This window comes from Paenibacillus plantarum, from assembly GCF_013141695.1.
Lineage (GTDB): Bacteria > Bacillota > Bacilli > Paenibacillales > NBRC-103111 > Paenibacillus_E > Paenibacillus_E plantarum.
In genome coordinates, this window is record NZ_WHNY01000067.1 from 576,715 (window position 1) to 634,385 (window position 57,671).

Sequence of the window (57,671 nt, forward strand, 5' to 3'; positions counted from 1 at the left end):
GCCAGGGTAACCATGTCCCCCATCAGGTCTCGGCGCTTCGGTTTGCAACCAGTATAAAAGGGATAAGCTAAGCTGCTTGGCATCTTCCAAATGCTCCATTCGCTCTTTATCACTAACATCGATCACGGATCCAAGCCAATAATCGTTCTGCGGCCAATTCACAAGGGTGACATTGCTGTCGAATGTACCTGGCAGAAAATTGTTCTTATCGACAATTTGTCTGTAATGGAATAACGAAAATCGCCCGTTCCCAGGAAATAACTCATATTGTACCGTTTTTAACGTTGGTGGATGAACACCACTCCAGCTAAGCAGTTTGTCCGGCCAGAAGCTAGCCTTATAAGCCTGCCAAAAAGAATAGTTGGCTGGTCGTTCAATAGTGTGATCTTCGCCTTCTTTATAATCCATGGCAAAGCAATAGGTGAAGCCTTGCATATCCATTGGGTCTGCTTCACCTTCAAGTGCATGGGGCTCACCTGTCTGAGCTTTAGATTCCGCCCCTGTAACATATTCCACACCTGCAAGCGGCAGGACATCCCCGCAGTCAGTAGCGTCTATAAAGTAAGGTGCAGAGAGCTCAATAAGTTCATTAGATCTTAGGTTGCGAACTATAGCTGCAACAACGTCATCTCCGTCCGTATGTACATGTTCAACGCGATGGTTAGCAAGAACGAGCAATCTGCCACTATGAATGAAAGGTGCAAGCATCTGCTGAATTACCGCAAGAGCTGCGCGGGGTTCATGACATAATTGACTTACACCACCGTTTCCGGGGTTTAACTTCAGATCTTCTCTTGCTTCTGGAGTTAGTGGGAGATGATTGCGATAATAATCGCGCACACCCTCTCGAAACTGCCTGTAACTACGAGTAGAACCGAATTGTTCGATCCAAGGATGCTCATCAGGAGGGACTGCTTGACTAGTTAACTGACCTCCGATCCAATCCGTTTCTTCTGTCATGATGACGGATTGACCACATTTGGCGGAAGCGAGCGCTGCTGCACAACCGCCGGTTCCGCCTCCGATGATGATTACATCAGCCTGCATAATGTTATTCATTAAAATATCCTCTACCTTTCAGATTCCGATTACACCGTTTTACTGTTTACGCTGATTAACCACGTATAGAGAAGGGGGATAGCCCATTATGCGTGAGAACGCTTTGCTAAACGATTGGATAGTTTCATAACCAAGTTTTTCGGATACTTGTTTAATGGTAAAATTACCGTATTTTAATAATTCTAGTGCCTTCTCTATCTTCTTGTGATTAATGTAACGTTGTAGGGTCATGCCTGTTCTGCGTTTGAACACATGGGACAAATAGGTAGGGTTATAGTTTAATTGGATTGAAAGAAACTTAATACTTTCAAGCTCAAATATATTATTCTCAATATAACGGATAACAGTATATACGGTCTGACCAACTGAGCGAGGAGATCTCTCCGGCGTATATTGAAATACTTTGTCAGCCTTTTGAGTAAAGGAACGATAGGCAGAAACGATGATTTCCTCGATGTAGTTTCGTATCATAGAATGGGAGTAGGGCTTCTGGGAATAGAATTCATCGATGTTGCGCATGAAAGGAATTAGCAGATTATGCATATCTTTGGAGAAATAATAAGGAGCCGACTGGAGAAATGCCTGTATCTCGGCAAACTCTTTGCTGACTTGTTCATTAAATTTAAATCCCATGTATACAAAGCGAAGCATGTTAGTTTGGTCGGTTTTAATGGAATGGCTATGTCCGACTGAATTGAACAGGATATCTCCTGCCTCCACTTGGATACAGCTATCGTTAATATAGAAATATCCGCTGCCCGAAACAATGCAGCTTAACTCCAAACAATATTGATAATGCACTGGAATTTCATAGCCGCATTCGCAACAGATCTCCCCAATCTGGAACAGATCGATTCCCCCGAATACAGCTTCTCCATTTCCAAAGATGTTATCGAAATGAAACAGACATCCACCATGCTTCGTTTCTTCCATATCCATAGATACTCTATTCCTCTATTCGGTTAAATTACCTGGTAACTCGATCCACTGATAAGGTGTTTGCATAGCCTTACGACCATATTCGATCAAAGTAATGACTGAAATAGTCTCCTCTGGTGTAACCGTGGATATACCAGTATGGAAAAATTGTACCAGATTATCGATGAATTGAGCAAAGAAATCCGCTTTCGCTTCAAGTCTCGCAGAATGACTATTCTCAAATTGTAAAGTAAGAAGAAATGGACTTTCCTGTACAAGGTGCATTGTAGCTTGTCGTTCGTTTGGGTAACTAATTAATAAGGCAGGTGCCAATTTCGTTCCAATGGACATAATTCGCTCAGCTTGGACACCCATCAGAGATACGATTGGTTCCATCTGATGGACGGCGTAGTTGGCATATTTACCTGAACCATAACTATATATTGTATTTATTTCTGTGCCGCGGAATTTCGCATATTCAGGAGCGAATCGCAATGCAGAGGAAGAATAGAGCGGCGTGCCGTGTTTCGCTGCCAATTCGTAAAGAGTGATAGCTGTCTGACGATCGGGGGCAAAGGTTTTATCTACGAATGTTGGTTTGCCAGACTTTAAGGGGATAAACGCCAATTCTTCATGGAAATCTGGATGATCAGGCGCCAGTACGACTAGATAATCGCTGTTGGCGACAACCGCTTCAATTGTGAGCATCTGTTCAATACCCATGTCGTGGCACCAGGAAAAATTGTCCTTTCCAAAGGGTGCATCCGTTTTGCCATATGCGCAAGTTACTTTCATGGTTCCACCTGATGACTCTTCGATCCATCCAGGGTAATTGTTCGCATGCCATTCATCGAGATAATAGTCGATAAAACCAATTCTTTTCATTTTCATCCTCCTCTGTTGAGCTACAATGCAATCTCTCTTTCTAATTCGGATGAATCGTAAATGCCTTGGATGATACGGGAAGAAAGGATCACTGTATCAATATGGGAAGGCAACTTCTCGCCGGTACGTATACAGTCGAGGAACGAGTCGATCTCGTTTTGGAACATATCTACGGACTTAAAGGAAGGTGATGTTTCCAGCAATATGCCATCTTTTGCCCCATAAACTTTAAAATCATTACCATATTGCAATCGAATTCCGGCTTTATCCCCTAGAAAGTCGATGTACATCTCATCTACACCGATATTTTGCGCCCAAGCACCGTTTAACGTAATCGTCGGACCCTTAGTTCTAATCATTGCTGTAACGAAGTCATCCACATCATAGGTACCGGAATAATTCGGGGGACCAGCCCACATATTCAGATATGAATAATTTGGTATGTCTAAGCCCAATTTGCTGTAAGTTTGACCGGAAACTGTTTTAGGAATCGGATCACCAGAGCAGTACATGACGATATCGAGGAAATGGACACCCCAATCGATTAAAGCGCCGCCCCCTGCAATAGCTTTGGTGGTGAATGCGCCACCTAGTCCCGGAATTGAACGCTGGGAGCGAAAACTGACATATACATGATATAATTCGCCAAGCTCGCCGTTCGCGATCATTTTCTTGATCAAATTAACTCCTGTATTGAAACGATTCACAACACCGATGTTTAATACAAGTCCTGTCTCATGCTGGACCTTCTGCATCTCTAGTGCTTCGGCATAAGTACGTGCAGCTGGCTTCTCGCAAAGCACATGCTTACCTGCGCGCAAGCACTCGATGGAGATAGCCGCATGAACATGATTCGGTGTACAGATAGATACTGCTTCAATCTCTGGATCATTCAGCGCGATATGGTAATCAGTAATTGCTTTTCCACAGCCGCTGTTTATCACAGCTTGATCAGCACGTTCCTGAATGAGATCGCAGAAATACATAATCTCGGCGTTTGGATTGGCCAGATATGATTTGATATGTGCAGCATTAGCAATCGAACCGCATCCAATGATGGCAACCTTGATTTTGGACAATATGAGTGCCTCCTAAATTTGATTTTGTTAAATTAATTGTAGCATTTCGATAATATTATGGAAGGTGATAATTTGTTTATATGCTTATCTCAATTTGTCTTTTGAAATAAAATTTGAGCATCAATTTAAGCAATATGATAATTCCACAAAGCTTAATAATTGTAAAATGTTGTTATAATTTTAAAAGTTACCCAATCTAGTTCAGGAAGAATAACTGACGCCAAGCCTGGTAGCGTTCTTGTTCATTGTCAGATGCAGTCACGATGCATTGTGGAGTCAAGATGCATTGACTTCTTCCTTTTGTCTAATTCTCCAAGGGACAAAGAATCGTTATCTTGGACAAGATATCTTTCAATACGAAACCAGCGAACAAGCCCAACGAAGATGGAGGGGCAACTACGGCTGATTAACTGTAGGCTACGAAAGTCCGTCAGAATGCAATCGGGAATACCGAATGCTGTTTGGTCAACCACCATTGCAGGATATTAAAGCAATGCTAAAAATCGATTCGGTAAATGAAGCATCGTACCAGAACGTTTGATATAGGTCTTGTTTTTTTTTATTTGTGGATGACAAAAAGCCCTTAAGCCCTGGAGGCAGAAGGGTGTCTTTTGGAATAGGGAATGAGAGCAAGCAGTGATAGCCGGCAACAGGTGATAATAACAGCCCATAGTATAGCTTGTCCATTGGTAAAATATACAGTTAAGACAGGTCCATCAATGCGAATAGAAGACCTTCTTTTTCGATGACATCAAAGGGTTGAAGCCTTGCATTAGGAACATTGTGGCAACGGCCTGTGTGCGCTTCAAAAGTCCAGCCATGCAGCGGACATTCCAATTCGCCATTCTCAAGTTCGACTGCATAACCGGCGTGTGGGCATCGACTGGAGAGCAACGTATAGGCACCATCAGTTTCTGTTAGAAAGAATCGCTTGCCATTCACTTTCACTTCGGACGGGTATGCAGTAAACTGATCCTTAGAACCAATCAGGATTTCATTCATGGGGATGCTCCTTTTCACAAGGGGATTTCTTCATTAATTTCATTATAATCCAAACGACATCAAAGATCTCTAAGCAGATGGCAAAAACAAAGGAGCACGATCCACATGAGTAGTACATTATCTCCACTAGCAGCAGCCTTTCGCCAAACCTCGTATCCCCTAGGTGGGCACGGCCGCAGAAATATTCAAATTTTAAAAGAGGCCTTAGATGGACTGGACGGCAAGCTTGAGAGTGATATTTATGGAACTGGCGAAAGTATAGAGAGCTTTCAGGCGGAGATGGCCGCTTATCTTGGTAAAGAGAAGGCTGTGTTCTTCCCTAGCGGGACGATGGCGCAGCAGATTGCCCTACGAATTTGGTGTGATGAGAAGGGAATCCGCAAGGTTGCGTATCATCCGTTAAGTCATTTGGAAATCCATGAAGAGGATGGCTTGAAGGAGCTGCACCAGATTGAATCGATTTTGCTCGGCGAGAAGGATCGTTTAATTCAACTGGATGAGATTCTTGAGCTCAAAGAAGAAATCGCATGTCTCTTGATTGAGCTACCTCAGCGTGAAATTGGTGGTGATCTGCCGCCTTTCGAGGAGCTCGTTGCGATTTCGGCATATTGTCGTGCTCATGGAATCAAACTTCATCTGGATGGTGCGAGATTGTACGAAGTACTGCCTTTTTATCAGAAGTCTGCGGTAGAGCTGTGTGCGCTTTTCGATAGTGTGTACATCTCCTTCTACAAAGGGATTGGCGGTATTGCAGGTGCGATTCTGGCTGGGGATGAGGCGTTTACGGCGAAATCGAAGGTGTGGAAAAGGCGGCATGGCGGCGATTTGATCAGCCTGTATCCGTATTACCTTAGCGCGAGCTACTATTTCAAGCAACGTGAGCCGAAGATGGGTCAATACTATGAAGAAGCGGTGGCGCTTGCGGCGCTGTTTAATAGCTGTCCGCTCGTGACTACCTTGCCGCGAGTACCCGTTACGAATATGTTTCACGTTCATCTAGCGATGCCCAAAGAGAAGCTCGAGCCGATCCTAGTTGGGTTGTATGCGGAAACGGATGTAGGGCTGATCCATTATCTACGTGAGTCCGGTGAGGGGATCTGTTCATTCGAGATAAGTATTGGCGATGCTTTCGCGCAAATTCCGAAGGATAAGCTGAAGCTGGCCTTTGAGCGGTTGGACGCAGGATTGCGGGAGGGATAGTGACCCGATTTACCTATAAAGTGTAACTTATAGCGCACTGTTGTTCTGCTTGGTTTGACGAAGCGGAACAACAGTGCGCTATTTGCTGCTATGGAACGCTAATTTGAAGCCATCGTAACTTTGTACTCCACGTGGGTAGATCGGTGTCACTGAATAGGAATAAAATCGTAACATTTGTCACCTTAGTCCGTCAGATTGTAGGTGTTGATGCTCGTGAAGAATCGGTATACTTCAAAAGGTAAGCCCTTACATTTCGTTGTGGATCTCATGGTCAGGGGGAGGGACACCTTGCAAAGACCGCCAGATAATCAAATGGTCGTAATTACTTACACTATTGGAGGGAAATGATATGTTCAAAAAGAGCTTAGCTTTGATACTCAGTCTGGCCTGTATTATGATGATATTCGGCGTACTTCCAGCGTTTGCTGCGAATGGGCCGATCACTTGGGGGGCTTCCGTCACGATCACGAATATCAATACGTTTACAGATGCCGGAACGGACGTACGTGGGATTAGTCCAGGTACTTTCGGTTCGGAATACCCGCGTATGATCAAGCTTGCCAATGGGAACTGGTTAGCAGTTGCAGCCATATATGATAATAACGGTTATACCAAAGTATCCTGGGGGGTACGCGATTACAGGTATTCCTCAGCACAGATAATTGTCGTACGTGGTCTTTAGCGGCAACGCTATGGGAAGATGGACGTGATCTGGATAACGGTCAATTCGCGCAGTTGGCGAATGGTGATATTTTGTTGGCGATGAGATCGGTGCGTTGGCAGGAATCTTATCAGTTAAAAGTGTACAAAAGTACGAACGGTGGCACAAATTGGAGCTATCTAAGTACCATCGATGAGAAAACGGGTGCTCCTGGTACACTGGGCAATCCAGATAAAGGCGTGTACGAGCCGCATATGCAAATTTTGAGCGACGGCACGCTGGCTGTGATGTATGCGAACGAAAAGCATGTGACGGAGAGTCCATCGTATAGTCAAATTATTTCGGAGAAGCTTTCTACGAACGGCGGCGCTAGTTGGGGAAGTGAGATTTATGTTGCTTGGGATCCAAGCAATGCAGCAGCACGGCCTGGTATGCCGGTATGGCAAAAAATGAACAATGGCCAGTATATCGTGACCTTTGAGGTTTGTGGTACGCAAAGCTGTAATGTGTTCACGAAGAAAAGCAGTGATGGCAAAACGTGGGCAAGCGGTATCGGCACGCAAGTACCAAGTCAACAAGGTGGTCCTTATCTGCTTTCACTGACGGATGGCAGAGTTCTACTCACGTCGAACGCCAATGTGCTTTCCATCTCCAATGATTACGGCAATTCCTGGTATACCAATGATACGACAGCTTTTGGCAACTCGTTCTGGTCCGCTATGTATCAAACAGCTTCAAACGAAATTGCATTCATTGATTCGGTTAACCGAACTGGCGGTGGTCATAATGTGCAGGTGAAGTTTGGCACGTTGTTGGGTACGTATTCGAATGATTTTGCATCCAATGATACGGGGTGGGTTCGTTATGGAGGAACTTGGACAATTAGTGGGGGAACCTACAATGTAACTTCTGCGAGCGGAGATAAATCGATACTTACCCCTTATCCATCCAAACGCAATTATACCCTTGAAGGTGATATTAAGCTTAACAACACGGGACAGGGCAGTCTTATTTTTAATGTGACGAATCCAACGACGGGGACGGATAGTTTGAAAGGGTATGCAGCGGGGATTGATTCGGCGGGGCAAGTGTGGTTAGGTCGTTTTAACAATAACTGGAAGCAACTGGGGCTTGTCAGTACAACGATCAGCACGAACACCTGGTATCACATGAAGATCGTAGTCAATGAAGGGAATATGAAGGTGTACGTAGGCGATATGGCCACGCCAAAAATTAACTTTACCGATACAACATTTGTAAGTGGGACGATCGGGGTACGTGGTGGCTTCGGGAATAGTGTGAGTTTCGACAATATATCGATGAACTAACTTGCTTGTTCCTGAGTGCAGGGGATAGTGGGGATACGGAGAATGAACGGCGTATAGGAAGTCAGGCGGAGTTGTGGAATCTGCTTAATGGACAGGAGAGCTCTTATTTGATGAAAAAAGCAGGAATTCCAAATGTAACGGCCACCATGACTGCTATTCAGTCTCTTGTCACACATGTTGGCACGAAAATAAGTCAATAACGCCTCTGGTGTCCGTTAAAAATCAAAAACGCCTCATTTTCAGATAATAGAGGCTGTCACGTCCGTTAGAAAATCAACTAATCTCTTTTCGCGATACTCTCTTGTTTTGGGAATATGCTCGCCTGATTACCTAGCAACATTAAGTTAATACCAAGGACCTGAGGCAGAGCCTCAGGTCCTACTTAACTATATGTTAATTCGGAACCAAATCCTTTAGTTCCTGCACAACGTAGGCCCGACCACCGTTCAGAGCTTCCACAAGATTCTTGGCTGCAAGTTCAGCCATGTCATTACGAGTTCTTGCCGTCGCCGAGCCGATATGAGGTAAAGTGACCACATTCGGCATATGCAACAACGGATTATCCACAGGAGTTGGCTCGATATCGAAAACATCCAGACCGGCTCCTCGAATTTTTCCTTGCTGAAGCGCCTTAATCAGCGCTTGTTCGTCTACGGTTGCTCCTCGAGATGCATTAATGAAGATGGCTGATGACTTCATTAGATTAAACTGCTCCTCGCCAATCAGATGTTTCGTCTCTGGAGTTAAAGGCGTCATCACAACGATGTAGTCGGACTCACGTAGTAACTCATCCAGCTCGCAGAAGCGGGCATTGAAGCGCTCGTCTATTTCTTTTTTTGGACTGCGACTGTGATACAGCAGGTTCATATCGAAGCCAAACACAGCCCGCTGGGCAATCGCTTCGCCAATCCGTCCCATGCCAATAATACCGAGCGTCGAATGATGAACATCCACACCGAATAATTCGGTACCGCTCGTACCCTTTTGCCATTTCCCCTGTTTCACATAAGCGTCCAGTTCTGCAATTCTTCGTCCTGCACTTAGCATCAACGCAAGAACGAGATCGGCTACGGTGCTGTCCAGCACATACGGTGTATGCGTACCAATTACACCGTGGGCTCTCATTGCATCTAGATCAAAATGATTGTACCCAACTGAAGAGGTACTCGCTACACGAAGTCGTGGTGCGAAGCTTAACAGTTCCTCGTCAATTGTTCCTCCAAGAATTCCCTCCGCATCCGAGACTTTTTCTAAGATGACACTCCGAGGCATACTGCCTTCCTCATTCCAGAACGTACAATCAGCATGGAGGTTTAAATAATCCTGAACGGTTTCCGGTAATTTGTGGGTAACGAGTATTTTGGGCTTGGTCGACATGAGTATTCCTCCTTGAGTTTCACATTTGAATATTCTTTGCATGCGATTATTAAAGTGCCGAGATAACGCGTTTATTCGAATAGCGGGTTACAGTCCCGACTAGGCACTTTTTCTTCTTTATTGACCATAAGATGATCTGACTAGCCAAAGTAGTCTTTATATAGTCTGTTCTATTATATAACTAAACTTATTGGAACAATATATTTAAATCTACCAGACCACTAGAGATGCAGCACACTAACATTTGGAATAGAGTTCTTCATAAATTGACATTGCTGTTGAGTAGATCTAGTTAGTTCAAGTTAAGGTTAGGGAAGAGATGAGTTGAGTTGATGGGGAGTATGGAGAAGGTGAATGAGATGGAGGAGTAGACAGTTGTAGTAGTAGATAAAAGTAGTATAAGGGTGGTGAAGGGTAGTGAAAATAGTAAAAGTAGACGTAGTTAGAGTTAGTTGCAGCAGCCATCCGACGAAATAACTGGATTTTCTGTATCTAAATTTGCCCGATTTGGGCTCATTTACGGAATAACTGGATTTCCTCCAGCTAATTTCTTCGAATTTCGATAATTGGAGTCATTCCGAGAAAATTACCTGTATGTTTTCCATTTATTATCAAATATTCGTCCTTTTCACTCGAATTAGCTGTATGTTTTCCAGTTAAACGTCGCTCGCTAGGCGGCAACCCAACCCAACCCAACCCAACCCCCTCCCGCATCATGCCACACATCCGCATCCAACGTACGATTCACCCCTCCAATCGTAATATCGTCACCTTGTTACCAAAATGCAGTCTGCGGAGTTCTTACGTTTGTTCCCTAAAGTTGACGGTTTTATCGGTTTAGACGCGGAGCGATTCCTTGTAAAGTTAGAACCAAGGAAAGCCCTTACATCTGAGTGAAAGGGCTTTCGCTTCTAACATAAACCGAATGAGAGAGGGTTGTTCATCACAATGAAAAAGAAATTAACAAGTTTACTTACCGCAAGTATTGCGCTTGCTATGGTAGCGACAGGCTGCTCGAGCACAAAAGAAAGCGATACCAAAACCACAACGACGGCAGCTGCGGAGACAACGAAAGCCGTAGAGACAACCAAAGCAGCGAATCCAGTGGAGATTACTTTTTGGAATATGTTTGGCGGTGGCGAAGGAGATTTCGTAGATCAAATTGTTAAAGGCTATAACGATTCCCAAAAGGAAGTCATCGTGAAACAGCTGCGCCTAGAATCGAATGAGTACTATGCGAAACTAAGCACAGCGCTTTCTTCTTCGAAGGGGCCAGATGTAGCTGTAGCTCACGTGGATCGGATATCTCCCTTCGTCAAAGCCAAGCAAATTCTACCGCTTGATGGGCTGGCCAGCAAGGTTGGTTTTGATCTGAAACAAGTGTCAGATTCCAATATCAAAAGCGTTTCCTATGACGGAAAGCCTTACGCCGTACCGTTAGATACACATTTCCATATGTTCTATTACAACAAGGATTTGCTTAAGAAAGCTGAGCTGCTGAACGACGATGGCACGCCGAAGCTTGGAGATTTGACGCCAGATGGCTTTAAGAAAACATTAGCGCAAATTCAAGCGAAAGTACCTGGTGTGCAGGCGTTAGCCGTGAATACACCATATTTCCAAGAGCCATTCCTGAATTTGTACTATGAAGCAGGCGGCGATATCTTGAATGGGGATATGACGAAATCCGCGATTAACAATGAGAAAGCATTGAATGTCCTTAAGTTCTATATGGATTTGTACAAAAACAAATACAGCGATCTCAATGATAAAACGCCTTGGGATTCCTTCCACAGCGGGAAAGCAGCCCTATGGTTCGGAGGCGTGTGGGAAGCGGGACTATTACTAAACGATAAAGCTTTGAATATTGGTGCGCTGCCGCTGCCTGCGATTTTCGGTAGCCAAACGCACTGGGGAAGCTCCCATTTGCTCGTCGTCCCGTCTTATGTAACAACGGAGAAACAAGAAGCATCCGCGAAATTCATGAAGTACTTCTCCGAGATAGGTGGCAAAACGTGGGGTCAAGCCGGACACGTTCCAGCGAACAGCGCAGTAACGACAAGTGATGAGTATAAAAAGCTGCCATACCGTAATTTCTTTATCGAAGCTCAGAAAACCGTGAAATTCGCACCGAAAACAGATAAATACACAACGATTATCACAACGGTTTCAGAGTCCTTACAGAACATTCTGTTCGGTAAGCAATCACCGGAAGACGGCTTGAAAAGCTTAGATAAGCAAATCAATGATATTTTGACCAATTAATCGTCCGCTTGAATCGGGTGAAGCTTCCGCGCAAGTTAACGGGGCTCCACCCGAACTTTATAGAAAGAAACAAGGAGAAGAGCCAATGGAGACAAAAGTAAGTGAGCGTGATCGGACTTGGGTCCTCCGCGAACGTAAACCGTTACGAATAGCTTTGGAAATGAAGGCGCTGCTATATCTGCTGCCGTTTCTGATCCCTTTTGCCATCTTCTATCTGTGGCCTGTAGGTCGAGGTGCTTGGATGAGCTTGCACGTTTGGGGCATTCAGGGGATGCAGAAGTATGTTGGTTTTGCGAATTATAAAAAGATTTTCAGTGATTCTAATTTCTATCTATATGTGTGGCACTCGATTTACTTTGTCATCATTTGTACCCCGACTATTATCGTCCTAGGCCTTATTTTAGCCTTGCTGATTAATCAGAATCTCCGCTTTCGAACGCTCATTCGTTCCATGTTTTTCCTACCTTATGTACTGTCTGTCTCGGTCATCAGTTTCATATGGCTCCGACTGTTCGACTCAAAGTATGGCCCGATTAACGCGTTCTTGAAACTCATTGGTTTACCTGGTGACATTCACTGGCTGACGGATAAGCATTTCGCTTGGTGGGCGATTACGATTACAACCGATTGGTGGTCAGTAGGCTTCGTCATGGTATTGTTCCTAGCTGGCTTACAAGAAATTCCGACGGATCATTATGAAGCTGCGAAAATAGATGGCGCTGGCGCTTGGAAGCAATTCATTCATATTACGCTCCCAGGTTTGTCGAGAGTCATGCAAATACAAGTTTTTTATCAAATTATCTCGTGTTTAAAGTTGTTTGGGCAAGTACAGATTATGACCGGCGGAGGTCCAGGGGACTCCACGAATACCATGATTCGCTACATTTATGTTACGGGGTTCAAAAAGGATATGTTCGGGCTTGCTTCGGCTCAATCCATCGTATTCTGTGTCATCATGTTGATCCTCGCCGTTGTACAGTTCAAATTAACAGACAGAAAAGATTGACGGAGGTTGAATAATGAAAGGAATCGCAATTAACATCATCGCCGTGATACTGGCCCTCTTATTTATGTTTCCATTGATTTGGATGCTAATTGTTTCTTTGAAACCGGACGGCGTAAATGTCTCCGGGCTAAGTGACTGGGTGAATCTCTCGGATTTGCATCTGCATAATTATACGAAGGTGATCAAAGATTCGCAGATTTTGCGATGGACGTGGAATAGCGCAGTTATCGGAGTGCTGACAACCCTTATTTCACTCATCTTCAGCTCCTTAGCGGCTTTCTCCTTTTCGAAGCTGCCTTTCAAGTCCAGAGGTTTGTTCTATCTGGTCATCGTTTCGGGCTTGTTGATTCCTACGGAAGCAATTCTAATCCCACTTTACGAGACGACGCTTCATCTGAAGCTGATCGATAACATGTGGGCGATTATTCTACCTGGGCTCACGAATCCAATCGGCATCCTGCTCTTGAAGCAGTTCATGGACGGCGTCCCGAAGGATTATATCGAGGCAGCACAAATCGATGGTTGTAGAAATTTCGGATTATGGTATCGTATTTGTCTCCCGCTTACTCGATCTGCCATGTTCTCTGTCGGGATTTTCTACTTTATTTTATCGTGGAACAATTTCTTGTGGCCGTATTTATCCATTACCTCGCAAGAGAACATGATCTTATCAGCAGGACTACCGACATTTTTGTCGAATAATACGATGTCCTTAAATCTGATCATGGCAGCAAGTGCCATTGCAGCAATTCCAACGATTCTGGTGTTTGCTGTCCTGCAGCGTCAAATTGTGCAAGGGGTGGCAATGTCAGGGATAAAAGGTTAATTTCGCAGCATGACGGCATGTCGATTCTCGTCCCGGAAAGGGTTGCTACAACGATGACCCAAGCATCAGATGTTGCGACGCAACAACGCCACAAACGAATTCCTTCATGGATGTATACATGGACGAGCAGCATTCGCTATAAGTGGATGCTGTTGCTGTTCCTTTTTTCGCTAACGCCCCTGCTTGCTTTGGGGTTTATTTCGTATTCGATATCGAAGTCAACGATTAACAATAAAGTAACGGAATACTCGGAACAACTTTTGAAGCAGACCGCAGAGAATATCGACACGAGATTAGGCATCTATAAAGATATGATGATGCAGGTCGTCAATAACAACGATATTGTCACCATGCTGCGCACATTGGATCGCACAGATCCTGATCAATATGATCTAGATAGTCTATCCTTGACTACGAAGCTATCGACGATTATTGCGATTAATCAGGATATACAATCGATTTCTTTCCTTTCACCGCAGCATTTTATCAAAGGTATTTATAGATGGAATGATCGGTCTTTGGATAAGGTATCCCCATTCCTGCAGACCTTGGAGGATGGGAGCAATTTTCGGTGGTTTTCCACGCGTTTGGGAACTTACGTGGACAGTCTAAACACGCAAAATGTTCACGTCTTCTCACTCGCCAAGCAAATATACAAAATGTCGGACGATAGTCCTGTTGGGATCATTGCTGTACTGGACATCCGCGAGGATGTGCTGAAAGAAATCGGTGCTCGAACGACCAAGAGTAATATGGATATAGCTAGTTTCGTTATTGATGGTTCAGGACACATCATCTCTTTCCCAGACAGTCGTGTATTGGGGAAAAGTGTGAAAGAAGTGCTAGGCGAAGACGGGTACACAGAAATGTTTCGTGGGGCGATGGACGAATCCGTGTTTCCACTGAAATATCAAGGTGAAAGATTGATTGTGAATTATAAAAAGCTGCATACAAACGACTGGATCGTCGTCAATGTCATTTCGGAGGCATCGCTGTACAAAGATTCGAATCGGTTGCTGCAAATTATTTTGGTGATCGCTTTCATTTGTATCTTATTTTCCATTTTGACGGCAATCTTGCTGGCAAATTCAATCTCCAAGCCGATTCTGAAAATGATTCGATTGATGCGTCAAGTCATGTCCGGTGATCTTACCGTCCGTTTCAAAGCCAAGCGTCGCAATGATGAATTCGATATTTTGGGCGAAAACTTTAACTACATGGTTACACGGATTGATGGTCTCTTGGAAACGGTGTATGAGGAACAAAACCATAAGCGAGTAGCGGAATTGAAGGCTTTGCAAGCGCAAATTAATCCGCATTTCCTGTATAATACACTGGATATTATTAAATGGACGGCGCTCCTGCAGAAAGCTAATCATGCGGCTGAAATGGTCAGTCTCCTTTCCCGATTGTTGCGGATTAGCTTAGGTAAAGGCGAAGAGACGGTAACCATCGAAGAAGAAATCGAGCATGTGCAGTGCTATCTGGGTATTCAAAAGTTCCGATTCAACTTTAATATCGAGACGTTCGTTCATCTGGACGAAGAAGTGCGTACGTATCGTACACCGAAGCTGATCCTACAACCCATTGTAGAGAATGCCATTCTTCATGCTTTTACAGATAGAGAAACAGGTGAAATCCATATTCGGTGTGGCCTCCTTCCGGAAGGTGGAGTACGCTTCGAGGTCGTGGATAATGGGCGTGGCATGGATGCTAGCCTTGTTCAAAGCCTTAATCGACATGTGGCTCCCTCCGTTGATAAAGTAAGCGGGATTGGCTTAGCGAATGTGGATGAACGAATTAAACTCATTTGTGGGAAGCCTTATGGTTTAGACATTCAAAGTGAACCTGGAGCGGGTACACATATTCGTATCCGACTTCCAGAAATGAAGTAGGTGAAGAGCATGTTTCGTGTTGTGATTGTGGAAGATGAATATATCGTGAGGTTCGGAATTCGCTCAATGATTGAATGGGAGAAGCTTGGCTTATCGGTGAGCGGTGAAGCAGCGAATGGGCAAGAAGCCTTGGCGTTGATCCGCGAGAACCCACCTGATATTCTCATCACAGATATCAAAATGCCCGTTATGGATGGCATCACGTTAATTACGGAAGTACGTAAAAGTTTTCCTCATATGAAAATAGTTATTCTTAGCAATTTGGAAGATTTCCAATATGCGAAGGAAGCGATTCGCAATGGGGTTTCCGAATATATGATCAAATCAGATATGATGCCTCGTGACCTGGAGGAAACGCTGCTGCGAGTCAAGGAGTCGATTCTAGCAGCGTCTCCAACAAGTGATCAGAAGCCTGTGGTGAGTGACCTTGAGCCTCTCATCAGAGAAAAACGGATGCTAGAGCTACTTGAAGAAATGGACCCCGCTCGGAGCCAACACATCGTAGAAAGTTTAAGACTCTCCGACGTTCAGCTACCCTTATATGTGCTTCATATCGTGAAGAATGAGTGGGCGCAGAGTGTTGAGGAAGGGCAAGCTTTGATACGGAAGGCGATTGCTGAAGAGAATACGACCTCCTCCTCAGAGTGTGCTTTTGAAGCTTTTCCAGATCGGCAAGGGGAAATGAACGTACTTCTTTTTGCAAGGGAAATGAAGGCTGCTGGTTTGTCTGAGATGAAGACATGGGTACAATCCATCGTTCTCTATCTCAAGGATCATTGTGCCATGTCGTGTACAGTAGGCGTTAGTATGTGTACGTCCAATTGGTCAGGACTGCATCAAGCCTACGAGCAAGCGAAAGCCGCAGCAAAATATAAAATGTTCATTGGCCCTGAACGAGCGATTCTGTATGGTGTTGATTATGTGCCTCTGCCAAGTCAGTTGGCGGATAATATTAAAGTGAGCACAACGCATATTCATTCGATGGTGTATGCTTTTCAAACGAAAGAGCTGCAAGCTTACTTGGAAGATATTTTCGAACAGCTAACAGCGCTTAAAGACTATGATCTCGTGGAAATTATTTCACTGGAGCTGCTAATTCTACTCACGACGCTATGGTCAGAGGTGGCAAGTGATCAGCAAAGCATCCTTCAATTAAAGAAACAGTACTATGAGCAATTATCCAAATTAGAGACGATTCAGATGAGTAAAGCTTGGTTCCTGCAAGCATTTGAGGAACTCGTTCGGCATATGATCGGCGTGTATAACAGTGATCGCAACGGCATTATTAAAGCAGCGCAGTATATCGGGCAGTACTACCAACAAGAGATTTCGCTGCAATCGATCAGCAGTTTAGTGCACTTAAGTAAAAACTATTTTGCCAACTTGTTCAAAAAGGAAATGGGAGAAAGCTTTCTGGAGTATTTGACGCGGATTCGCATCGAGAAAGCCATGACTTTATTGACAAGTGATCTCAAGACAGCGGATATTGGCCATTTGGTAGGCATTCCAGACCCGAAATATTTCTCGAAAGTATTTAAGAAAATAACAGGTCTATCCCCATCGGAATATCGTGTTCGAGCCAAAGAAGAAAAATCATAAATGTCTTCATAAACTTGATTGCAAACGCTTACCGAGGAGTTGTGCATTGTCAGGCGTGTGGGGAAAGGGGGGATCGGATTGTTAGATAAAAGAAAGATCAAACGCAGTGTTGGAATCGGATGTATCTGCACGCTCAGTATCGTACTTACGGGATGCTCCCTTCTGTCCAATCACCAGAAGCAGGGAGCTGAGAACAAGAAAACCGTAGCGAGCACAGCAGCGCCTATGGAAATTTCGTTCTGGAATCCATTTGGCGGTGGTGAAGGAGAGTTCGTAGAACGTATTGTTCAAAATTTCAATAATTCGCAGAAGGACGTCTACGTAAAGCAGCTTCGCTTGGAATCGAACGAATATTATGTGAAGCTAAGCACAGCTCTTTCTTCGGGCAAAGGTCCGGATGTAGCTGTTGCGCATGTTGACCGAATGTCACCATTCGTAAAGGCGAAGCAAATTATGCCATTGGACGATTTGGCGAGTGAGGTTGGATTTGATTTCAGGGACTTAGAGGAGAGCAATGTTCGAAGTGTGAGCTTCATGAATAGGCCGTATGCGCTGCCATTAGACACGCATTTTCACATGTTATATTACAATAAGGCTATTTTGAAAAAAGCGGGCTTGTTGAATGACGATGAAACGCCTAAGCTGGCGCTCTCAACGCCGGAGGCATTCATTCAGATGTTGCAACAGATTCAAGCTAAAGTACCAGACGTCGAGCCATTCGCTGTCAATACACCGTATTTCCAAGAACCATTCCTCAATATGTATTACCAAGCAGGCGGGGAACTATTGGATGAGAGCAAAACGAAAGTCAATATCCATAATGAAAAATCACTTCGTGTGTTGAAATTTTATCAACAGATCTATGCAAGCAAGCTCTCTGATGTGAACGATAAGGCTCCATGGGACACCTTTCATAATGGCAAAGCGGCGCTATGGATGGGTGGTGTCTGGGAGGCAGGCTATCATTTAAATGAATCATCCCTTCCCGCAGGGATCATGCCGCTTCCAGCTCTATTCGGCAGTTCGATGCAATGGGGGAGCTCGCATACACTTGTCATTCCTACTTATGTATCGAAGGATAAACAACGTGCGGCCATGGCATTCATGTCTTATTTCTCCAAGGTAGGTTCCATGTTATGGGGCCAAGCCGGACATGTCCCCGCCAATCGAGCTGTTCTTCAAAGCCAGGCGTATAAGCAATTGCCTTATCGGAAGCTTTTTATCGAAGCACAGCATGGCGTCAAATTTGCGCCACAAACGGATAAATATGCAACGATGTTTACCACATTGTCAGAGGAGCTTCAAAGTATCGTGATGGGTGGCATGGATCCGGAGGAAGGGCTCGTGCAACTAGAGAAAAAAATGAATAGCGTGTTGGCCAATTAGGCTGTATAAATGTCCCCTTTCCGAACTTTCCGGGAGGGGATATTTGTATCGTATGGAAGAATTTTAATTCGCAAAGATACCTATGATAAAATGAACCTATTAACCCAAAGGAGCTGAAATAAGTGAACATTATTTTCCATGGACAAAGCTGTGTCGAAATTCGCTTGAAGCAACACACCTTGATTATTGACCCATTCCTTACCGGTAATCCGCAAGCAACGGTCAAAGCGGAAGACATCAAGGCCGATTATATCCTTGTTACACATGGACATGGGGATCATGTTGGGGACACGCTATCCATCGCAGAGCGTAATGAAGCAACTGTGATTGCTCCTAACGATTTGGCCAGATATTTGGGATTCGAAGGGGCAAAAACACACGGGATGGGAATCGGCGGGGCTTATGAGTTTCCTTTTGGTAAAGTCAAATTGACCCTAGCCTTACACGATTCTTCCTATAATCCGCCAGGCACCAAAGAAAACATCTATACAGGCATAGCGAGTGGATTCTTGCTAAAGGTAGAAGGGAAAACCATTTATCATGCAGGGGACACGGGGTTATTTAAAGATATGAAGCTGATTGGCAAAATGAACGAAATTGATCTGGCCTTTCTGCCAATCGGGGATAATTACACCATGGGACCGGAAGATGCCGTGATCGCAGCGGGATATTTGAAGGCCAAAACTGTTGTCCCGATGCACTATAATACGTTCCCAGTGATTGAACAAGATCCGAACGCCTTTGTTGCAAACCTGGAAGAAGAAGGTATCAAAGGAATCGTGATGTCACCGGGGCAACAAATAACACTGTAGTCGAGTGGATGGAATCTTCATGAGGAGGGTTCACTTTCGGTGCTTTTGTTCGATTGTCGCTCTTTCCAGAATAGGACGGTGAGCATGCGCTCCACCCATTCCTTATCTTCAGGCGTTAGGATAAAACCATCGAACATGAGCTCATTTTCACGAAGAAAACGCCGCAGATTAACCGGATTGCTTTCAAACTGTTGGTTCGCCTGGGAGGACTCGAGATAACCAGCAATATCCATCAGCTCCGAGTAAGACGTGTTAAGCCCCTCAGATAATTTCATCAAGACGTCGGGAGAAGGGATTCCGCGGTTGCCATTCTCAAGTTGAGAGATGTACGCCGCGGACACACCTGAACGATCAGCTAGCTCGCGGATGGTGAAGCCTTTCATTTTGCGCATATCTCGTAATTTATCGTAAAAGTACATACCTGCTCATCCTCACTCGTAAAGTAAACATTAGTAAACGTTTTAATACTACCAGTTTACTATAGTAATTACAATGATGAGTTTCGTTCCTACTAATACATGTATGCTCATAAATTTGATTACTAATGTAAACTTTAATTGTTGCATTAGTGAATAATTGCGGTATACTTCTAATAGGACGAAGTGAGGATGGGGGACTGACATTCAACGCCGATGCATATTCAAATTAAAGCCAAAACAGATGCATTCATTAAGGCAAGGGTCATGAAAGGTTACTCGCAACGAGAGCTGGCACGGCACTCTGGCCTGAGCCACGCGTACATAAGTTTACTGGAACGGTCGATTAAATCTGTGGGTCCATCAACCGCTAAGCGATTAAGCGAAGTGCTAGAGATGGAGTTAGAGGAGCTTTTTCAGATCAACATCGCTTGAAAAACAGAAAACCGATGCCCCCCCTTAATTGGGAGCATCGGTTTTCTATTTTGTCGCAAAGGATGACTCCTCATCGCCTAGTTGCTTTGGGATTGATAAAAAGGCTGTTATTTTATTGCAAGAAGGCAGCCGACCCATGTAGATTGGCTACCTTCTTTATATCGTTGATAAATTAATCATGCGCCATGTAATCGCTAAAACGGAAGAAGGTAACTGGGTCCGCCGAATCTAAACCAGGGAAAAACTCCTCAACAGTAGTTTCAAGTAACGTATTGCCATGTCCGGCAACGGAGCTAATTTCAAGTTTCCCTAAAGAAGCGCGGCTATCATCCGTTTTAAAATCACCCTTAGCCGTAATACGAAGATACATACGATTGCTTGCCAAAAGCTGCGTTTCCAAATGCAAGGAGGTATTGGGATTGACAATGACTTTGCCGAAATCAACAAGTAATATTTTTTGTGATTGATATTGGAAAGGGGTAGAAGTAAACCCAGTATTAAGCACATCATAATAGTATACCTTTACATGCGCTTCTCTGGTTTTTTCGTTGGAGTTGGTTAAGGTAATGACCAATCGATCATTTTCCAATCCGTTTGGATTCTGATCTGGAACATGAAAAGTACTGCTCGTCAAAAACACTTTTTTATGTGACATTTCACTCACTCCTTTCTCACACCTTTATTTTCGGTCATGATTCTCTCGGCTACAGCTGTCTAAATACTGTGTCTACATCCGCAACGGAAGAATTGTTATCAAATGATGCAATGATCGTATCTTTTTGGTCACTGGCAACGAGAAGGATTTGGTTATTATGGTAAGAGAGACGGTAGAGGGAACCCTTCAATCGAAATAGGCCGCCGTTCGACGTTAAAACTATGTGCGAATTTATGTCTTTATACGTGCTAACTGCGTTGAAAATCGGCTCTATGATTGTTGCAATATTTTGAGCGTGATCCGCAACCGCTGCCTTTAAACCTTTAAAAATACTGAGCATATCTTCCTGAGTTTTGATAGTTTTTAGCATTCTATTACTCCTCTCTAAAAGATTTAAACAAGCATTTTCCTTTCTTTTTATACTATGTTGTAATCTATTGCCCGCTTGGACCTTTATCTCATTTTCCACAACGATCAGCGATAGATTAGTACGTAACATTGAGAGGCGATTTGACAGCCTCAAGCGGGAAAAGATAGCCCAACAATATGCATTAAGATTAAACCCTCCCAATTCTAGCAACGCTAGAGATAACTTACACTTGGGAGGGTTTTTATGATGACATTGAAGGAGTTTGCTTTTTTATTTACAGAAAAGTGAGATCGTGCAGGTTTGTCCAATCAAAATATGATAGCAGTCATATAATAGTAAATAGAGATAGTAGAAATTAAATAGCAGACTACTGTAAACGAGGAGAAACAACTTAAAATTTTATTTGGAAATAAGAACACCTATAAAGGAGGTGCACGATTAATGGGAAAATATAAAAGAGTCGAGAATGCTATTGAGTCCGTAGATATCGAAAAAATAAAAGAAATAGAAATAAAATACTAACGGGGATAAATCTGAGTTATCTTTGGATAAAGACGAAGACATGGATGAAAGAGAGACGGAAATCGTGGCATTTCTGGCAAGCATCTATTGGAAAAAAGTTAAGGAAGTAGAAATAAAACTGTACAACGGAAATAAGATTGAAATCGAATTTCATGATGATGGGCACCATCATTGTCACCATGGGAGATGCTGCCCGACAGGTGGAACTGGAGCAACAGGAGCAACAGGACCTGCCGGATACATATCAGCCAATCTCATTTATATAGCAAATTTTAATAGTGAGATCGTATTTATGTAACAAATCAAGATGATGGTAATGTTTCTGTTATTGATGGAATAACCAATACGGTAATTGCTACCGTTCCTGTGGGCGCTCGTCCATTCGCGGCAGGAGTAAATCCGTAGGAGTTACAACACGTATAACGATAGAAGGACCTTGTAATCCTTAATCATGATCTTACAATAGGCGGTGATTCATATGAAGGAAGTTCGATCGATAGAAGATGTAATGCTACAGATATCCAACATGAACAAAGAGAATTCTATATGCCAATTTGTTCTTCCCGGGAAAGGGCGATTCATAATTGTACTGCAAGAACAAGACGATAGTTCCACTCATGCAGTTATTCAAAATCCATATTTAGAACAAAATGTGATTGACAGTACGGGATTAGAAAAACAAATAGGCGCCATGTCGGCGTCTGAACTAATGAGAAATCCTTTTCTCTAAAAGATTGAAATTCAATTCTAACTCTCTAACTTGTGGGTGGAAAGTTAGAATAATAAATGACAATGGGTATCTTATCCATATCGCTTGAAAATCAGAAAAAACCGATGTCTCCTAACCTTGGGAGCATCGGTTTTGTTGTGTATTGAAAAGCGGTGATATAAATGCTTTATGTCTAAGAGATCAGTCTGCCTTTATGAAGAGCCTTCAAATTCTTATTGGAGTTAGAAATGATAGGGAGCATTTTCAAACTGCTAATCATCGGAGAAAGGCATTGGTGGCAAGTTGGTACGTATTCAAAGGAGAAATTGTCCCGAATCCACCCCTTACAATCTTCATTATTACATGCCCAGACTTTCGTGTCTTCCTGAATGAGATCCTCAATCGATTTTCTTCGAAAATACATTATCTACACTCCTCCTTCTAATAAAAAAACTGCCCTTAACTACTGTTAAGGACAGTTCATTGTGATTTACAGTTTTACAACATTTTCAGCTTGAGGACCGCGGTTGCCTTGAGCGACATTAAATTCTACGCGTTGTCCTTCGTCTAAGGATTTAAATCCATCTCCTTGGATTGCGGAGAAATGAACGAATACGTCATTTCCGCCTTCCATTTCAATAAATCCAAAACCTTTCTCTGCGTTAAACCATTTCACTGTTCCTGTTTCCATAAACTAATTACCTCCAAATTGTTATTAACATGTTTTTTTAAACAAAAAAAATCACACATTGAAAAAGGTACCATTACACAAATGATCACTTTTTCAATATGTGAGTTTATGTCAAATCCGTTTATTCAACAATCATAGCACACAAAAGTATGATAAGCAAACTTATATTGGTTCTCCCTATCCTATATGACATATGTCATACCATCTATATGATGTTTATGACTGCAACGAATTGAAAGCGATATCTATAATGAAGATAGGAAACTACAACTGATATTCCCTAACATGTCCTGCGCACCATATCGAGGAGGAACTATACGATGACACAATCCATACTAACAAACTTAAAAAAGCAGGTTGCCCCTTATGAAATATCAAATACGAGGGCTAGTATCAAACAGCTAATTAATACCTTAGGGCCTTTATTCTTTCTATGGTTTGCTGCGTACCTAAGCCTATCTCTATCCTATTGGATCACGCTGCCGATTACGATCATCGCATCCGGTTTCGTGATACGAACTTTTATCATTTTCCATGATTGTTGCCATCAATCGTTCTTCAAAAGCCGTAAAGCTAACGAAATTATTGGTACGATTACAGGTATCCTTACACTCTTTCCCTATCAGCAGTGGAAGAATAGTCATTCTATCCATCATGCAACGAGCAGCAACCTCGAGAAACGTGGAGTAGGTGATATGTGGGTGCTTACCGTCGACGAATATGCGGCGTCTTCCGTATGGGTTCGTATCGCTTATCGCTTATATCGGAATCCATTTATTATGTTCGGACTAGGTCCCATCTTTTTGTTCTTGTTTACGAACCGCTTTAATACGAAAGGTGCAAGACGCAAGGAAAGAATTAGTACATATATGACAAATGTCTCTATCCTTGCTTTATATGGAGGACTGATCTGGCTAATTGGATGGCAGTCGTTTGTTCTGATCCAAGCTCCAATCATGTTCGTAGCTGGCTTAATGGGAATCTGGCTGTTTTATGTGCAACATCAGTTCGAAGACTCCTACTTCGAGAAGGAAGATGAGTGGAGTTATGTGAAAGCCGCGGTAGAAGGAAGTTCTTATTATAAGCTGCCGAAGCTTCTGCAATGGATCACTGGCAACATTGGGTTTCATCATGTCCATCATTTGAGTCCGAAAGTGCCAAATTATAATTTGGAAAAAGCGCATAATGCAACGCCGCCACTTCAAAAAGCAACAACCATTACAATCGGCACCAGTTTGAAGTCGCTAAATTTCCGTCTATGGGATGAGCATAACAAAACATTTGTCGGTTATAAAAATTATAAACAGGTGCACCTTAAGGAAAATGAGCATGATCTTTTGGCTAACAAAATAAAAGTAAAAGTCCGTAAATCGAGCTTACAAGGGTAATAAACACAGCGTTTCATATTTGTGCGAAAATATTAAATCTATGTTGAAGTAAAAGAGGCTAAACGGACTTTGCAAAAGTGGTATCAAATTTTTCACAAAAACACCGATCTTAGTCCGTTCCATCATACCACCAGAAAGGGAGGTGCGGAAATGATTCGAATTGTGATTGCTGAGGACCAACGGATGCTGTTGGGTGCACTTGCATCCTTACTTGATTTGGAAGAGGATATGCAGGTCGTTGGGAAAGCAAGCAATGGCGAGGATGCTATCAAACTGGTTAAACGGCATAAGCCAGATATTTGTGTCATGGATATCGAGATGCCAATAATGAACGGTTTAGATGCAGCGGAGGAACTCAAGGGATTGGGTTGCAAAGTCATTATATTGACCACGTTTGCCCGTTACGGGTATTTTGAAAGGGCGGTGAAAGCAGGTGCCAACGGTTATTTGTTGAAGGATAGCCCAAGCGAGGAATTGGCTACCTCGATTCGGAGTGTGATGGCAGGCAGGAGAATCTATGCCTCAGAGCTGGTAGATGAGACTTATAAGGAAGAAAATCCTTTGACCGAGAGGGAAAAGGAGGTACTGAACCTGATCGCTGACGGTAAAAATACCAAGGAAATCGCTAATCAGATGTATATAACAAGCGGTACTGTTCGCAACTACATTTCTATTATTCTCGATAAGCTCAATGTCAGTAACCGAATTGAGGCTCTTATGCGTTTCAAAGAGAAGGGATGGTTCAAATGACAGGCCTCAAAATGGTAAAAGAGATACCCATAGAATGGACACTTTGAAAAAAGGTGTTCATTCTATGGGTATCTTGTATTAGTGAACTTTATTTTTCTGGATTATCTATTTCACGGTTTTATTATAAGCACCAATTTTCTCTGTAATACTCTTAGCTGCGCTATCCAGAGCATCCTTTGGCGCCTTTTTGCCTGTCAGAGCCTCTTCGATCGCTGTTTCGACGATTTGACGAGCTTCTGGGAATACACCCATAACCGCACCTTGCGTTGCTGTGTTGGCTTTTGTTTTGTGTAATTGATCGATTGCGGTTTGGAATTGCGGGTATTTCGTAAGATTATCTTTGATAATTTGTTCATCATAGGCTTTTTTCGTAATTGGGAAGTAGCCTGTGTTTACGTTCCACCATGCTTGTGTTTGCGGATTCGTTAGAAATTTAATAAATTCCCATGCGCCTTGTTGCTCAGCTTCCGACTTATTGTTCAAGATGTAAAGACTCGCTCCCCCTACAACTACGCCGCCTTCTTTGGCATCCGATGGTTTCGGAAGCGGGCCTGTACCTACTTGGAATTTGCCTTCAGCGCCGCTTACAATACCGCGAAGAGAAGCAGTGGAATCCAAAGTCATGGCGATTTGGCCTGCTAAGAAAGCTTTTTTCGTATCGTCTGTTTTGCGGCCAAGATTGGCGGACGTTTTGTTGTCGACCATCTCTTTCCACCAGGTTAGCGTTTTGACACCGGCTTCATTGTTAACCAGGGCTTCAGTTGCAGCAGCAGTACGGCCATTACCGTTATTAAGGAATTCAACACCTTGGTTAGCGAAGAATTGTTCCATAAACCAGCCATAGATCGCAAAAGAAGAACCGGATTTCCCATCTTTACTTAGTGCTTTAGAGGCATTTGCAATTTCTTCGTACGTGGTTGGTGGTTTCTCAGGATCAAGACCGGCAGCTTTGAACATATCTTTGTTGTAATACAAGATAGGGTTTGAAGTATTGAATGGCATTGAATTTAGTTTACCATCGACTTTGTAATAATTCAGAATGTTCTCTTCAAGCTGAGTAAGATCAAATTTATCGGCATCCACAAATTTTTGAACAGGAGTAATGGCTTTAGAGTCGATCATGAAGCGGGAGCCGATTTCGTAAACTTGAATGAGCGAAGGACCACTTTTGGTATCCATCGATGCTTTCATTTTGTTGATACTTTCATCATACGTACCTTGGAATACAGCTTCGACTTGTACATTCTTCTGTGAGCTATTGAAATCTGCTACTAATTTATCGACGGCTTTGCCAAGCTCTCCACTCATCGAATGCCACCAAATCACTTTAACAGGTTCAGTTGGTTTTTTGACATCCGCTGCAGCGGCACTTGCTGTTGGTTTACTTTCTGTCGTACTGCCTGAAGTCGTTGTTTCTGCTTTGCCGCATGCACTAGTTAACAGCACCATAATTGCAGTCATAGCAAGGATGGAGCTTTTCGTTGGCAATGTTTTCATAGTTTTCGTTTCTCTCCCTTATCTCTTTTCTAAAATATATGGAAATCTGATTCAGCATAGGAGCTGAACAGAGAGGCCATCAAAGGATGGATTAACCTTTCACAGCACCGGCCGTGAGTCCGCGAACGAATTGCTTTAAACCGAGGACGAGCAATAAAAGGGATGGCAGCAAGACGATGCTTACACCTGCAAGAACCAAATTCCATACGGTCAATTCTTCGAATTGCAGCATTGCGATGCCAATTTGCACGGTTCTCATGGCTTCGCTGTTCGTGATGAGCAGCGGCCATAGATACATGTTCCATGCATTTAAGAAGGCATACACAGCTAGCGTTGCCAAGGCTGGACGCCCGAGTGGAAGCAAAATTCGGAGGAACATGCGAAAATGTCCGCAGCCATCGATACGTGCCGCTTCGAACAGCTCTTTGGGCAGTTGTAGGAAGAATTGCCGCAGGAGGAAGGTACCGAAGGCCGTCGCTAGGAATGGAACGGTTAGCCCCTGCATGCTATCGAGCCAGTCCCATTTTTTAACCGTCAAATAGTTGGGAATAATGGTGACCTCCCAGGGAATCATCATGGTAGCCATGAAGAGCGCAAAGAAGAAGGATTTGCCAATGAAGCGAATATTGGTAAAGGCATAGGCGGCCATGCTCGATGTAATCAGCTGTCCCAGAGTAATCACGATAGATACAACTAGACTATTGGTAACAAATTTGGTGATGGGTACAAGTTTGAAGACAGCGGCGATACTACCGAGATAAAAGCTGCTAGGCAAGAAGTGAGGCGGATAGGCGGACGCTTCTTCAGGTGTCATAAATGCAGATGAGAACGTATAGAAGATGGGATATAGAACAAGTGCGGCGCAGATGATCAATAGGATGTAGACGAAGGTTTGTTGCAAACGAGTGATCATTGATAGTGCACCTTCCTTTCAAACACTTTAAACTGAATGACAGTGAAAATTAGGATTATGGTGAAAAGGACAAGTGCTTGCGCGCTGCCTGTACCGAATCGGAAGTTAATAAATGCATCTTGATACAAGGAGTAGACAAGTACATCTGTGGAGTTGACAGGTCCCCCTTTGGTCAGAATATGAATTTGCCCAAACGACTGAAAAGCACCAATGATGGACACGATCGTGACGAAGAATACCGTTGGTGAAAGCAATGGCAGGACAATTTGCACAAAGGTACGAATGGGGCCAGATCCATCGATTTTGGCGCTGTCATAGATTTCATCAGGAACGCCTTGAAGCCCACTGAGCAGGACGATGTAGGTGAAGCCGAGATTCATCCAGACTGTCATCATCGAAACAGAAAGCAGTGCCCATCTCGGGTCAGTCAGCCATGCTACGGGTTCTAAGCCAACTTGCTGAAGCAAATAATTCAACATGCCGACACTTGGGTGAAACAGCATCATCCAGATCACAGCGGAAGTTCCAACAGATAGAACAACCGGTAGTGAGAAAATGAATTGAAAGATTCGCATGCCTTTGAGCTGATTATGCGTAAATGCGGCGAGCATGAGTGCAATTACGATAACTGTAGGCACGGTTAGTAGTGTAAATAGGCCTGTAACGCCTAAGCTTTGATAGAATCGTTCAGAGGTGAATATCGCTGTGAAATTATCGAGCCCTACGAAAGCAGCAACCCTGCCTCGAGGATCGGTTTCGTGTAAGCTGAGATAGAAGGTTTGTATCAAGGGATAGAACAAAAAGATGGCAAATAGCAGAAGAGAGGGAAACAAAAAGATATAACCAAGGATCGTCTCTGCCCAGTTCTGGCTGATCGCTGCCTTGCGTGGATGCGCTGCTTTTACGGTTGTTTTCGATTTTCTTGCATGAGGTAAATCTCTTTCTATTGCATTCATTTCAAGCTCCTCCATGAACATTATTAAACATGTATGCTTCGTTACTAGACTAACGCTTGTTTATTTGACCAATGTTAAATTCAAGTGAAGGTTTTGTATATTTTTAGAAAAATTTACAAAAACATTAGAGTTTCATACTGGGCATATCAGGGCTATTCCACTATAATTTGAGCATATTTAGATAGCTTATCTATAGGAGAGTGAACCATGAATAAACAGCAACCAATCGTAATTGGACATCGCGGAGCAGCTGGTGAGGCGCCGGAGAACACATTAGCTTCTTTTGCACTTGCATTCGAACAAGGGGCTGAGGGGATTGAGCTTGACGTACAGTTAACGAAAGATGGTGAGATTGTCGTCTGTCATGATCTTACTGTGGATCGTACGACAGATGGCTCCGGACTTATTGGTGACAAGAGCTGGGAAGAGTTGAAGTCGCTGGATGCAGGTTTCTGGTTTTTGGAAGCTTTCACGGGAGAGAGAATCCCTCATCTGCGTCAAGTATTCGAGCTTGTACCACGGGGACATTTCATTAATGTGGAAGTCAAACATGCTTACGAGGGGAGAATGGAGAAGAGTCTGTTGGCATTTTTGGACGAAATGGATAGATGGGCGGATATTGTGATCTCATCATTTGATCACAAGCTGATTCACAGGATCAAACTAGCGCAGCCTAAGGCGAAAGTGGGATTGCTCTATGCAGCCAATTTAATAGATCATGCAGCCTATGCGAAGCAATTGGGGGTAGATGTGTTTTCCTTGCATCCGTATCACCACTGTATAGACATGGAGGATGTTCTAGGGGCGCAAGCTGCGGGAATGGCTGTTTATCCCTATACGGCGAATGATGTTGCGGATTATAAAAGGTTGATTGCTGCTGGTGTTACGGGGATTATTACCGATTATCCAGGGCGATTGCGGAATTTTCTTGACTAACTTGGTCAGAGGATGAGATAAAACGTCGAAATTCCCGAATGTTCCTCATTTTTCGTCAAAAGCGGAAGGAGTGTATGCCGAATTTGTCGAATTTACCTACACAATGAATTTTTAGCTAAGAGGTGAACGGGAGTGCCATTCGTACCGACTGATCAAGATACCTTGTATTATGAATTTCATCAAGCGAGCCGCAGCGATCAGCCGGTAGAAACTATAGTTATGATCCACAGTTTAGGAACGAACCTGAGTATTTGGAACTGGACGATACCTTATCTTCAATCCCGCTACGATCTTCTCGTTTATGATGTTAGAGGGCACGGCAGAAGCCAACAGGCGGACGAGGAAGACGTCACATGGCGAATGCTTTGCGACGACTTGGCCAGGCTTCTAGCTTATAAACAAATCGATCGGTTTCATCTCGTCGGTCATGGGATGGGCGGCTACATCGGTCTGGAATTCGTTCGTGAGTATCCGGCCAAGGTGTTATCGCTTTGTTTGCTTTCAGTACCGCTCTATTACCCGGTTAAGGTAATGCCGATTTTATCAGGTGATCGTCAGCAAATCATACGAGAGAGCAATTCGATCATGCCTGTTGCTGAACGCTTGCTGAGCGCTGCTTGCCATCTCGTTACACCGAGCAAAGAAGAGTTATTATATGAAGCCTATAGCTGTGTTTCCTTCCAAAACTATATTCAAATTAGAGATTTGATTACCGCCTATATCTCGGCACAACAGGTTAGAGGCGTCGATCTGCCAGTGTTGTTTTTGGGCGGTGAATACGACAGGCTTTTCCCACCAAGCGTGCTTGCGCTAGGGACGATTTTGCTTCAAAACTACCGGTTTTTAGTCGTATCCGACGCTGCTAACGCGGTTCAATTGGATCAGCCAGCTGTCGTGGCGAACTGGATTGATGAGCATATCCGGAAAGCAGCCGATTCTCCCAACGTTCGAGTAGTAGACAAGCTGTCCGCTCATATGCAGAATCAAATCAAAGATTTCGTGGAACAGGTTCGCCAGCAGCATGAATCGTCAACCGCTTTGGAAGTTGAAGTCATGGGAACGTTCCGTGTAACCGTCAACCGACAGGTCGTCTTAGGTGAGTGGAATCAGCGATACGCCAAAAGACTGCTCGTCTATTTGCTTTTCCACCCTTCCGTCACGCGAGAGCAGCTATGCGACGCCTTGTGGCCGGAAGCGGAACTGTCCAACGCGAAAAACAGGCTTCGCGTATCGCTCAGTTATTTAAAAAGCTTGCTGGACAAGCACGTGGACGAAGCTACCCCTCTCCTCGTTGCGGACCGAGAGTACGTCTATTTACGCGGCAACATCAAGTGCGATTTGCTGGACCTGTTGGAAAAGCTAGAAACAACTGTAGGGGAGCCGGATAGGGAGCGGAAAGCGCTGCTCAGTAGGGAAATTCTCGAAAAAACTACGTACCCGTTCGCCATGGGCATCTATGACAATTGGCTGCTTACACATGTTGAGAAGGTGCAACATAAACTGGAGGAGCTTGCTCGCTGGACGGCGGAATACTATCGTCAAAATAATGATTTGCGGCAGTCGGAGAGGTATATGAAATTCGTTGAACGATTTATATAAGTTGCATCCGAACAAAAACAAAACAGTAGCCCTCGATTTCACTCGTGAAATCGGGGGTTTTTCGTTGTGCGAGGCTCTCTCCCAGATTAATAATAGCGTAACGGTCGGTTTGATAGAATGTTTGGAGCAAATGGGAGATTAGAAGATTATTGTTACGGTATGAGGGAGATGGGTTTGATCATGCAGAGAGCAAGGCGAAATCGGAAGAAAGTTGCATATGGTATATTTTTGAAAAGCATGCTGGTGATTGCGATAGTCGTACAGTTATTTGGCTTTACGGGCAATCAATCGGCGCAAGCGGAGAGTATGTGGTCGAACCTGGGTACGGGACTTAGCAGCTCATATGTACGCTCGATTGCAGTATCAGGTACAGACGTATATGCAGGTGGGAATTTCACCACAGCGGGCGGTAATCCGGCAACTCATATAGCGAAATGGAACGGAAGTCAGTGGTCCAACCTTGGTACCGGCCTTAATAGCTTTGTCTTTGCGGTAGCCGCTTCGGGATCTGACGTATATGCAGGTGGGATTTTTAGCACAGCGGGCGGCAACTCGGCAAGTACTATAGCGAAATGGAACGGGAGCAATTGGTCCAGCCTGGGTACGGGTACGAACGGTACTGTATACGCGATTGCTGTGTCGGGTACAGATGTATACGTAGCTGGGAATTTCTCTACAGCGGGCGGTATTCCTGCTACAAATATAGCGAAATGGAATGGGACTAGCTGGTCAAGCTTGGGCACGGGCATTCTCAATACGGTGTATGCGTTAGCGGTGTCCGGCACGGATGTATACGCAGCTGGGAGTTTTAGCACAGCCGGTGGCACGTCGGCTGTTCGTATAGCGAAATGGAACGGGACTAGTTGGTCTAATTTAGGCACGGGCCTGAATGGTGATGCATATGCGCTAGCCGTATCGGGCAGCAATGTATACGTAGGCGGCAATTTCAGCACTGCTGGCGGCAGTTCTGCTAATCGCATAGCGAAATGGGACGGGAGCAGTTGGTCTAGCCTTGGAGCGGGTTTTGACAACACAGTTAGTGCAATAACCGTATCTGGAAGCACCGTATATGCAGGTGGAGGATTCGCAACAGCAGGCGGCGGTTCGGCAAATCGCATCGCGAAATGGGATGGCAACAGCTGGTCGAGCTTGGGTGCGGGTCTTAACAACCCTGTTAATGCAATAACCGTTTTGGGAAGCACCATATATGCAGGCGGAGCTTTCACTACAGCAGGCGGCAACTCGGCTAACCTTATAGCAAAATGGGGTGATGCTGCTACAATCACTTTTAACAGCAATGGAGGCTCGCCCGTGAGCAGCCAGAGTGTGGCTTACGGAGATATAGCTACCGTACCGACTCTTCCGCCAACGAAGGCAGGATATACGTTTGCGGGCTGGTACAGCGACAGCGGATTGAACACGGCATACGACTTCGCAACACCCGTCACAGTGGATTTGACGCTTCATGCGAAGTGGACGATCATAACAGCAACACCTGTGATAACCGGCACGGTACGTGCAGGAGATACAAGCGTATTGGGTACGGCAGCAGCCGAAGCGAGTATTATTCTTAGCGTGAACGGAACGCCGGCAACGCCTACAACCGCAACGGGGGGGAACTGGATAGTACCCGGACTGACGCTTGCCTCAGGCGATACGATTAGCGTAACCGCACAGTCGGCAGGAGAGAGCGTAAGTGCAGCAGCAATGACAACCGTCGCGCCTGCGGCTACAAACATCACAACATTTGATGCTATTGGGGATGTTGCAGCAGGGATGGCAGGCTCAGCTGCTTATGCAAACGCAGGAGAAGTATCAGCTGCGTTATTAGCAAGCCATGCGACTGTGACGGCTGATGGTGCTACATTCACGGTGCCGGTAACGGCGTGGGTAGATACGGATAGCTATAATCCGGCAGTAGCGGGTAGTTATACATTTACGGCAACGTTAGGAAATTTGCCGGCTAACACAACAAATACGGATAATTTAACAGCGACAGTGGAAGTTGTCGTAACGCCATTGATTATAAATATCACAGCATTCGATGCTATTGGGGATATTTTGGCAGGGACGGCAGGCGCAGCTGCTTACGCAAACACAGGAGAAGTATCGGCAGCGTTATTAACGAGCCATACGACTGTAACTGCAGATGGTGGCACGATCGCGGTGCCGGTAACGGCGTGGGTAGATACGGATAGCTACAATCCGGCGGTTGCGGGCAGTTATACATTTACGGCAACGTTAGGAAGCTTACCGGCTAATACAACAAATACAAGCGGCTTAACTGCGACAGTAGAAGTTATAGTCTCGCCAGTGATTACGAATATCACAGCATTTGATAGCATTGGAGATGTAGCTGCAGGTACGGCAGGCTCAGCAAGCTATGCAAATTCGGGTGAAGTCTCGGACGCATTAGTAGCAAGCCATGCGACTGTAACGGCAGATGGTGGCACTATCGCGGTGCCGGTAACGGCGTGGGTAGATACGGATAGCTATAATCCGGCGGTTGCGGGCAGTTATACATTTACGGCAACGTTAGGGAGCTTGCCGGTTAATACAACAAATACAAACAGCTTAACAGCGACAGTGGAAGTTGTTGTCTCACCAGTGATTACAAACATCACTGCATTCGATGCGATTGGGGATATTTTGGCTGGGACGGCAGGCTCGACTGCATACGCCAACGCAGGAGAAGTAACGACCGCGTTATTGGCAAGCCATGCGACTGTAACGGCAGATGGTGGCACGATCGCGGTGCCAGTAGCGGCATGGATGGATATGGATAGCTATAATCCGGCGGTTGCGGGCAGTTATACATTTACGGCAATGTTAGGAAGCTTGCCGATCAACACAACCAATACAGACAACTTAAAAGCGACAGTTGAAGTTGTAGTAGCGCCAGTAATTACAAACATCACAGCATTTGATGCTATTGATGATGTAGCAGCAGGCACGGCAGGAGCTGCAACTTATGCCAACGCAGGAGAAGTAACGACCGGGTTATTAGCAAGCCATGCGACTGTCACAGCAGATGGTGGCACGATCACAGTGCCGGTCACGGCGTGGGAAGATACGGATAGCTACAACGCATCCGTAGCGGGTAGCTATACATTCACAGCAACGTTAGGAAGTTTGCCAGTCAACACAACGAATACGGGCAACTTAACAGCGACAGTTGAAGTTGTAGTAGCTCCAGTGATTACAAACATCACAGCATTTGATGCCATTGGGGATATTTCGGCAGGGACGGCAGGCTCGGCTGCTTACGCAAACACAGGAGAAGTATCGGCAGCATTATTAACGAGCCATGCGACTGTAACGGCAGATGGTGGCACAATTACGGTGTCGGTAATGGCATGGGAAGATACGGATAGCTATAATCCGGCGGTTGCGGGCAGTTATACATTTACGGCAAAGTTAGGGAGCTTACCGGCTAATACAACAAATACAAGCGGCTTAACTGCGACAGTAGAAGTTATAGTCTCGCCAGCGATTACGAATATCACAGCCTTTGATGCGATTGGTGATGTAGTAGCAGGCACGGCAGGCGCTGCAACTTATGCCAACGCAGGAGAAGTAACAGCCGCATTAGTAGCAAGCCATGCGACTGTAACGGCAGATGGCGGCACGATCGCGGTGCCAGTAGCGGCATGGATAGATATGGATAACTATAATCCGGCAGTTGCGGGTAGTTATACATTTACGGCAACGTTAGGAAATTTGCCGGTTAACACAACGAATACGGGCAACTTAACAGCGACAGTAGAAGTTGTAGTAGCGCCTGTGATTACAAACATCACTGCATTCGATGCGATTGGAGATGTAGCTGCAGGGACGGCAGGCGCAGCTGCTTATGCAAACGCAGGAGAAGTATCGGCCGCGTTATTAACGAGCCATGCGACTGTAATGGCAGATGGTGGCACGATCACGGTACCGGTAACGGCGTGGTTAGATACGGATAGCTACATTGCAACCGTTGCGGGCAGCTATACGTTTACGGCAACGTTAGGAAGTTTGCCAGTCAACACAACCAATACAGAAAACTTAACAGCGACAGTTGAAGTTGTAGTAGCGCCAGTGATTACAAACATTACAGCATTCGATGCGATTGGAGATGTAGCTGCAGGGACGGCAGGCGCAGCTGCTTATGCCAACGCAGGAGAAGTATCGGTAGCGTTATTAGCCAGCTATGCGACTGTCACAGCAGATGGTGGCACGATCGCGGTACCTGTAACCGCTTGGATAGATTCGGACAATTACAACGCATCCGTAGCGGGTAGCTATACCTTCACGGCAACGTTAGGAAGCTTGCCGATCAATACAACCAATACTAACAGTGTAACAGCGACAGTAGAAGTTGTCGTCTCGCCAGTGATTACAAACATCACAGCATTTGATGCTATTGGAGATGTATCAGCGGGGACGACAGGCGCAGCAACTTATGTAAACGCAAGTGAAGTAACAGCCGCGTTGTTAACCAGCCATGCGGCTGTAACGGCAGATGGCGGCACGATCACGGTACCGGTAACGGCGTGGTTAGATACGGATAGCTACAATGCAACCGTTGCGGGCAGCTATACGTTTACGGCAACGTTAGGAAATTTGCCAGTCAACACAACCAATACAGGCAACTTAACAGCGACAGTGGAAGTTGTTGTCTCACCAGTGATTACAAACATCACTGCATTCGATGCGATTGGGGATATTTTGGCAGGGACGGCAGGCGTAGCTGCATATGCCAACGCAGGAGAAGTAACGACCGCGTTATTGGCAAGCCATGTGACTGTAACGGCAGATGGTGGCACGATCGCGGTGCCAGTAGCGGCATGGATAGATATGGATAGCTATAATCCGGCGGTTGCAGGTAGTTATACATTTACGGCAACGTTAGGAAGTTTGCCGGATAACACAACAAATACAAGCGGCTTAACGGCGACAGTAGAAGTTATAGTCTCGCCAGTGATTACGAATATCACAGCATTTGATGCTATTGGGGATATTTCGGCAGGGACGGCAGGCGCAGCTGCTTATGTAAACGCAGGTGAAGTAACGACCGCGTTATTAGCGAGCCATTCGACTGTGACTGCTGATGGTGGCGCGATCACAGTGCCGGTAACGGCGTGGGTAGATACGGATAGCTACAATGCAACCGTTGCGGGCAGTTATACGTTCACGGCAACGTTAGGAAGTTTGCCAGTCAACACAACAAATAAAGGCAACTTAACAGCGACAGTTGAAGTTGTAGTAGCGCCAGTGATTACGAATATCACAGCATTTGATGCCATTGGAGATATTTCGGCAGGGACGGCAGGTGCAGCTGCTTATGCCAACGCAAGTGCAGTATCCGCCTCGTTGTCAACAAGCCATGCGACTGTCACAGCAGATAGTGGCACAATCACGGTGCCGGTAACGGCATGGGTAGATACGGATAGCTACAACGCATCCGTAGCAGGCAGCTATACGTTCACGGCAACGTTAGGAAGTTTGCCAGTCAACACAACAAATACAGGCAACTTAACAGCGACAGTGGAAGTTATAGTAGCGCCAGTGATTACAAACATTACAGCATTCGATGCTATTGGAGATGTAGCTGCAGGGACGGCAGGCTCAGCAACTTATGCCAACGCAAGTGCAGTATCCGCCTCGTTGTCAACAAGCCATGCGACTGTCACAGCAGATGGTGGCACAATCATGGTACCGGTAACGGCATGGGAAGATACGGACAGTTACAATGCATCCGTAGCAGGCAGCTATACATTCACGGCAACGTTAGGAAGTTTGCCGATTAATACAACAAATACAAACAGCTTAACAGCGACAGTGGAAGTTGTTGTCTCACCAGTGATTACAAATATCACAGCATTTGATGCCTTTGGAGATATTTCGGCAGGGACGGTAGGCGCAGCAACTTATGCCAACGCCGGAGAAGTATCGGCCGCGTTATTAACGAGCCATGCGACAGTAATGGCAGATGGTGGCACGATCACGGTACCGGTAACGGCGTGGTTAGATACGGATAGCTACAATGCAACCGTTGCGGGCAGCTATACGTTTACGGCAACTTTAGGAAGTTTGCCAGTCAACACAACCAATACAGGCAACTTAACAGCGACAGTGAAAGTTGTTGTCTCACCAGTGATTACAAACATCACAGCATTTGATGCTATTGGGGATATTTCGGCAGGGACGGCAGGCTCAACAAGCTATGCAAACGCAGGAGAGGCAACAGCCGCGTTGTTAGCAAGCCATGCGACTGTAACGGCAAACGGTGGCACAATCACGGTGCCGGTAACAGCATGGATAGATACGGACAGCTACAACGCATCCGTAGCGGGTAGCTATACCTTCACGGCAACGTTAGGAAGCTTGCCGATTAACACAACCAATACAGACAACTTAACAGCGACAGTTGAAGTTGTAGTAGCGCCAGTGATTACAAACATCACAGCATTCGATGCTATTGGAGATGTAGCAGCAGGCACGGCAGGCTCGGCAACTTATGCCAACGCAAGTGCAGTATCCGCCTCGTTGTCAACCAGCCATGCGACTGTCACGGCAAATGGCGGCACGATCACGGTGCCGGTAATCACATGGGTAGATACGGACAACTACAACCCAGCCGTAGCAGGCAGCTATACCTTCACGGCAACGTTAGGAAGCTTGCCGATTAACACAACCAATACGGGCAACTTAACAGCGACAGTGGAAGTTGTTGTCTCGCCAGTGATTACAAACATTACAGCATTCGATGCTATTGGAGATGTAGCTGCAGGGACGGCAGGCTCAACAAGCTATGCAAACGCAGGAGAGGCAACAGCCGCGTTGTTAGCAAGCCATGCGACTGTAACGGCAAACGGTGGCACGATCACTGTGCCGGTAACGGCATGGATAGATTCGGACAGCTACAACGCATCCTTAGTAGGCAGCTATACCTTCACGGCAACATTAGGAAGTTTGCCGGACAACACAACGAATACGGGCAACTTAACAGCGACAGTTGAAGTTGTCGTGGCAAAACCTTCACTTCCTCCAACAGGCGGCGGTGGAGACGGTGGTGGTTCAACAACACCAACAACCGACAACCCAGCAACCTCTACAGATGGTACATTAACACTTCCTGCTGGTAAAAGAGGTATTGTTAGCTTGAAAGATGAGGTAATTGTGTCGATTCCGGCCAATGCGACAGACAGAGAGCTACATTTAACGATCGTTAAAGTGTTAGATACGAAGCTGCTTCTGACAAATAAACAGGGTTTAGTCAGCCCAATTTTTGAGATTCTGAAAAACTTCTCGGAGAACTTTAATAAACCTGTCACACTAACTTTTGTTTTCGATAAGACGAAATTGAGTAGCGAACAAAGAGTAGCTGTAAACTTTTTTGACGAAGTGAAGAAGGAATGGGTGGAAGTTCCTGGAGGTAAGATCAACGAAAATAGCATTACCGTAGAAGTTAATCACTTTACGAAATTTGGGGTATTCATTGTCGGTCAAGAGCCAACTGTGCCAACACCAGGCGCGAATCCAACCATGAACTTAAGCGATATTACTGGACATTGGGCAGAAGCAAACATCAAACGAGCGGTAAGCAGTGGAATCGTCGACGGTTATCCGGAAGGAACGTTTGCGCCGGATCAGTCTGTAACCCGTGCAGAATTTGCCGTGATGCTGATGAATGCGTTGAAAATGCAAGGTGAAGGAGCAGCACTGACTTTTACTGATTCAGCGAAGATTGGAACTTGGGCGCAGAAAACAGTTGCTCAAGCTGTACAATCAGGCATTATTCAAGGCTATGAGGATGGTACATTCCGTCCGGAAGTAGAAATTATGCGCACGGAGATGGCGGTGATGATTGCAAAAGCGATGGGTGGGCAGTCAATTCCTGCGAGCATCACAACCGGCTTTGCCGATGATATGATTATTCCAGCATGGGCGAAAGCGAGTGTTGCTTACGTGAAACAAACAGGCGTAATGCAAGGGAAAGGCGATCACCAATTCGCCCCTCAAGACCATGCAACAAGAGCAGAAGCCGTAACGGTGCTGTTGAATATGCTAGCGCAAAAGAGTAAGTAAAATACCGAATTTGACATGGTCTGAGAATAATAAAACCGATGCCCTCGTATTTTGGGGAGCTTCGGTTTTATTTCGTTTTGTTTAGTTTCATTTCGTTTGTTTCGTTTTTTTGTAATTATTTTACCATAAAGTCACAATCATTTTACCTGTTCGTATTACCAAAATATGACTTAAATATGACTTTACTCACCTGTTTAAATGACAATGAAAAGCTATAATAAATCCGATCGAGCATACACGGAATTGTCAATTTCAGTATATTTATTGTTAAAAAATTCCAAGTATGATGGAAGAGTGAGTAGAAAGCGTGTAAGGATTAAAGCTGGTGATAGGGGAGAAGTGAGAATGTCCAAGTTAACTGAGTTTTCAATGAAAAATGTGGCAGCGATTTTCATCGTTATGCTGCTGTTGGTCGTAGGAGGAACCTATTCTACTACCACACTGAAGGTAGAAAGTATGCCTGACATTACATTTCCGGTTGTCATTATTAGCACTACTTATGTAGCACCTCCGAAAGATGTCCTGGATGAAATTACGAAGCCATTAGAGAAGGCGGTTGCGGGGTTGGATGGACTCAAAACCCTTAGCTCCGGATCACAGGACAATTACTCACAGATTATTCTGGAGTTAGACCAAGATAAGAAGCCGGAAGATGTTAAGAAAGATGTAGAGAGCTTGATCTCTAACGTTAAGCTGCCTCAAGGCTCTGAGAAACCTAAAGTGTTAACAGCGGGATTTGCTTCAGACCCTGTCTATTATTTGGCGGTTTACGGTGACGCAGGAATGAACCAAACCGAGTTGGATAAAGCCTACAATGATACAATTCTTCCCGGCTTTAATGGGCTCAAGGGAATAGACCATGTCGACTCTGTAGGCAATCAGGATGCTGTACTTACCATTAAGCTTGATGCGCCTGCGATCAATAATTATGGTCTAACACCATCCGAAGTTTCTAGTTTGATCAAAGCCTCATTGGTATCTAGCCCTGCAGGTACGGTAGATTTCAATGGAAACACACAGATGGTTCGAGTCAAAGGTGAACTAGACACAATTTACAACTTGGATAATTTGAAAATTACAACGAAAACAGGCGATACACTGCTTCTCAAACAAATTGCCAAAGTTGAAGCGATCAGCGAGTCCAAGTTCATTGCCAGATTAGATGAGCTGCCAGCCATCGGCGTATTGCTTTACAAGACGAAAGCTGCGAATGCGGTTGAATTTGCAGATAGTGCTGACAAGCTTATGACGGACTGGGGCCAAACGCTGCCTGGCGTGAAATTCCACAAAATTTATAATTCAGCAAACGATATTAAAGATTCCATCCACGGCATGGTACAAGAAGGCGGATTAGGCGCCATACTTGCTTCATTAATGATCTTGCTTTTCCTACGCAATGCACGAATGACAATCATCGTACTCGTGTCGATTCCTCTCTCCATTCTTGTTACGTTACTATTTATGGGTCCTCTAGGCATTTCCCTCAACATCATGACATTAGGTGGAATGGCCATTGCAGTCGGACGAGTCGTGGATGACAGTATTGTCGTTATTGAGAATATCTATAGTCAGCTGCAGAAAGCACAAGATCGTAATGAATCTGTTATTAAATTAGCAACGAAACAAGTTTCCAGCGCAATTACTTCTTCTACAATTACAACAGTCGGTGTATTTGGTCCCATTGGATTCGTAAGTGGGGTCGTTGGTGAAGTATTCCGTCCTTTTGCTATTACACTTGTCGTAGCCCTAATGTCATCATTAATTGTTGCATTAACAGTAATTCCGATGTTGGCGAAGATTATGGTGCTTAAAAGCAAGAAGCTCGGCAGTCACGATGACAATCACGTGGGACCAATGGGTGTGAAATATAGGAAAGCGCTCATCTGGTCCTTGAATAACCGAATCAAAACGTTATTTATGGCTGGTGTTGCCCTTATTATCTCGATTTTCATTACAGTACCTAATTTAGCAGTAGCTTTTATGCCGGATAGTGAAGCAGTCAAACAAGGTGTTATTGAGATTAAAATGCCGCGAGAAACATCCATTGAAATGATGAATGAGAAGTCCAAAGAACTTGAAAAAGCTTTGAAAGTACACACAGACAAAGCTGGTAAACCTGCGTTCAAGTACATTGAATCTCTTGTTGGATATAACCAAAGCAGTGATCGATTTGCTTATCGCGCGATGATGTTTTTCGAGTTAACACCTGAGACAAATGCGAATGAAGGTGTCAAAGCGTATAAGGAAGATATGTTGAAACTGATGCCGCAAGGATCAGATGTGAATATTACATTGTTCACTGGAGGGCCTCCTACTTCAACTGGAGCTGATTTCTCGTATTCCCTGAAGGGGGATGACCAGTTGTATCTGAAGCAAGCCTCACAGTTAATCAAAGATAAAATGAAAGAATTCCCTGAACTGAACGACATTAAAGACAGCTTGAGTGATTCCAAAACCGAAGTCGAGATTGTTGTCAATCAAAACAAAGCTCGCTTATATGGACTTTCAAGTGCTCAAATTTTGCAATCAGTCAACGCGTGGATTTCAGAAGAGAAGCTTGGCGATCTGAAATTTAATAACATCACCTATGCAACTAAAGTTATGTTGAATCCGGTGTACAAAAACTCTGTGGATAAACTTGGTACTTTCTTGATCAAGACGCCTACTGGTCAAACGATTCAGTTAAATGAAGTAGCTCGCGTTGAACAGATTGATGCACCGAATAGCATTAGTCGTGAAGATCAAGAACAAATCGTGAGTGTAAGAGCCAAAATTGATGCGACGGATAAAGGTGGCGTCAGCAAGAAAATTACGGAAGAGTTGGCCAAATTAGAACTGCCTTCTGGTGTCACGCGTGAAGTAAAAGGTGTATCCGACGATATTCAAAAAAGTTTCATGCAAATGTTTATGGCCATTATAGCTTCCATCTTTATTGTTTACATGGTTATGGTTATTGCCTTTGGTAACGCGAGAGCGCCGCTAGCCATTCTGTTTTCACTGCCGCTAGCAGCTATTGGGGGCCTCTTAGGATTACTAATAACAGGAGAATCGATCAATGTAACGTCACTCATCGGCTTCCTCATGCTGATCGGTATCGTTGTAACCAATGCGATTGTACTCGTAGATCGTGTGCAGCAGCTAAGAGAGCAAGATTATTCGATTCGTGACGCTCTAATTGAAGCCGGAATAACGAGATTACGACCTATTATCATGACGGCAGGAGCAACGATACTTGCACTGATGCCATTAGGACTTGGTTTATCCAAAGGAACGATCATTTCCAAAGGTTTGGCAGTTGTCGTTATTGGCGGTCTTACAACGTCTACACTACTAACGCTCGTAATCGTGCCAATTATATATGAGATCCTATTTAAGAAAAGAGAAGGCGGTCTCTTCAAGAGAAAAGGAAAGCCCAATGCCATTCAATCAGAGCAAGCCGCATCTGTTCGTTAATTATCTAAACAGGGGAAAAGGGGAAAATGAATATGAAACGTCAGTTGTTTATGATCAAACAGAGTACCAAGATATTCGGTGTCCTCGCGCTTAGCGCGGCGATAGCCGTAGGATGTTCCTCATCACCAGCAGTAAGCCCTGCGGCAACAACAGCAGCCGAGCAAGGGGTTAAAGTAGTGAAAACGGCAAAAGTCACAAAGCAAAAGATTGGTGAACCTGTCGAACAGGTGGGTGATGTCGTATCATCCGTTCAGTTAGATATTATCGTCAAGTCCGGTGGCGAAGTTATTGAAATCCTGAAAAAACGTGGAGATATCGTTGAGAAGGGCGAGGTGCTTTTCCGATTGGATCCAACGGACGTGCTGATTCAGAAGGATTTGAATGCAGTAGGCATCAAAGGAGCACAGGCTGGACTTACAGCGGCTAAGCAAAATACATCCAATGGTATCGAAGATGCCAAAGACCGTGTTGCTAAGATGGAGACCGCGGTTAGTGATCTAGAGAAAGCTTATAGCAGGGTTCACAATGAATACGATTTAGGAACTGCAACCAAATTCGACTTAGAACAGATGGAAACCAAGCTAAACAATTCCAAAAAAGATCTAGCAAGCGAACGTAGATCGCTGAAAACCATGCAAGAGACGAATTCGTTGGCACAAGCGGAGTCCAGTTTGGAGACAGCGCAAGTAAATGCCAAGAATATCGAGAGGGCTCTAAGCAATCTTGAGGTAAAAGCTCCGGCTTCAGGTAAGCTGACGGATCTCACTATAACGGTCGGTCAGACAGTAGCGCCAGGCGGTCGCGTAGGGGAAGTTCAACAGACGAATCCAGTTAAAATCAAATCACAACTTAGTGAAGAGTCGGCTAATCTTGTTAGAGGTAAGAGTGAATTGACTTTCTATATTCCTGGCGTAACGACGAAAGCCGGTGCCAAAGTAACCTACTTATCGGATGTCATTAATGGACAATCCAAAGCTTATGATCTGGAACTGGAAGTTCCGAACCCGGATGGCAAGCTGAAACCAGGATCTAAGGCGCAAGTAGAATTAACCAAAGATGATGAACAAAACGTGCCTGTCATTCCTAGTCTTAGTATTGTTCGTGAAGGTGGAAATAATTTTGTTTATGTCGTAAATGGGGATAAGGTACAAAAGCGTAAACTTGAACTTGGTCGTATAAATGAGACGAACCAGGAAGTTATTTCAGGGGTCAAAGAAGGCGAGATTCTCGTTACTTCAGGACAACACCAACTTAAAGATCAAGATACGGTAAAAGTGAGTAACTAACCTAATTTGTATGAGGAGGAGACATAAGTGAATATGAAGATGAAGAGATCTTTGGCTACCCTTGTTCTATCAGCTGCCCTTTTATCTACAGCTTCTTTACCTGCTTGGGCTGCGGATGGTCAGAGCTTGGCAGCACAAGCTGCAGCAAGTACGAATATTAGCTACACGCTTTCAAATAAAATTGAGGTTGAAATCAAAAGCATGCTCAATGAGCGCGAATCGGATTCCACTAAGTTAGGAACAGTCATTCGAATAAGAAATACGACTGATAAAATCACACGTGTACCTGACTTTGAACTACGGGTGCTAATGGCAGACGGTATTGAATATACACTGCAGCCAAGTGCCAAAAACCCGAAATCCATCCAACCCAAGAGTCAGTTGGAACTTAGCTACTTGTCGATTGTTGAACGAAGTGACGATGTGGATCTATCGAGCCTCAACTTTATCGATGTGGATATGGACGTATATCCGAAAGTAGAAACAACACTGCTTAGTATCCCTGTTGATGCTGATATCGTCTGGAACGGCAGTGACAGTACAATTACGAAATCATCGGCTATTGTTAAATGGGGAGAAGCCTTTACCTTACCTTCATTGCGTTCGACCCTTGGCTTCATTCCTGTAGACATTCATAAGGAAATCACAGCGAAAGGCGTTTCTACGGTTGTTCAGATTCAAGTCGTAAATTCAACCAAAGAACGTCAGACTGTACCTAATTTTGGAATCGATGGGAAGTCAGAAAGTAAGGTATATTCCGGTAATCGTGCCGAAGCTACGGTTATACTTGATCCAGGTGAGAAGAGGTATATTCATATCGTCATTCCAACAGATCTGGATACGGAATTCACCAGCCTGAATGTAGTTACACCTGAGAGTTATGCTGTTTCAATGGGGGAAGGTAAATTCTTTGAAGACACCTACCGGGTAGGTCGTGTCAATATTCTTCTTCCAACAGGAGCTGTGACGCAGGGAGTGATCCCAGCACCCGAATATACATTGGGTACGCCAGTTAGACTAGATGCAACGAATAAATTCGTTCCTTCTAATGTTGATCTTTCTTTAGTTGAATTACATGTAACAAATAATGAAGATGATGGCTTCAATACGGCAGTGGCCAAGTTTAAATTGACGAATAATAGTGACCGTCCGATTCCAATACCAGCGATACAAACCGAGCTTGTTAGTATAGATGGTTACGCTTATGGAGGAAGAAGACAGGAAGCTACAGCATTAAGTGTTGTTCCTAATGCTTCGTATGTCGTCAGTTATTCCTATGCACTGCCAGCTTCAGAGACGGGTGAAGGTCTTAAAATGAACCTCTACAGTCAACAATCAAATGGCGAAATATCGTATAAATCACTGCTTGCCTCTGCCAAGGTACCTGTTCAGAAAAATGACCTGACGAGTAAAATACTTAACGTGTATCCCTATGAAATTACCATAAAAGATTGGTCCATTTCAGCTATTTTCCAAGCCAATATGAGTTATGATTATAAGCTGAAGCTGGATTTGAGTGTAAAGCCAGATAAGCAAGTTACGGTTGATAAGTTTAACAGTAAGCTCTCATTCGAATTATTCGATAATGTTGGAAATCCGGTTGGGAAATCAGTTCAAGCTTTGTCAGGCGAAGGCCGGTTGTACAATGGTACTAACACGATAGATTTAAACGCAAGATCCAACCAACTTGATTTCCCGATTCAGGTCAAAGTATTTGAGACGTTCACGAATGAATATGGTGAATCCGTCAAGCGGTTGTTGACCACATTCAAACAATAGGTTGATAAAAGACCGGTGTGCCCTTAACTTGGGACATCGGTTTTGCTTTGTTTTGGTGAAAAAATTAGCGGGAAAGCGATTAATGTTGTTATAATATCGTTTAAGGCTCGGTCACTTATGAACAAAGGGGTAAATGAGATGCTATCCTGGATTCGAAATGTAATTATGATTAATCGCAGTTTCAGGGTGAAACTTATTCTCAGTTTATCCATAATTATTTTATTGGCATTCTGCTTGACCGGATATTTAACGTATCGCTATAACTTGACACTGTTCGAGGAAGAGATCAGTAAACAATTTACCAGCACGAACGAAGAAGCGTTAGCGAAGTTGGACCTTAAGGTGCAAGAAGTTGTGCGTATTTCCCAAACAGTTGTATTTAATCCATCAATTGAAAAGTTGATTTCACGCATTAACTTAAATGAAAGCTCCGATGCCTTTGATCGCTATTATGATAAGAAGCAAATCGAAGATCAGATTTACCAACTCAAATCAGATGCGCCCTATATTACAGGGATGTACCTATATGACTTAAATGGGAATCCATCGTATTTCAGCTATACGACTGCTGCCATTAATGCCCCTGACGAGAATGTATTCAAAGTGATTCGTTCCAAAATTAGCGACACCTCTGGCGATCTCGTGTGGATTAGCGTGCCATTACCATCGTCTATTGAGCCAAGTGGTTTTAGAAACACGATTATTGTGGCAAGGTTTATGAAAAATAGTAGTTTGACGACTTACGGTGTACTCGTTATGGCATTTGATGAATCCTTCTTCTCAGGCTCACTGAAGGAGCTGACGAAGGCAGGCAAGGGGCAAGTGTATTTGTTTAATAAGAGTAGAGAACTGTTATTTACGAATTCGCCCGTTCATGTAGATCAATTATCGGTGCTTCAAAATATGAATTCAACGCAATTAATGGAGCATCATTTATATGTCCAAGGCGTATCGGAAGTAACTAATTTCAAGCTCGTTAGTGGGACTTCGTTAACCGAAATTCAATCTAGAAGTCGTGATTTGTTCAAAATGATTGTTTACTCTGGATTGGTCAGTATTCTACTCGCCAGTGTTCTCATCGTACTTTCCACGGGGAATCTACTCCGTCCGCTTAAGGATTTAATGCTAGGACTCCGGAAAGTTCGCTCGGGTGATTTCGATGCACGCATTGAAATACGTACCCATGACGAGTTAGCTTATATGGGAGAAAGTTTTAATGCAATGGCCGAACAGGTCGGACGGCTAATTAAGGAAGTGTATCTCACGCAATTAAGTGAGAAAGAAGCGGAGCTTAAAGCCATGCAAGCGCAATTAAATCCTCATTTTCTACACAACATGTTCAATGAAATTTATTGGAAACTATACCTGCAGGATGAAACCGAGACGGCCGCGTTGATCGCTGCCATTTCGGAAATGCTCAAATATTCATTGATGCCTGTTCGAACATTGACGACGGTAAAAGAAGAATTCCAACAGATTCGTAACTATTTGAAGATACAGAAGGAACTGTTTGAAACGGATTTGGAAACCATCATTCAAGTGGATGAGGATGTCATGGATGTTCAAGTGATGCGTTCCTTGCTTCAACCGTTAGTTGAAAATGTATTTATGCATGCTTTTCGCAATATGGTTTCGCATAAAGTATTGATCATCAAAGCAAGCAGCCGCGACGATTTCCTTGAGATTGATGTGACCGATAACGGGTGTGGCATGGATGAGAAGGCTGTTTCACAAATATTGGGAGTTCAGGGCTCTTCATTGCCGCATCGTACAGATGGACGAGAAAGTCTAGGTGTACGGAGTGTTGTAAGAAGAATTGAGTTGGTGTATGGCCCGCCGTTCCGTATGGAAATCTCTAGCCTCGTAGGAAGCGGAACGAACATGCGTCTTATTCTGCCTCTTCTAACAAATGATGAAAGGAGATCACTAGAATGAGAAGCGGAAGAGTATTGATTGTCGAGGATCAGCCCAATTTTAGAAAAGGACTAGTCAAGATGCTTCAAGGTGGAGAGCTTGGCTGGCAAGTGGTCGGTGAGGCGGGGAATGGGCAGGACGCTTTGGTACTGCTTGATGAGCTTCAGCCTGATTTAGTCTTAACGGACATTCGGATGCCCATCATGGATGGTATCGAATTCGTAGGGCATTTGCGGAAGAATTATCCGGAGATGATCGTGATTATTTTGACAGGATACAAAAATTTCGAATACGCGCAAGCCGCTGTAAGGCTGGGAGCGTTAGATATTCTGATCAAGCCTTGCACGGAAGACGACGTTCGTCAGATCATGAACAAAGCATCAGAACGGTTCTATGAGAAATATGCGCATCAACAGAAACAACTCTTGCAAAGACAGCTGCAACAGGATCAAGAGCTTCGTGCGGTATTACTGGACCTCCCTTATGAAATGAGCACATTGGCTGGCTTGAATCAAGCGCTGTCTGGTAAAGAATTGTGGTTATTGCATATGAATAATGAGGATATGGCGAATAGATCGAATGGTAAAAGGGACATGAGTTTGCTGCAATTTGCCTTCTCCAACATTGTGGAAGAGCTAGTGAAAGGAGCGGGTCTGGAAGCCCGCCTCTTACTTGTGGATCATGACACATTCCTCTTGGTGACTGAATTGCAACAGGTGGAGGAAACACTGCAAAGCATTATCCCAACGGCCTCTTTTGAATATTTGAAAATTCGCGCAAGCATGGTTTCAATGGGGCTAGCGCCTCCGGCAGTAGACTTGGCACAATTGTATCTGTTAACGAAGGAGGCTGTCTCAGATCCTATTAAACTTCCTTCTTTAAGCGGAAGTGAAATCGGATCGGGGATCATGCTTTCCCTTAATCAGGCAAGGGTCAGAGAGATGGAAGTTCAACTCATGTCAGCCATTCTAGTTGGACAAGAGGACAGCCTGCTCGTGCTGTTGAACCGTGTGATACATGAGCTCAGTCTTACATCGCCAGAAGAGATGCGACTTGGTGCATTGTCACTTTCTATCGCTTTGCACGGGACGATCCAGAAGCAGTTTGATCCTGACGATCAGAATGCGCTGGCTAGGCTCCCGAATGAAATGCCGCAGAGCCAGTGGACCTCGAAGGAGGTGCTGGATTGGGCAGCAGAGCAAGTGAAGTATTTCCTGCTCCAATTCAATCAATGGCAGGCGTCCAAAAGTGATAATGTGGTGGAAAGAGCCATTAAATATATTGAGGAACACTACAATGAAGAATGCCGATTGACGGATGTCGCGGCTCATATTCATTTAAACCCAAGTTACTTCAGTGTTGTTTTCAAAAAAACAACCGGAGAAAGTTTTACACGATTCGTTACTCGGGTCCGTATGGATAAAGCGGCTTTACTTCTGAGGAATACGGATATGAAAATATTTGAAATTGCTTGTGCCATTGGGTTTGATGAACCAAATTATTTTACGAATGTCTTCAAGCAGCAGTTTCTTATGTCGCCTAAGGAATACAGAAGTAGTAAGTAATTATTAGGTGAATGAAAATAAAATGAGGTTGTCTCAAGAGTCGATTTTGACTTTTTGAAACAGCCTCGTTTTTCGTTAATGACCGATGAGTAATCAATCACTTCACGCAATCTAACTGGATTTATGCATCTAAACACCAATCGGCAGTGGGGATATAGTGCCTGCAAGGGCGAGATAGTCGAAATAATCGACTAACGCAGTTGAACCCGGCGCCTGAAGCGATTAACTGTAGCAGCGAATCTCATAAATGGCTGCGGAGGAATCCCCATTCGTCGCCTTAACTGTCAAACGAATGCGATCAGTCTGAACTGCTTGATCCAACGTATGTTTTACCAATCGTTGGTAATTTTCTTCAACATTTAAGATGGCAACCCATTGCCCTTGTGTATAAGCCTCGATTACATAGTCTTTCGGACATTGAGGATCACGATAGAATGGCTCATAGCGATGGTATTCTTGCAGCAAATGCCCTGGGAAAGTGGCATGAATTTCTCGAATCATTTGCGAATTTGCCCATTGCAGCTGCACATATTGTGGCAGTGGTTGTGCGGGATTGGACATCCACATATTGGTGTATTGGTGAGGACGAGTTACACCGCTAGTCACATTGACTGCACCATAGCTCTGTTGTGCAGGCGTGATCTGGTAGCTGAGCGTGCCGCCATCATTCTGATAGCGACGCATTTTCCCGCTGCCCATGTCGTAAGCGGAAATATGGCCTGGCAATATTTGATTAGCCGAATGCCATTCTACTGATGGATTAACTCCTAGTTGGAGTTGAATGTAACGGCTGCCAACCGCAGAGTCCTGCCAATTCAATGGCCATTCCACCCAAATATGCTGTCCTACCGGAACCGTTAAAGTTGTTTCTGCATAAACGACGCCCGTGTCTGTTCGATAATCCCAAATGTGATCTGCTGGAATTATTTGGGCAGACAGCTTTTGGGGATGATCCGAGTTATTGCTCAAGCAGACAGAGAGGGTATCAATGCGTCCTTTCTCGATGGCAATCCATTGCCCGCGTTTGAAGGTTAGCGGCTCAGCTTTATGCTTTCTCGCTTCTTGCTCAGCTTTCGAGCGGAAGCCGAATGTGAAATCGCGGCTTTCGGGTCCGACACCATGAATGGAGGCTGTACTACTGGCACTAATCGTTGCATGTACAGCGAGATCCTTGGCATCCTCATTCTTATAGTTAGGGAGAAAGCATCCGTCGCGGAGCAGCGTTTGCTGTACATGCACGATATGTTCGCCTGACATGTCGGACAGACGCAATTGGTTTCTCAACGCATATGCAGCACCCGTACCTGCTGCTTGCCCCATCAGGGCTGTCGTTGACATGACACGTACAGTACCAAGAGCTGCATGGGTAACGCTGACGTTACGTCCCGCCATCATTAAGTTGCTAATATCTTTGCTAACCATGATGCGGAAGGGAATACCGTAAGGTCCACAGTAGCTTTTTTGAGCATATTCACTCGTTTCGTTATAGCCTTCAGCACTTGCTGGCTCGGCTGTTGGAGCCAGAAGTCCTCCAGGTGTGTGAAGATCGACAAACCAGCCACCATAGGCAATTTCGTCCTCGAATACGGTACGCTTCTGAATGTCGTGTTCGGTCATGAAGTAGCGGCCCATGATTCGGCGACTCTCTCGTTTACCCGGAACTTGACCGATCCAATCAAGCGCAAGGTTCGCAGTTTGTTCTTTCAGAAGTGGATCGCGATTTTTCATCCAATCCCAAATGCCGAGGGTATGTCGGGTCAGCTCGTGACGTATATTTTCATTATCATACACGGTGTTATATGGGACACCGATCTCAATCCACCAAAATCCGGATTCTGTGTCATAGAACGTGCGGCCTTGTTTATAAAAATAGTCAGCGTCTTCGTGATGGATTGCCCAATCAGGTGCTTTGAATGGTACAGGACGTCCCATATCTTTGGCACGGAAGTGGATGGAGTTCCCCATGGTATCGGAATTGGCATCAAGCGGAGCATGAGGTTCGTTGAACTCCTCTCGGCCTTCGGAGCCCCAACGCCATTCACAGCCAGCCATATCGGCAATGACACCATCGCCTGTGCAATCGATGAAGATATCTGCTTTAATTTCAAGCTCAGTCTCCGCATTTGCGATAACGGCCTTTATCGAAGTAAGTTTACCGTCTGTCACTTGTGCGCTGTTTACAGAGGTATTCAAATGGAAACTCAGATTCGGAGTTTTGACAGCCATATCGTACATAACCATATCCCACACACTATTCGTCCAACCGTTTTCGCGAATTTTCTCATGATTGACAGCTCGTTCTTCAATAAGCAACTCCGAGATAATGCCGGTTTCTCTTCCATAGGCATGAAAGGCGGCAGCACCATGTGGTGTCACGCGAATTTCGGAAGAGCTGTTGCCTCCAAAAACAGGTCTATCTTGAATCAGGCAAGTCTTTGCACCCTGTCTTGCCGATGCCACTGCGGCGCAAAATCCAGCGAGTCCTCCACCGCAAACGACAACATCAAACGCTTGTTGAATAGATTTCATTTTTAAAGCCTCCTATTTATTTACTCGAGTAAATTCATATCTTGAGCACATTGTAGCATCGAATTTATTGCTTGCCAAGCATTTTTTAAGTATAATTTACTCGAGTAGAATTTGCGGAGGGATCATTGAATGGCTAGTCGTCAAGAAGTAGCAGAACGTGCAGGTGTCTCCGTTGCCGTCGTATCTTACGTGCTGAACGGCAAGACCAACGTAAAGATGGAAACGCGAGTGAGAGTTCTCGCAGCTATGAAAGAATTGGGATATGAACCTAACCTATTGGCTCGAAGTTTAAAAACGAAGAAGACGGGTCAATTGGCGGTATTGGTTAACTATCTGGGGAATCCGTTCGAGGCAGGTTTATTATTGCATATTGAATCCGCTGCGAGAGATGAATCCTTTCTCGTATTTTTCCAGAGCTATACGCCGGAAACGGAAGAGCAATTAATATCGTCATTGCGCGGGCGGGTGGATGGTATTATCCTGCTTGGTCAGCAGTTGATGACGGAGACATATGATCGAATTTCGGAATGGGATGTCCCTATCTTATCTGTGACCCAAAGTCCGAATGCCCAAGAACGGGGAATACCCTATATAGATGTGAACTGGGCTGTTCTGTACAGACAGGCTATTCAACATTTGAAGGACAAAGGGCATACAAGCATCGGGTACATGTCAGATAGCCAATCGTCCTCCTATCATGTGAATAGGCTGCTTAATTTTCAAGAAGCCATGCTGGCAGAGGGGTTGGAGCTGCAAGATGAGATTTTGCTAAACGGTGAAGGCCGGTTAGAAAATGCATCTGAGGTTTTTCAAAGGTTTGTGAACAACTACCCTTCAGGACTGCCATTCAGCGCGATTATTTGTTCCAATGATTTGATGGCTGCTGGTGTTCTAGATGTTTGTAAAAAGAACGGTATTCAGATTCCAGAGCAACTTGCGATCCTTGGTTCAGAGAATATTTTGATGACGACACTTACTGAGCCAAAGTTGAGCGTTATTCATTACCCACGTGATGAGATAGGGAAACTTGCCATGGAAATGATGAAGGAGTTAATGGAAAAGCGACAAATGGCTTCGCGCACACTTACGGGACATCTAGTGATTCGGAACTCGAGTTAGAGTGATTCAAAAAAAAGCATTGCCAGTGAAATTAAAATATTGTATGATCGGATTAAGCGCTTAACCCGTACAGGGGCGAGCGCTTAAAATTTGAAAGATTAAGCGCTTAACCTCTGAGTGGAAGGGAGATTTACATGCGTACAATTCGACTTACAATGGCACAAGCACTACTTCGCTTTCTAGACCAGCAGTACATATCTATCGATGGACAGGAGACTAAATTTGTTCAAGGTGTCATGGGGATTTTCGGACATGGCAATGTAACTGGGATTGGAGAAGCGTTAGAGTATAGCGCGGGTGACCTTACGTATATACAAGGCAAGAACGAGCAAGGAATGGTCCACGCTGCAACCGCTTACGCGAAGCAAAAGAACCGCAAACAAATTTATGCCTGCACAACCTCCATAGGACCAGGCGCACTCAATATGGTAACGGCGGCGGCAACAGCGACCGTCAACCGTATCCCGGTGCTGCTGCTGCCGGGCGATAATTTTGCTTCGAGGCAGCCGGATCCCGTGCTGCAGCAGCTTGAAGTCACGAACGATTATACGGTATCTGCGACAGACCCCTTCAAGTCCGTGAGCAAATACTGGGATCGAATCGTTCGTCCCGAGCAGTTGATGAGCGCTGCTACCCAAGCGATGCGGGTATTAACGGATCCTGCAGAAGCAGGAGCGGTGACCTTAGCGCTTCCCCAAGACGTGCAGGCGGAAGCTTACGACTATCCGGAAACCTTTTTCGATAAAAAGGTTCATTATATCGATCGCCGACCAGCGGCGCAGGAAACTGTCCAACGCGCGGCTGCGGTGATCTTAGGTAAAAAGCGCCCGTTAATTATCGCTGGCGGCGGCGTTCTATATGCGGAAGCGACGAAGGAACTAGCGGAGTTTGCAGAAGCGTTCGGCATCCCAGTTGCGGAAACGCAAGCAGGGAAAAGCTCGCTGCCTTGGAATCATCCGCTGCAAGTCGGAGCGATCGGTGTGACAGGTGCACTGGCGGCGAACAAGCTAGCGAAACAAGCGGATTTGATTATCGGTGTGGGAACGCGGTATTCCGACTTTACTACAGCATCCAAATCAGCTTTTGAGAATGACGATGTGCAATTTATTAATATCAATATCAGCGGTTTCGATTCTTCGAAGTTAGGCGGTATTTCGATTACGGCTGATGCGAAGGTAGCACTGAACTTATTACGCGAAACTCTGACATTCCTTGATTATTCGAGCAATTACGAAACTGGTTACATAGCAACTTTGAAAGACGAATGGGATCGTGAAGTGGATCGTTTGTACCAAGCAGAGTGTGCGGAAGGCTTTGCTCAAACACATGCGCTTGGTGTGATCAATGAAACCATTGACTCTTCCTCGGTTGTGGTTTGCGCAGCAGGAAGTTTACCTGGCGATTTACACCGTTTATGGCGTTCAACTGAGCCCAAAACGTACCATATGGAATACGGTTTCTCTTGCATGGGATATGAAGTAAGCGGTGCCTTCGGTGCAGCTTTGGCGGAACCGGGTCGTGAAGTTTATGCGATCGTCGGAGATGGCAGTTACTTAATGCTTCACTCGGAAGTAGTGACGAGCTTGCAAGAGGGACAGAAATTTACGATTCTGCTGTTTGATAATCATGGCTTCCAATGCATTCATAATCTGCAGCGCAGTCAAGGGAGCGAAGGCTTCGGGAATGAATTCCGTTATCGGGAAACGGGGACTCGTAAGCTGACAGGAAGTTATATGCCGATTGACTTCGCAGCACATGCGCGCAGCTTGGGAGCGAAGTCCTACAAAGCGACTAATGCAGAAGAACTCAAGTCCGCACTGCTTCAGGCAAGTAAAGAAACAGTGACGACCTTAATTGAAATTCCTGTCGTACCTGGAACGAACACAGGCGGCTACGAGTCCTGGTGGCAGGTTGGCGTTCCTGAGGTTTCGGAGAGTGCCAAAGTGTTAGCAGCCCATGAAGAAATGAAGAAAAACATACAAGCGGCTAAACCCATTTAACAAAGAAGAGGTGACCTAACAATGGAAGCACTACAGTTTAAGCTAGGCATACATCCGATTAATTGGGTGGGAGAGGACGTCAAGGAACATGGCGCTGATACCACATTTGAACAAATCGTAGATGAGATCCAGAAGCTGGGATTGACCGGCACGGAGATGGGGCGCAAATATCCGACCGATATCAACGTACTGAAGAAAGAACTATCGGAACGAGGTATTGGGCTTGTATCTCAGTGGAAATCCGTCCTATTCTCGGATCCCGCATATAGAGAAGAAGAGTTGGAAGCCTACCGTAAGCATGTGCTATTTCTGAAAGAAATGGGCAGCACCGTAATCTCTACAGCAGAAGTTGGGGGTTCGCTCCATTTTGATCCGCGTCGGACGCCGAACGAGAAAGAAGTACTTCGCCTCGATGAAGCAGGTTGGCAGAGCTTAGCGGAAGGGCTTAACCGTGCGGGAGCTATTGCCGCTGAGCATGGGCTGAAGCTGACCTATCACCATCACGGTGGGACTGTGATTGAGTCACCTGAAGAGATCGATCGATTGATGGAGCTAACCGATCCTTCCTTGGTCTACCTGCTGTTTGATACAGGGCACACCTACTACGGTGGTGGAGATCCATTGACTGTATTGCGTAAACATTACAACCGAATTGCTTACATCCATTTGAAAGATATTCGTCAAGATGTACTGGATGAAGCGCGCGCGGAGCAGGTTGATTTCGTCACTTGTATTCGCAAAGGAGTGTTTACCGTACCAGGGGATGGCTGCCTTGATTTTGCACCGATTTTCAAAGAGTTATTGAATCGTGAATACACAGGATGGGCGATGCTCGAAGGCGAGCAAGACCCTGCAACTCATAATGCTTACGACTATGCGAAAAACGCACTGGACTATATCCATTCTTTATTAATAAAAGAAAGTAGGTAATCCGATCATGACCTATGTGACATTTCCGCAAGAAAAATCACTTGATTTTGTAGCTATCGGCAGATTATGTATCGACCTAAACGCGAACGAAATTCACCGTCCAATGGAAGAGACGATGACGTTCACGAAGTATGTCGGCGGTTCGCCAGCGAACATTACGATTGGCATGTCCCGATTAGGGATGAAGACCTCTTTTATCGGCAAAATTGCGAATGATCAAATGGGCCGTTTCATAGCTACCTATTTAGAGCGCAACGCGATTGATACGAGCAATGTCGTGACGGATCGCACAGGCGCTGTAACAGGTTTAGCTTTTACAGAAATCAAAAGCCCAACAGATTGCAGCATCTTGATGTATCGCGATAACGTGGCTGATTTGAAACTTACGCCTGAAGAGGTCCAGGAATCTCTGATCGCTGGTGCGAAAGTATTGCTGATTTCCGGTACGGCGCTAGCTCAAAGTCCATCACGTGAAGCGGTGTTCCAAGCACTGAATTATGCGAAGAAGCACGGGGCAATCATCGTGTTTGATCTTGATTACCGTCCATACACATGGACTTCACCTGAAGAGACGGCGGTGTACTATAACCTAGCTGCTGAGAAATGCGATATCATCCTCGGTACGCGTGAAGAGTTCGATATGATGGAGAAATTCGAGCATAATCCGGAAAAGGATGACCACATCACGGCTGCCAAATGGTTCGACTATTCAGCGAAGATAGTCATTATCAAGCATGGCAAAGACGGTTCTATCGCCTACACACCGGATGGTGTCGGACATCGTGCGAAGAGCTTCCCAGCAAAGGTTGTTAAGACTTTTGGAGCTGGTGATTCTTATGCTGCAGGCTTTATCTACGGAGTTATGCAAGGTTGGACGCTGGAAAAAAGTATGGAATACGGAAGCGCTGCTGCTTGTATCGTCATTTCCAGTCATAGCTGCTCGGATGCTATGCCAACTGCTGCTGCCGTGGATGATTATATTGAACGTTGCAATCGCGGAGAAATTACAGCCTCATAATGATTTATCAACCTAAAGGAGCGAAATGGCTATGACACATACATTGAAAAACTGGATTGGCGGCGAATGGGTCGCATCATCCGCAACACAAACGGAGCCTGTTTATAATCCTGCAACAGAAGAAATTCTAGCTTATATTCCTATTTCGACCAAAGAAGAAGTGGATCAAGCGGTTCGCAATTCGCAAGAAGCGTTTCAATCATGGAGCCGTACACCTGTACCGAAGAGAGCAAGAGTCCTATTCAAATACCAACAATTACTTGTTGATCATTGGGAAGAGCTGGCTCGCATCGTGACGAAAGAAAACGGCAAAAGCTACTCCGAAGCTTATGGAGAAGTACTTCGCGGCATCGAGTGTGTGGAGTTCGCCGCTGGTGCACCTACACTGATGATGGGCAAACAGCTTCCGGATATTGCTTCCAATCTGGAGTCTGGGATGTACCGTTACCCAATCGGAGTTATTGGTGGGATCACGCCATTCAACTTCCCGATGATGGTACCTTGCTGGATGTTCCCACTCGCGATCGCATGCGGCAATACGTTCGTATTAAAGCCGTCGGAGCGTACGCCTCACTTGGCTAACCGCCTTGCTGAATTGTTCCACGAAGCTGGATTGCCAGCTGGTGTGCTGAACATCGTTCATGGTGCGCATGATGTGGTGAATGGCCTACTTGAGCACAAAGATATTAAAGCGATCTCCTTCGTTGGCTCCCAGCCCGTAGCGGAGTATGTATACAAAACAGCGGCAGCGAACGGGAAACGCGTTCAAGCGCTTGCAGGCGCGAAAAATCACTCTATCGTGATGCCGGATGCGAACTTATCCATTGCAGTGAAGGAAATCACGAATGCGGCTTTCGGTTCTGCAGGCGAGCG

At 44.8% G+C, this 57,671-nt stretch carries 44 protein-coding genes (2 of these 44 only partly in view); 29 read left to right on the forward strand and 15 right to left on the reverse strand.

Annotated elements, in window-relative coordinates:
• The 5 genes from GC096_RS25540 to GC096_RS25560 form a co-directional block, all read right to left on the reverse strand.
• On the reverse strand, window positions 1-1,059 hold the 5' portion of the coding sequence (locus tag GC096_RS25540; protein ID WP_171634100.1) for an FAD-dependent oxidoreductase. The gene continues 516 nt to the left of window position 1, outside the view; the window shows 1,059 of its 1,575 coding nt (coding positions 1-1,059); it begins with the start codon at window positions 1,057-1,059; the stop codon falls past the left edge of the window.
• A gap of 39 nt (window positions 1,060-1,098) precedes the next feature.
• On the reverse strand, window positions 1,099-1,998 hold the full coding sequence (locus GC096_RS25545; protein WP_171634101.1) for a helix-turn-helix domain-containing protein: 900 nt from the start codon (window positions 1,996-1,998) through the stop codon (window positions 1,099-1,101).
• A gap of 15 nt (window positions 1,999-2,013) precedes the next feature.
• Window positions 2,014-2,862, reverse strand: a complete 849-nt coding sequence (locus GC096_RS25550; RefSeq protein ID WP_171634102.1) for a Gfo/Idh/MocA family oxidoreductase — start codon at window positions 2,860-2,862, stop codon at window positions 2,014-2,016.
• A 20-nt stretch (window positions 2,863-2,882) separates the two neighbouring features.
• On the reverse strand, window positions 2,883-3,941 hold the full coding sequence (locus GC096_RS25555) for a Gfo/Idh/MocA family protein (RefSeq protein WP_171634103.1): 1,059 nt from the start codon (window positions 3,939-3,941) through the stop codon (window positions 2,883-2,885).
• Between the two features lie 702 nt (window positions 3,942-4,643).
• On the reverse strand, window positions 4,644-4,943 hold the full coding sequence (locus GC096_RS25560) for a Rieske (2Fe-2S) protein (RefSeq protein WP_171634105.1): 300 nt from the start codon (window positions 4,941-4,943) through the stop codon (window positions 4,644-4,646).
• Between the two features lie 105 nt (window positions 4,944-5,048).
• Here GC096_RS25560 and GC096_RS25565 point away from each other — a divergent pair, with 105 nt between their 5' ends.
• The 3 genes from GC096_RS25565 (at window position 5,049) to GC096_RS25575 (ending at window position 8,132) form a co-directional block, all read left to right on the forward strand.
• Complete coding sequence (locus GC096_RS25565; protein ID WP_171634106.1) at window positions 5,049-6,143, forward strand: threonine aldolase family protein; 1,095 nt, start codon at window positions 5,049-5,051, stop codon at window positions 6,141-6,143.
• Window positions 6,144-6,492: 349 nt separating this feature from the next.
• Complete coding sequence (locus GC096_RS25570) at window positions 6,493-6,825, forward strand: hypothetical protein (protein WP_171634108.1); 333 nt, start codon at window positions 6,493-6,495, stop codon at window positions 6,823-6,825.
• A gap of 80 nt (window positions 6,826-6,905) precedes the next feature.
• Window positions 6,906-8,132, forward strand: coding sequence for a 3-keto-alpha-glucoside-1,2-lyase-like domain-containing protein (locus GC096_RS25575; RefSeq protein ID WP_246302970.1), 1,227 nt, complete (start codon window positions 6,906-6,908; stop codon window positions 8,130-8,132).
• A 393-nt stretch (window positions 8,133-8,525) separates the two neighbouring features.
• Here GC096_RS25575 and GC096_RS25580 read toward each other — a convergent pair whose 3' ends face one another.
• Entirely contained in the window at window positions 8,526-9,509 is a 984-nt protein-coding gene (locus tag GC096_RS25580; protein ID WP_171634111.1) for a 2-hydroxyacid dehydrogenase, read from the reverse strand.
• Window positions 9,510-10,457: 948 nt separating this feature from the next.
• Between GC096_RS25580 and GC096_RS25585 the strand changes: the two genes are divergently transcribed.
• From GC096_RS25585 to GC096_RS25615, 7 genes are all read left to right on the forward strand, one after another.
• Window positions 10,458-11,774 carry an ABC transporter substrate-binding protein gene (locus tag GC096_RS25585; protein WP_216626254.1) on the forward strand — a complete coding sequence of 439 codons (1,317 nt, stop codon included), beginning with the start codon at window positions 10,458-10,460 and terminating at the stop codon, window positions 11,772-11,774.
• Between the two features lie 85 nt (window positions 11,775-11,859).
• Complete coding sequence (locus tag GC096_RS25590) at window positions 11,860-12,780, forward strand: carbohydrate ABC transporter permease (RefSeq protein ID WP_171634112.1); 921 nt, start codon at window positions 11,860-11,862, stop codon at window positions 12,778-12,780.
• Window positions 12,781-12,793: 13 nt separating this feature from the next.
• On the forward strand, window positions 12,794-13,606 hold the full coding sequence (locus tag GC096_RS25595) for a carbohydrate ABC transporter permease (protein WP_171634113.1): 813 nt from the start codon (window positions 12,794-12,796) through the stop codon (window positions 13,604-13,606).
• A 53-nt stretch (window positions 13,607-13,659) separates the two neighbouring features.
• A complete protein-coding gene (locus GC096_RS25600) occupies window positions 13,660-15,501 on the forward strand; it encodes a sensor histidine kinase (protein WP_171634114.1) in 1,842 nt (613 codons plus the stop codon).
• A 9-nt stretch (window positions 15,502-15,510) separates the two neighbouring features.
• Entirely contained in the window at window positions 15,511-17,100 is a 1,590-nt protein-coding gene (locus GC096_RS25605) for a response regulator (RefSeq protein ID WP_171634116.1), read from the forward strand.
• Window positions 17,101-17,178: 78 nt separating this feature from the next.
• Complete coding sequence (locus tag GC096_RS25610; RefSeq protein WP_246302937.1) at window positions 17,179-18,486, forward strand: ABC transporter substrate-binding protein; 1,308 nt, start codon at window positions 17,179-17,181, stop codon at window positions 18,484-18,486.
• Between the two features lie 122 nt (window positions 18,487-18,608).
• Entirely contained in the window at window positions 18,609-19,298 is a 690-nt protein-coding gene (locus GC096_RS25615) for a metal-dependent hydrolase (protein ID WP_171634117.1), read from the forward strand.
• A 17-nt stretch (window positions 19,299-19,315) separates the two neighbouring features.
• On the opposite strand, the gene GC096_RS25620 is transcribed toward GC096_RS25615, so the two are convergent.
• Window positions 19,316-19,717: a helix-turn-helix transcriptional regulator gene (locus GC096_RS25620; protein ID WP_171634119.1), complete on the reverse strand. Its 402-nt coding sequence runs from the start codon at window positions 19,715-19,717 to the stop codon at window positions 19,316-19,318.
• A gap of 264 nt (window positions 19,718-19,981) precedes the next feature.
• Between GC096_RS25620 and GC096_RS25625 the strand changes: the two genes are divergently transcribed.
• Window positions 19,982-20,149, forward strand: coding sequence for a helix-turn-helix domain-containing protein (locus tag GC096_RS25625; RefSeq protein ID WP_246302971.1), 168 nt, complete (start codon window positions 19,982-19,984; stop codon window positions 20,147-20,149).
• Between the two features lie 172 nt (window positions 20,150-20,321).
• Here the strand turns inward: GC096_RS25625 and GC096_RS25630 are convergent, their stop codons facing one another.
• Window positions 20,322-20,804: a hypothetical protein gene (locus GC096_RS25630; protein ID WP_171634120.1), complete on the reverse strand. Its 483-nt coding sequence runs from the start codon at window positions 20,802-20,804 to the stop codon at window positions 20,322-20,324.
• Window positions 20,805-20,853: 49 nt separating this feature from the next.
• The gene (locus GC096_RS25635) at window positions 20,854-21,174 is read right to left on the reverse strand and encodes a hypothetical protein (RefSeq protein ID WP_171634122.1); all 321 of its coding nucleotides are present in this window, start codon (window positions 21,172-21,174) and stop codon (window positions 20,854-20,856) included.
• 562 nt (window positions 21,175-21,736) lie between these two features.
• Between GC096_RS25635 and GC096_RS25640 the strand changes: the two genes are divergently transcribed.
• From GC096_RS25640 to GC096_RS25650, 3 genes are all read left to right on the forward strand, one after another.
• On the forward strand, window positions 21,737-21,994 hold the full coding sequence (locus GC096_RS25640) for a hypothetical protein (RefSeq protein WP_171634123.1): 258 nt from the start codon (window positions 21,737-21,739) through the stop codon (window positions 21,992-21,994).
• 38 nt (window positions 21,995-22,032) lie between these two features.
• A complete protein-coding gene (locus GC096_RS38865; protein ID WP_312886346.1) occupies window positions 22,033-22,101 on the forward strand; it encodes a hypothetical protein in 69 nt (22 codons plus the stop codon).
• A gap of 73 nt (window positions 22,102-22,174) precedes the next feature.
• Window positions 22,175-22,426, forward strand: a complete 252-nt coding sequence (locus GC096_RS25650; protein ID WP_171634125.1) for a hypothetical protein — start codon at window positions 22,175-22,177, stop codon at window positions 22,424-22,426.
• Window positions 22,427-22,598: 172 nt separating this feature from the next.
• Here GC096_RS25650 and GC096_RS25655 read toward each other — a convergent pair whose 3' ends face one another.
• Together GC096_RS25655 and GC096_RS25660 are read right to left on the reverse strand one after the other, a co-directional pair.
• Window positions 22,599-22,829, reverse strand: a complete 231-nt coding sequence (locus GC096_RS25655) for a cold-shock protein (RefSeq protein ID WP_171634126.1) — start codon at window positions 22,827-22,829, stop codon at window positions 22,599-22,601.
• A gap of 66 nt (window positions 22,830-22,895) precedes the next feature.
• A complete protein-coding gene (locus tag GC096_RS25660) occupies window positions 22,896-23,096 on the reverse strand; it encodes a cold-shock protein (RefSeq protein ID WP_056625586.1) in 201 nt (66 codons plus the stop codon).
• Window positions 23,097-23,416: 320 nt separating this feature from the next.
• Between GC096_RS25660 and desA the strand changes: the two genes are divergently transcribed.
• Complete coding sequence (gene desA, locus GC096_RS25665; RefSeq protein WP_171634127.1) at window positions 23,417-24,484, forward strand: Delta(5) desaturase DesA; 1,068 nt, start codon at window positions 23,417-23,419, stop codon at window positions 24,482-24,484.
• 150 nt (window positions 24,485-24,634) lie between these two features.
• Entirely contained in the window at window positions 24,635-25,234 is a 600-nt protein-coding gene (locus tag GC096_RS25670; RefSeq protein WP_171634129.1) for a response regulator transcription factor, read from the forward strand.
• Window positions 25,235-25,339: 105 nt separating this feature from the next.
• Here GC096_RS25670 and GC096_RS25675 read toward each other — a convergent pair whose 3' ends face one another.
• The 3 genes from GC096_RS25675 to GC096_RS25685 form a co-directional block, all read right to left on the reverse strand.
• Window positions 25,340-26,731 (reverse strand): ABC transporter substrate-binding protein, encoded by a 1,392-nt coding sequence (locus GC096_RS25675; RefSeq protein ID WP_171634130.1) that lies wholly within the window; start codon window positions 26,729-26,731, stop codon window positions 25,340-25,342.
• 91 nt (window positions 26,732-26,822) lie between these two features.
• Complete coding sequence (locus tag GC096_RS25680) at window positions 26,823-27,644, reverse strand: carbohydrate ABC transporter permease (RefSeq protein ID WP_171634132.1); 822 nt, start codon at window positions 27,642-27,644, stop codon at window positions 26,823-26,825.
• Window positions 27,641-28,600: a carbohydrate ABC transporter permease gene (locus GC096_RS25685; RefSeq protein WP_246302938.1), complete on the reverse strand. Its 960-nt coding sequence runs from the start codon at window positions 28,598-28,600 to the stop codon at window positions 27,641-27,643. Before GC096_RS25685 ends, GC096_RS25680 begins: the two co-directional genes overlap by 4 nt.
• Before the next feature lie 207 nt (window positions 28,601-28,807).
• Between GC096_RS25685 and GC096_RS25690 the strand changes: the two genes are divergently transcribed.
• From GC096_RS25690 to GC096_RS25725, 8 genes are all read left to right on the forward strand, one after another.
• Window positions 28,808-29,536: a glycerophosphodiester phosphodiesterase gene (locus GC096_RS25690; protein WP_171634134.1), complete on the forward strand. Its 729-nt coding sequence runs from the start codon at window positions 28,808-28,810 to the stop codon at window positions 29,534-29,536.
• Between the two features lie 132 nt (window positions 29,537-29,668).
• On the forward strand, window positions 29,669-31,135 hold the full coding sequence (locus GC096_RS25695) for an alpha/beta hydrolase (protein WP_171634136.1): 1,467 nt from the start codon (window positions 29,669-29,671) through the stop codon (window positions 31,133-31,135).
• Between the two features lie 180 nt (window positions 31,136-31,315).
• Window positions 31,316-39,205 carry an S-layer homology domain-containing protein gene (locus GC096_RS25700; RefSeq protein WP_171634137.1) on the forward strand — a complete coding sequence of 2,630 codons (7,890 nt, stop codon included), beginning with the start codon at window positions 31,316-31,318 and terminating at the stop codon, window positions 39,203-39,205.
• 345 nt (window positions 39,206-39,550) lie between these two features.
• The gene (locus GC096_RS25705; RefSeq protein WP_171634138.1) at window positions 39,551-42,658 is read left to right on the forward strand and encodes an efflux RND transporter permease subunit; all 3,108 of its coding nucleotides are present in this window, start codon (window positions 39,551-39,553) and stop codon (window positions 42,656-42,658) included.
• 26 nt (window positions 42,659-42,684) lie between these two features.
• Window positions 42,685-43,944 carry an efflux RND transporter periplasmic adaptor subunit gene (locus GC096_RS25710; protein ID WP_171634139.1) on the forward strand — a complete coding sequence of 420 codons (1,260 nt, stop codon included), beginning with the start codon at window positions 42,685-42,687 and terminating at the stop codon, window positions 43,942-43,944.
• Between the two features lie 27 nt (window positions 43,945-43,971).
• A complete protein-coding gene (locus tag GC096_RS25715) occupies window positions 43,972-45,723 on the forward strand; it encodes a hypothetical protein (RefSeq protein ID WP_171634141.1) in 1,752 nt (583 codons plus the stop codon).
• A gap of 138 nt (window positions 45,724-45,861) precedes the next feature.
• The gene (locus tag GC096_RS25720; protein WP_171634142.1) at window positions 45,862-47,658 is read left to right on the forward strand and encodes a sensor histidine kinase; all 1,797 of its coding nucleotides are present in this window, start codon (window positions 45,862-45,864) and stop codon (window positions 47,656-47,658) included.
• Window positions 47,655-49,202 carry a response regulator transcription factor gene (locus GC096_RS25725; protein ID WP_171634144.1) on the forward strand — a complete coding sequence of 516 codons (1,548 nt, stop codon included), beginning with the start codon at window positions 47,655-47,657 and terminating at the stop codon, window positions 49,200-49,202. Before GC096_RS25720 ends, GC096_RS25725 begins: the two co-directional genes overlap by 4 nt.
• 222 nt (window positions 49,203-49,424) lie before the next feature.
• On the opposite strand, the gene GC096_RS25730 is transcribed toward GC096_RS25725, so the two are convergent.
• Complete coding sequence (locus GC096_RS25730; protein WP_171634145.1) at window positions 49,425-51,731, reverse strand: FAD-dependent oxidoreductase; 2,307 nt, start codon at window positions 51,729-51,731, stop codon at window positions 49,425-49,427.
• Window positions 51,732-51,860: 129 nt separating this feature from the next.
• Between GC096_RS25730 and GC096_RS25735 the strand changes: the two genes are divergently transcribed.
• The 5 genes from GC096_RS25735 to GC096_RS25755 all read left to right on the forward strand — a co-directional run.
• Entirely contained in the window at window positions 51,861-52,850 is a 990-nt protein-coding gene (locus GC096_RS25735) for a LacI family DNA-binding transcriptional regulator (RefSeq protein WP_171634147.1), read from the forward strand.
• Between the two features lie 134 nt (window positions 52,851-52,984).
• Window positions 52,985-54,850 carry a 3D-(3,5/4)-trihydroxycyclohexane-1,2-dione acylhydrolase (decyclizing) gene (gene iolD / locus GC096_RS25740; protein WP_171634148.1) on the forward strand — a complete coding sequence of 622 codons (1,866 nt, stop codon included), beginning with the start codon at window positions 52,985-52,987 and terminating at the stop codon, window positions 54,848-54,850.
• A gap of 21 nt (window positions 54,851-54,871) precedes the next feature.
• Window positions 54,872-55,780 carry a myo-inosose-2 dehydratase gene (gene iolE, locus GC096_RS25745; RefSeq protein ID WP_171634150.1) on the forward strand — a complete coding sequence of 303 codons (909 nt, stop codon included), beginning with the start codon at window positions 54,872-54,874 and terminating at the stop codon, window positions 55,778-55,780.
• A 7-nt stretch (window positions 55,781-55,787) separates the two neighbouring features.
• Window positions 55,788-56,798, forward strand: a complete 1,011-nt coding sequence (gene iolC, locus GC096_RS25750; protein WP_171634151.1) for a 5-dehydro-2-deoxygluconokinase — start codon at window positions 55,788-55,790, stop codon at window positions 56,796-56,798.
• A gap of 31 nt (window positions 56,799-56,829) precedes the next feature.
• Window positions 56,830-57,671, forward strand: partial view of a CoA-acylating methylmalonate-semialdehyde dehydrogenase gene (locus GC096_RS25755; protein WP_171634153.1) — the 5' portion only. The gene runs 604 nt beyond the window's last position; 842 of the gene's 1,446 nt are visible here — the first part of the coding sequence; its start codon is at window positions 56,830-56,832; its stop codon lies off the right edge, out of view.

Excerpts from the sequence above, each read along its gene's own strand:
- GC096_RS25545 (WP_171634101.1), bottom strand. The coding sequence starts at position 1,998 with ATGGATATGGAAGAAACGAAGCATGGTGGATGTCTGTTTCATTTCGAT.
- GC096_RS25550 (WP_171634102.1), bottom strand. The coding sequence starts at position 2,862 with ATGAAAAGAATTGGTTTTATCGACTATTATCTCGATGAATGGCATGCG.
- GC096_RS25560 (WP_171634105.1), bottom strand. The coding sequence starts at position 4,943 with ATGAATGAAATCCTGATTGGTTCTAAGGATCAGTTTACTGCATACCCG.
- GC096_RS25565 (WP_171634106.1), top strand. The coding sequence starts at position 5,049 with ATGAGTAGTACATTATCTCCACTAGCAGCAGCCTTTCGCCAAACCTCG.
- GC096_RS25570 (WP_171634108.1), top strand. The coding sequence starts at position 6,493 with ATGTTCAAAAAGAGCTTAGCTTTGATACTCAGTCTGGCCTGTATTATG.
- GC096_RS25575 (WP_246302970.1), top strand. The coding sequence starts at position 6,906 with ATGAGATCGGTGCGTTGGCAGGAATCTTATCAGTTAAAAGTGTACAAA.
- GC096_RS25580 (WP_171634111.1), bottom strand. The coding sequence starts at position 9,509 with ATGTCGACCAAGCCCAAAATACTCGTTACCCACAAATTACCGGAAACC.
- GC096_RS25585 (WP_216626254.1), top strand. The coding sequence starts at position 10,458 with ATGAAAAAGAAATTAACAAGTTTACTTACCGCAAGTATTGCGCTTGCT.
- GC096_RS25590 (WP_171634112.1), top strand. The coding sequence starts at position 11,860 with ATGGAGACAAAAGTAAGTGAGCGTGATCGGACTTGGGTCCTCCGCGAA.
- GC096_RS25595 (WP_171634113.1), top strand. The coding sequence starts at position 12,794 with ATGAAAGGAATCGCAATTAACATCATCGCCGTGATACTGGCCCTCTTA.
- GC096_RS25600 (WP_171634114.1), top strand. The coding sequence starts at position 13,660 with ATGACCCAAGCATCAGATGTTGCGACGCAACAACGCCACAAACGAATT.
- GC096_RS25605 (WP_171634116.1), top strand. The coding sequence starts at position 15,511 with ATGTTTCGTGTTGTGATTGTGGAAGATGAATATATCGTGAGGTTCGGA.
- GC096_RS25620 (WP_171634119.1), bottom strand. The coding sequence starts at position 19,717 with ATGTACTTTTACGATAAATTACGAGATATGCGCAAAATGAAAGGCTTC.
- GC096_RS25625 (WP_246302971.1), top strand. The coding sequence starts at position 19,982 with ATGAAAGGTTACTCGCAACGAGAGCTGGCACGGCACTCTGGCCTGAGC.
- GC096_RS25630 (WP_171634120.1), bottom strand. The coding sequence starts at position 20,804 with ATGTCACATAAAAAAGTGTTTTTGACGAGCAGTACTTTTCATGTTCCA.
- GC096_RS25635 (WP_171634122.1), bottom strand. The coding sequence starts at position 21,174 with ATGCTAAAAACTATCAAAACTCAGGAAGATATGCTCAGTATTTTTAAA.
- GC096_RS25640 (WP_171634123.1), top strand. The coding sequence starts at position 21,737 with ATGGATGAAAGAGAGACGGAAATCGTGGCATTTCTGGCAAGCATCTAT.
- GC096_RS25650 (WP_171634125.1), top strand. The coding sequence starts at position 22,175 with ATGAAGGAAGTTCGATCGATAGAAGATGTAATGCTACAGATATCCAAC.
- GC096_RS25655 (WP_171634126.1), bottom strand. The coding sequence starts at position 22,829 with ATGTATTTTCGAAGAAAATCGATTGAGGATCTCATTCAGGAAGACACG.
- GC096_RS25660 (WP_056625586.1), bottom strand. The coding sequence starts at position 23,096 with ATGGAAACAGGAACAGTGAAATGGTTTAACGCAGAGAAAGGTTTTGGA.
- desA (WP_171634127.1), top strand. The coding sequence starts at position 23,417 with ATGACACAATCCATACTAACAAACTTAAAAAAGCAGGTTGCCCCTTAT.
- GC096_RS25670 (WP_171634129.1), top strand. The coding sequence starts at position 24,635 with ATGATTCGAATTGTGATTGCTGAGGACCAACGGATGCTGTTGGGTGCA.
- GC096_RS25675 (WP_171634130.1), bottom strand. The coding sequence starts at position 26,731 with ATGAAAACATTGCCAACGAAAAGCTCCATCCTTGCTATGACTGCAATT.
- GC096_RS25680 (WP_171634132.1), bottom strand. The coding sequence starts at position 27,644 with ATGATCACTCGTTTGCAACAAACCTTCGTCTACATCCTATTGATCATC.
- GC096_RS25685 (WP_246302938.1), bottom strand. The coding sequence starts at position 28,600 with ATGAATGCAATAGAAAGAGATTTACCTCATGCAAGAAAATCGAAAACA.
- GC096_RS25690 (WP_171634134.1), top strand. The coding sequence starts at position 28,808 with ATGAATAAACAGCAACCAATCGTAATTGGACATCGCGGAGCAGCTGGT.
- GC096_RS25700 (WP_171634137.1), top strand. The coding sequence starts at position 31,316 with ATGCAGAGAGCAAGGCGAAATCGGAAGAAAGTTGCATATGGTATATTT.
- GC096_RS25705 (WP_171634138.1), top strand. The coding sequence starts at position 39,551 with ATGTCCAAGTTAACTGAGTTTTCAATGAAAAATGTGGCAGCGATTTTC.
- GC096_RS25710 (WP_171634139.1), top strand. The coding sequence starts at position 42,685 with ATGAATATGAAACGTCAGTTGTTTATGATCAAACAGAGTACCAAGATA.
- GC096_RS25720 (WP_171634142.1), top strand. The coding sequence starts at position 45,862 with ATGCTATCCTGGATTCGAAATGTAATTATGATTAATCGCAGTTTCAGG.
- GC096_RS25725 (WP_171634144.1), top strand. The coding sequence starts at position 47,655 with ATGAGAAGCGGAAGAGTATTGATTGTCGAGGATCAGCCCAATTTTAGA.
- GC096_RS25730 (WP_171634145.1), bottom strand. The coding sequence starts at position 51,731 with ATGAAATCTATTCAACAAGCGTTTGATGTTGTCGTTTGCGGTGGAGGA.
- GC096_RS25735 (WP_171634147.1), top strand. The coding sequence starts at position 51,861 with ATGGCTAGTCGTCAAGAAGTAGCAGAACGTGCAGGTGTCTCCGTTGCC.
- iolD (WP_171634148.1), top strand. The coding sequence starts at position 52,985 with ATGCGTACAATTCGACTTACAATGGCACAAGCACTACTTCGCTTTCTA.
- iolE (WP_171634150.1), top strand. The coding sequence starts at position 54,872 with ATGGAAGCACTACAGTTTAAGCTAGGCATACATCCGATTAATTGGGTG.
- iolC (WP_171634151.1), top strand. The coding sequence starts at position 55,788 with ATGACCTATGTGACATTTCCGCAAGAAAAATCACTTGATTTTGTAGCT.